The 57,671-nt window shown below is 46.4% G+C and carries 46 protein-coding genes and 1 pseudogene (2 of these 47 running past the window's edge); 22 read left to right on the top strand and 25 right to left on the bottom strand.

All coding sequences use genetic code 11. From position 1 onward, the window contains the following. Both ACLTOQ_RS07500 and ACLTOQ_RS07495 read left to right on the top strand, forming a co-directional pair. A protein-coding gene (locus tag ACLTOQ_RS07500) for a helix-turn-helix domain-containing protein (protein WP_195502760.1) crosses the window boundary here: on the top strand, positions 1-496 show its 3' portion. The gene continues 41 nt to the left of window position 1, outside the view; the window shows 496 of its 537 coding nt (coding positions 42-537); its start codon lies off the left edge, out of view; the stop codon is at positions 494-496. A gap of 13 nt (positions 497-509) precedes the next feature. Then, positions 510-839, top strand: a complete 330-nt coding sequence (locus ACLTOQ_RS07495; protein ID WP_412319172.1) for a TfoX/Sxy family protein — start codon at positions 510-512, stop codon at positions 837-839. Positions 840-1,061: 222 nt separating this feature from the next. Here the strand turns inward: ACLTOQ_RS07495 and guaA are convergent, their stop codons facing one another. After that, positions 1,062-2,603, bottom strand: a complete 1,542-nt coding sequence (guaA, locus tag ACLTOQ_RS07490; protein WP_412319171.1) for a glutamine-hydrolyzing GMP synthase — start codon at positions 2,601-2,603, stop codon at positions 1,062-1,064. Positions 2,604-2,834: 231 nt separating this feature from the next. After that, positions 2,835-4,166: an MATE family efflux transporter gene (locus ACLTOQ_RS07485; RefSeq protein WP_288837126.1), complete on the bottom strand. Its 1,332-nt coding sequence runs from the start codon at positions 4,164-4,166 to the stop codon at positions 2,835-2,837. Between the two features lie 129 nt (positions 4,167-4,295). On the opposite strand from ACLTOQ_RS07485, the gene spoIIID reads away from it, so the two are divergent. Then, positions 4,296-4,577, top strand: coding sequence for a sporulation transcriptional regulator SpoIIID (gene spoIIID, locus ACLTOQ_RS07480; RefSeq protein ID WP_021915157.1), 282 nt, complete (start codon positions 4,296-4,298; stop codon positions 4,575-4,577). Between the two features lie 12 nt (positions 4,578-4,589). Here the strand turns inward: spoIIID and ACLTOQ_RS07475 are convergent, their stop codons facing one another. The 6 genes from ACLTOQ_RS07475 to ACLTOQ_RS07450 form a co-directional block, all read right to left on the bottom strand. Continuing rightward, positions 4,590-7,952, bottom strand: coding sequence for an SNF2 helicase associated domain-containing protein (locus ACLTOQ_RS07475; protein WP_412319170.1), 3,363 nt, complete (start codon positions 7,950-7,952; stop codon positions 4,590-4,592). Positions 7,953-8,143: 191 nt separating this feature from the next. Then, the gene (locus ACLTOQ_RS07470) at positions 8,144-8,470 is read right to left on the bottom strand and encodes a helix-turn-helix domain-containing protein (protein WP_288837128.1); all 327 of its coding nucleotides are present in this window, start codon (positions 8,468-8,470) and stop codon (positions 8,144-8,146) included. 193 nt (positions 8,471-8,663) lie between these two features. Next, entirely contained in the window at positions 8,664-9,824 is a 1,161-nt protein-coding gene (locus tag ACLTOQ_RS07465; RefSeq protein ID WP_412319169.1) for an RNA-guided endonuclease InsQ/TnpB family protein, read from the bottom strand. Then, a complete protein-coding gene (locus ACLTOQ_RS07460; RefSeq protein ID WP_412287176.1) occupies positions 9,736-10,410 on the bottom strand; it encodes an IS607 family transposase in 675 nt (224 codons plus the stop codon). The genes ACLTOQ_RS07465 and ACLTOQ_RS07460 overlap by 89 nt, the downstream gene beginning before the upstream one ends. Before the next feature lie 359 nt (positions 10,411-10,769). Beyond that, complete coding sequence (locus ACLTOQ_RS07455) at positions 10,770-10,892, bottom strand: hypothetical protein (protein WP_337673630.1); 123 nt, start codon at positions 10,890-10,892, stop codon at positions 10,770-10,772. A gap of 216 nt (positions 10,893-11,108) precedes the next feature. Beyond that, on the bottom strand, positions 11,109-11,882 hold the full coding sequence (locus ACLTOQ_RS07450; RefSeq protein ID WP_412287823.1) for a hypothetical protein: 774 nt from the start codon (positions 11,880-11,882) through the stop codon (positions 11,109-11,111). Between the two features lie 435 nt (positions 11,883-12,317). Between ACLTOQ_RS07450 and ACLTOQ_RS07445 the strand changes: the two genes are divergently transcribed. Beyond that, positions 12,318-14,108, top strand: coding sequence for a glycoside hydrolase family 2 protein (locus tag ACLTOQ_RS07445; protein ID WP_412319168.1), 1,791 nt, complete (start codon positions 12,318-12,320; stop codon positions 14,106-14,108). Next, positions 14,083-14,901 (top strand): TrmH family RNA methyltransferase, encoded by an 819-nt coding sequence (locus tag ACLTOQ_RS07440; RefSeq protein WP_412319167.1) that lies wholly within the window; start codon positions 14,083-14,085, stop codon positions 14,899-14,901. Before ACLTOQ_RS07445 ends, ACLTOQ_RS07440 begins: the two co-directional genes overlap by 26 nt. Positions 14,902-15,063: 162 nt before the next feature. On the opposite strand, the gene ACLTOQ_RS07435 is transcribed toward ACLTOQ_RS07440, so the two are convergent. Continuing rightward, complete coding sequence (locus tag ACLTOQ_RS07435; RefSeq protein WP_337622894.1) at positions 15,064-16,173, bottom strand: DUF4368 domain-containing protein; 1,110 nt, start codon at positions 16,171-16,173, stop codon at positions 15,064-15,066. Positions 16,174-16,272: 99 nt separating this feature from the next. On the opposite strand from ACLTOQ_RS07435, the gene ACLTOQ_RS07430 reads away from it, so the two are divergent. The 7 genes from ACLTOQ_RS07430 to ACLTOQ_RS07400 all read left to right on the top strand — a co-directional run bounded on the left by ACLTOQ_RS07430 (position 16,273) and on the right by ACLTOQ_RS07400 (position 22,540). Next, positions 16,273-16,482, top strand: a complete 210-nt coding sequence (locus ACLTOQ_RS07430; RefSeq protein WP_021915164.1) for a helix-turn-helix domain-containing protein — start codon at positions 16,273-16,275, stop codon at positions 16,480-16,482. Further along, positions 16,482-17,096 carry a helix-turn-helix domain-containing protein gene (locus ACLTOQ_RS07425; protein ID WP_021915165.1) on the top strand — a complete coding sequence of 205 codons (615 nt, stop codon included), beginning with the start codon at positions 16,482-16,484 and terminating at the stop codon, positions 17,094-17,096. The genes ACLTOQ_RS07430 and ACLTOQ_RS07425 overlap by 1 nt, the downstream gene beginning before the upstream one ends. A gap of 11 nt (positions 17,097-17,107) precedes the next feature. Then, on the top strand, positions 17,108-17,347 hold the full coding sequence (locus ACLTOQ_RS07420; protein WP_118496766.1) for a hypothetical protein: 240 nt from the start codon (positions 17,108-17,110) through the stop codon (positions 17,345-17,347). Between the two features lie 41 nt (positions 17,348-17,388). Beyond that, positions 17,389-18,087 (top strand): LytR/AlgR family response regulator transcription factor, encoded by a 699-nt coding sequence (locus ACLTOQ_RS07415; protein WP_021915166.1) that lies wholly within the window; start codon positions 17,389-17,391, stop codon positions 18,085-18,087. A 5-nt stretch (positions 18,088-18,092) separates the two neighbouring features. Further along, a complete protein-coding gene (locus ACLTOQ_RS07410) occupies positions 18,093-18,755 on the top strand; it encodes a sensor histidine kinase (RefSeq protein WP_118496768.1) in 663 nt (220 codons plus the stop codon). Between the two features lie 96 nt (positions 18,756-18,851). Next, a complete protein-coding gene (locus ACLTOQ_RS07405; protein WP_412287826.1) occupies positions 18,852-20,675 on the top strand; it encodes an ABC transporter ATP-binding protein in 1,824 nt (607 codons plus the stop codon). A 2-nt stretch (positions 20,676-20,677) separates the two neighbouring features. Continuing rightward, positions 20,678-22,540 (top strand): ABC transporter ATP-binding protein, encoded by a 1,863-nt coding sequence (locus tag ACLTOQ_RS07400; protein ID WP_021915169.1) that lies wholly within the window; start codon positions 20,678-20,680, stop codon positions 22,538-22,540. 92 nt (positions 22,541-22,632) lie between these two features. On the opposite strand, the gene ACLTOQ_RS07395 is transcribed toward ACLTOQ_RS07400, so the two are convergent. The 3 genes from ACLTOQ_RS07395 to ACLTOQ_RS07385 all read right to left on the bottom strand — a co-directional run bounded on the left by ACLTOQ_RS07395 (position 22,633) and on the right by ACLTOQ_RS07385 (position 26,708). Further along, a complete protein-coding gene (locus ACLTOQ_RS07395) occupies positions 22,633-23,799 on the bottom strand; it encodes an MFS transporter (protein WP_118496770.1) in 1,167 nt (388 codons plus the stop codon). Positions 23,800-23,947: 148 nt separating this feature from the next. Beyond that, a complete protein-coding gene (locus ACLTOQ_RS07390) occupies positions 23,948-24,823 on the bottom strand; it encodes a methionyl aminopeptidase (protein WP_021915170.1) in 876 nt (291 codons plus the stop codon). Continuing rightward, on the bottom strand, positions 24,816-26,708 hold the full coding sequence (locus ACLTOQ_RS07385; RefSeq protein ID WP_021915171.1) for an ABC-F family ATP-binding cassette domain-containing protein: 1,893 nt from the start codon (positions 26,706-26,708) through the stop codon (positions 24,816-24,818). Before ACLTOQ_RS07385 ends, ACLTOQ_RS07390 begins: the two co-directional genes overlap by 8 nt. A gap of 296 nt (positions 26,709-27,004) precedes the next feature. On the opposite strand from ACLTOQ_RS07385, the gene ACLTOQ_RS07380 reads away from it, so the two are divergent. Beyond that, positions 27,005-28,432, top strand: coding sequence for an MATE family efflux transporter (locus ACLTOQ_RS07380; RefSeq protein ID WP_118496772.1), 1,428 nt, complete (start codon positions 27,005-27,007; stop codon positions 28,430-28,432). Between the two features lie 240 nt (positions 28,433-28,672). On the opposite strand, the gene ileS is transcribed toward ACLTOQ_RS07380, so the two are convergent. Beyond that, on the bottom strand, positions 28,673-31,837 hold the full coding sequence (gene ileS, locus ACLTOQ_RS07375; RefSeq protein ID WP_117960043.1) for an isoleucine--tRNA ligase: 3,165 nt from the start codon (positions 31,835-31,837) through the stop codon (positions 28,673-28,675). Positions 31,838-31,952: 115 nt separating this feature from the next. On the opposite strand from ileS, the gene ACLTOQ_RS07370 reads away from it, so the two are divergent. The 7 genes from ACLTOQ_RS07370 (at position 31,953) to ACLTOQ_RS07340 (ending at position 41,117) form a co-directional block, all read left to right on the top strand. Continuing rightward, positions 31,953-33,104, top strand: a complete 1,152-nt coding sequence (locus ACLTOQ_RS07370; RefSeq protein WP_412318676.1) for a transposase — start codon at positions 31,953-31,955, stop codon at positions 33,102-33,104. A gap of 47 nt (positions 33,105-33,151) precedes the next feature. Continuing rightward, a complete protein-coding gene (locus tag ACLTOQ_RS07365; protein ID WP_262586920.1) occupies positions 33,152-33,325 on the top strand; it encodes a hypothetical protein in 174 nt (57 codons plus the stop codon). A 1,451-nt stretch (positions 33,326-34,776) separates the two neighbouring features. After that, a complete protein-coding gene (locus tag ACLTOQ_RS07360) occupies positions 34,777-35,124 on the top strand; it encodes a HEAT repeat domain-containing protein (RefSeq protein ID WP_337755455.1) in 348 nt (115 codons plus the stop codon). 518 nt (positions 35,125-35,642) lie between these two features. Then, positions 35,643-36,944 carry a chloride channel protein gene (locus ACLTOQ_RS07355; RefSeq protein ID WP_262586997.1) on the top strand — a complete coding sequence of 434 codons (1,302 nt, stop codon included), beginning with the start codon at positions 35,643-35,645 and terminating at the stop codon, positions 36,942-36,944. Between the two features lie 188 nt (positions 36,945-37,132). Continuing rightward, a complete protein-coding gene (locus ACLTOQ_RS07350; protein ID WP_262586999.1) occupies positions 37,133-38,395 on the top strand; it encodes an MFS transporter in 1,263 nt (420 codons plus the stop codon). Positions 38,396-38,763: 368 nt separating this feature from the next. Next, positions 38,764-40,221: a nicotinate phosphoribosyltransferase gene (locus ACLTOQ_RS07345; protein ID WP_262587001.1), complete on the top strand. Its 1,458-nt coding sequence runs from the start codon at positions 38,764-38,766 to the stop codon at positions 40,219-40,221. Between the two features lie 20 nt (positions 40,222-40,241). Next, positions 40,242-41,117 carry a DegV family protein gene (locus tag ACLTOQ_RS07340; RefSeq protein ID WP_262587004.1) on the top strand — a complete coding sequence of 292 codons (876 nt, stop codon included), beginning with the start codon at positions 40,242-40,244 and terminating at the stop codon, positions 41,115-41,117. 199 nt (positions 41,118-41,316) lie between these two features. Here ACLTOQ_RS07340 and ACLTOQ_RS07335 read toward each other — a convergent pair whose 3' ends face one another. From ACLTOQ_RS07335 to ACLTOQ_RS07315, 5 genes are all read right to left on the bottom strand, one after another. Next, a complete protein-coding gene (locus ACLTOQ_RS07335) occupies positions 41,317-42,663 on the bottom strand; it encodes an ATP-binding protein (protein WP_262587006.1) in 1,347 nt (448 codons plus the stop codon). 232 nt (positions 42,664-42,895) lie between these two features. Then, positions 42,896-44,164, bottom strand: a complete 1,269-nt coding sequence (locus ACLTOQ_RS07330) for a Gfo/Idh/MocA family protein (RefSeq protein ID WP_262587008.1) — start codon at positions 44,162-44,164, stop codon at positions 42,896-42,898. Between the two features lie 359 nt (positions 44,165-44,523). After that, positions 44,524-46,122, bottom strand: coding sequence for an extracellular solute-binding protein (locus tag ACLTOQ_RS07325; protein WP_262587010.1), 1,599 nt, complete (start codon positions 46,120-46,122; stop codon positions 44,524-44,526). A gap of 104 nt (positions 46,123-46,226) precedes the next feature. Then, on the bottom strand, positions 46,227-47,138 hold the full coding sequence (locus ACLTOQ_RS07320) for a carbohydrate ABC transporter permease (protein ID WP_262587011.1): 912 nt from the start codon (positions 47,136-47,138) through the stop codon (positions 46,227-46,229). Between the two features lie 110 nt (positions 47,139-47,248). Further along, a complete protein-coding gene (locus tag ACLTOQ_RS07315) occupies positions 47,249-48,748 on the bottom strand; it encodes an ABC transporter permease (RefSeq protein WP_262587013.1) in 1,500 nt (499 codons plus the stop codon). Positions 48,749-49,071: 323 nt separating this feature from the next. Here ACLTOQ_RS07315 and ACLTOQ_RS07310 point away from each other — a divergent pair, with 323 nt between their 5' ends. Both ACLTOQ_RS07310 and ACLTOQ_RS07305 read left to right on the top strand, forming a co-directional pair. Continuing rightward, positions 49,072-50,220, top strand: a complete 1,149-nt coding sequence (locus tag ACLTOQ_RS07310) for a GGDEF domain-containing protein (RefSeq protein ID WP_412319166.1) — start codon at positions 49,072-49,074, stop codon at positions 50,218-50,220. Then, positions 50,217-51,080 (top strand): helix-turn-helix domain-containing protein, encoded by an 864-nt coding sequence (locus ACLTOQ_RS07305; RefSeq protein ID WP_021915186.1) that lies wholly within the window; start codon positions 50,217-50,219, stop codon positions 51,078-51,080. Before ACLTOQ_RS07310 ends, ACLTOQ_RS07305 begins: the two co-directional genes overlap by 4 nt. A 16-nt stretch (positions 51,081-51,096) precedes the next feature. Here ACLTOQ_RS07305 and ACLTOQ_RS07300 read toward each other — a convergent pair whose 3' ends face one another. The 7 genes and pseudogenes from ACLTOQ_RS07300 to ACLTOQ_RS07270 form a co-directional block, all read right to left on the bottom strand. Beyond that, positions 51,097-52,677 carry a DUF5110 domain-containing protein gene (locus ACLTOQ_RS07300; RefSeq protein WP_412319165.1) on the bottom strand — a complete coding sequence of 527 codons (1,581 nt, stop codon included), beginning with the start codon at positions 52,675-52,677 and terminating at the stop codon, positions 51,097-51,099. Between the two features lie 195 nt (positions 52,678-52,872). Beyond that, positions 52,873-53,574 carry a hypothetical protein gene (locus tag ACLTOQ_RS07295; RefSeq protein ID WP_412319164.1) on the bottom strand — a complete coding sequence of 234 codons (702 nt, stop codon included), beginning with the start codon at positions 53,572-53,574 and terminating at the stop codon, positions 52,873-52,875. Positions 53,575-53,661: 87 nt separating this feature from the next. Next, positions 53,662-54,312: an endonuclease III gene (nth, locus tag ACLTOQ_RS07290; protein WP_117960030.1), complete on the bottom strand. Its 651-nt coding sequence runs from the start codon at positions 54,310-54,312 to the stop codon at positions 53,662-53,664. A gap of 85 nt (positions 54,313-54,397) precedes the next feature. After that, positions 54,398-54,856 (bottom strand): GAF domain-containing protein, encoded by a 459-nt coding sequence (locus tag ACLTOQ_RS07285; RefSeq protein ID WP_021915190.1) that lies wholly within the window; start codon positions 54,854-54,856, stop codon positions 54,398-54,400. Between the two features lie 116 nt (positions 54,857-54,972). Then, positions 54,973-56,378, bottom strand: a pseudogene (locus ACLTOQ_RS07280) (ATP-binding protein). A 217-nt stretch (positions 56,379-56,595) separates the two neighbouring features. After that, positions 56,596-57,612: a UDP-glucose 4-epimerase GalE gene (gene galE, locus ACLTOQ_RS07275; protein WP_262587025.1), complete on the bottom strand. Its 1,017-nt coding sequence runs from the start codon at positions 57,610-57,612 to the stop codon at positions 56,596-56,598. A 41-nt stretch (positions 57,613-57,653) separates the two neighbouring features. Continuing rightward, a protein-coding gene (locus tag ACLTOQ_RS07270) for a nucleotidyltransferase family protein (protein ID WP_117960028.1) crosses the window boundary here: on the bottom strand, positions 57,654-57,671 show its 3' end. The gene runs 900 nt beyond the window's last position; only the last 18 of its 918 coding nucleotides appear in the window; its start codon lies beyond the right edge, outside the window; it ends in the stop codon at positions 57,654-57,656.

Genomic DNA, 57,671 nt, shown 5'->3' with positions numbered 1-57,671 from the left:
TGGGATGACACAGAAATATCTTGGTACGATTGTCGGCTTTCCTGAGCGAAGTGCCGATGTACGTTTAGCACAATACGAAACTGGAACAAGAAAACCGAAGGCAGAACTTACTGCTGCACTGGCACAGGCTCTTGATGTTTCTCCTCATGCCCTCGATGTGCCTGATATTGACAGCTATATCGGACTGATGCACACTTTATTTACCCTTGAAGATTTGTACGGTCTGACTGTCAGTGAATCAGCAGACGGAGAAATCTGTCTGAAAGTGGATACTTCCAAAGGCAAAGACGCTCACGAACTCCGGAAAATGCTGTACGCCTGGAAAGAGCAGGCTGACAAGCTATCTTCTGAAGAAATCAGTAAAGACAAATACGATGAGTGGCGTTACCATTACCCGGAATTTGATACCACGCAAATTTGGGCGAAAGTTCCTTCGCAGGAACTTAGTGCCGCTATGGTTGAAGCCTTCAAAGACAAACTCAAAACCGATGATTGAAAGCAGGTGTACTATGGCGTCAAGTAAAGATTATTTAACCTTTGTATTAGAACAGCTATCCGATTTGGACAGCATCTCCTATCGGGCAATGATGGGCGAGTACATTCTCTACTACCGTGACAAAATCGTTGGCGGTATTTACGATGACCGCTTACTTGTAAAACCTGTATCCTCTGCCATTTCCCTTATGCCAACAGCAACTTACGAATTACCCTATGAGGGAGCAAAGGAAATGCTTTTAGTCGACGATGTTGAAAGCAGGGAATTTCTTTGCAACCTGTTTCTGTCTATGTACGATGAACTTCCTGCACCAAAGAAAAAGAAAACCACCTCCAAAAAATAGCGACAAAAAGCCCTTAGCCATGAGTTTTATACCCACAGCTAAGGGCTTCGTTTATAATATGGATTTATTTGTTGCACAACCACCTGTCAATCATTCTCTAACCCTAAAACCACTGGATTACAAGAATAATGGCGCTCATGCAACTGTTATCAATTTGTTATCAAAAGACTTTTAAAAATGCTGCAAACCCGCATAAATACTGGCTTCTTAAAGCATTTCAAATTACTCCAGTTCAATCGTCCCAGGCGGCTTACTCGTCAAATCGTAGAGTACGCGGTTGACGCCTTTCACCTCATTGATGACGCGGGTCATAACTTTGAACAGCACGTCAAACGGGATTTCTGCAGCTTCTGCGGTCATAAAATCAGATGTGATGACTGCGCGCAGCGCAACTGCATAATCGTAGGTTCTTTCATCGCCCATAACGCCAACAGAACGCATGTTGGTCAGCGCTGCAAAGAACTGTCCCAGTCCTTTGTCGCAGCCTGCTTTGGCAAGCTCTTCGCGGTAGATAGCGTCTGCATCCTGAACGATGCGAACTTTCTCCGGAGTCACCTCGCCTACAATACGAACACCCAGACCAGGACCGGGGAACGGCTGACGGTATACAAGGTATTCGGGAATGCCAAGTTCCAGACCGGCACGACGAACCTCATCTTTAAACAGAAGACGCAACGGCTCGATGATTTCCTTGAAATCAACGCAGTCCGGAAGACCGCCTACGTTATGATGAGACTTGATCACAGCAGATTTACCGAGACCACTCTCGATTACGTCCGGATAAATCGTTCCCTGTACGAGGAAATCCACAGCACCGATTTTCTTTGCTTCTTCTTCGAATACTCGGATAAATTCTTCTCCAATAATCTTACGTTTTTTTTCAGGATCAGAAACACCCGCCAGTTTGGAATAGAAACGTTCCTGTGCGTTTACGCGGATAAAGTTTAAATCGTACTGACCGTCCGGGCCGAATACAGCTTCTACTTCATCTCCTTCGTTTTTACGAAGCAGACCATGATCTACAAACACGCAGGTCAGCTGCTTGCCGACCGCCTTGGACAGCAGAACTGCTGCAACAGAAGAATCCACACCGCCGGAAAGTGCACACAGCACCTTACCGTTTCCAACCTTTTCACGGATCTGGTGGATCGTTGTCTCCACGAAAGAATCCATCTTCCAGTCGCCTGTGCATCCACAGATATCATATACGAAATTGGAAAGCATCTTAGTGCCTTCCTGAGTATGCATAACCTCCGGATGGAACTGTACTGCATACAGCTTCTTCTCTGCATTTTCCATTCCTGCAACCGGACACACTGGTGTATGGGCTGTAATTTTGAATTTCTCCGGTGCTTTTTCAATATAATCGGTATGACTCATCCAACAGATCGTGCTGGGGGATACATTTTTAAATAATGCAGATTCTGTATCCACTGCAACCTCAGTCTTACCATATTCGCTGACAGGCGCAGTTTTTACGTTGCCGCCCAGCATATAGGACATAAGCTGTGATCCATAACAGATTCCCAGAATCGGAATACCCATTTCGAATATCTCTTTCGGGCATCTGGGGGAATCCTCTCCGTATACACTGTTTGGACCACCTGTAAAGATGATACCCTTAGGGTTCATTTCCCGGATCTTATCCAGACTGAGCGTATAAGGATGCACTTCACAATATACATTACATTCTCTGACTCTTCTGGCAATCAGCTGATTGTACTGTCCGCCAAAGTCAAGAACAATAACAAGTTCCCGATCCATTCGTCTCCTCCTCGAGTTAATTTTGAAACAACAGGGCCAACAGTCTGAAAAAGTGTACCCGCACTCCATGACCACTGACCTGATATCATCATAATGAACAATTATAGTTGGAATCCCCTGTTCTGTCAAAGGTTTTCCATGCCGTTTCCTTTTCTGATTTACGAAAAAGATCGACCATCGCACCGATTAATCATTCACCGTCTAAAGTCACTGCAATTCGGTAACCTTATTTCAACTTTTTTGCGCAAAATGCTCCCATTTATGTCCCTTATATCGGAGCACATAGAAGATTTCCCGCACAACCCAGTCGATAAACATCGCCATCCAAATGGAAACCAAGCCAAAGTGACAAACATAAGTGAATACGTAAGCAAGCACGACTCGAAATACCCACATGGAAAAAATAGCAACACTCATCGGCCAGACTACATCGCCTGCTGCCCTCAGTGTATTCGGAACGCCAAACGCCGGCATCCAAAGAAATGCACTTGCAACCGCATGGATCCGTACAATCTGAATCGTCAGCTGAGCTGCATCCGGTCCGAGATTGAAAAAGGTTACCAGTATCGGAGCTGACAGGTAAAGAATGATCGACAGACAGCTGATCCCGATCATCGCATCCCTGCAAAGACGTCTGGTATAATAACGCGCCTGGTCATATCTTCCTGCGCCAACGCATACGCTGACTACCGATACGATCGCAAGGTTGATGGCAAAGCCCGGCAGGTTATTCCAGTTCGCAATTGTGCCCGTAACCGCATTTGCCGCGATCGCAGAAGTCCCCATTGTTGCGACTGCACTCATAACGAGAATTTTACCCAGCTGGAACATGCTATTTTCCAGACCGTTTGGAATCGCGATATACAGGATCTTCTTAATCAGACTGCCATTAAACTTCCAGGTAATTTGCCCGCAGAGGTTGATTTCTTTTTTGGTTTGGAACATCAACAAAAAAATCACAACTGCAGCTACATATCTGGAAATGGTAGTCGGGATCGCAACGCCTGCTACGCCCATGTGCAAACCATAAATGCAGATCGCATTGCCGACCACATTGATTACATTCATCAGCAAGGATACCCACATCGTCACCTTTGATTCGTTCATCGCCCGAAACAACGCCGCACAGGAATTATATATGGCAAGTGCAACAAACGAATACGTCGTGATAATCAGATAAGTCTTGCTCGCCTTCATAACGTCATCCTCGATTTTACCGAACATCAGACGCAGCAGCGGATCATGTGCCGTTATAAAAATAACGGAAATAACGAACGCGAGCAGTGTGGCGAACAATAAGATCTGCCATGCCGACTTACATGCGTCCTCTCTTTTCTTTTTCCCAAGGAAATGTCCTGAAACGACTGCACCGCCGGTTGCCAGAGCAGAGAACACATTGATCAGCAAAATGTTGACCGTGTCTACCAGTGAAACGCCTGAAACCGCCGCTTCTCCCGCCGCAGAAACCATAATCGTATCCGCCATTCCAACAGCAATTGCAAGAATCTGTTCAATGATCAGCGGTATAATCAGCTTCCGCAGATCCTTCCCCGAATAAAGCATTTTCCCCTCCATCCCGCAAAATATGCGGTTTTTTATTTCTCATTTGTCTGGCTTTTTCCCTTACGCTAAGTATAGCATATTTTCTCTGTCCCCGTAATATCTTGTAAAAAATGTTCTTTAGGGGATTTTATGAAAGAATATATTGAAGAACGTGCCCTGGCAGTAGCCGGCTATATTATCGAATCCAACGCGACCGTCCGACAAGCTGCCCGTCAGTTTGGAATCAGCAAATCCACTGTACATAAAGATATCACGGAACGTCTGATGCAGGTCAATCCGGCTCTGGCAAAAGAAGCCCGAAAGGTACTCGATATCAACAAATCCGAGCGCCATATCCGCGGCGGTATGGCAACCAAGGAAAAATATGAGCACGAGCATCTGCTGCACGCCTGCCAGAGAGCCGTATCCTGAATTTGACAGCACTCACCGCAGCAGTTCCAACAGTTCCTCGCGGGTCAGACCCTGCGCCTGCAGGCTCTCCCCTCCGAGGATTCTGTCTGAAAGCTGCAGCTTGCGTTCCTGCAGCTCCACGATTTTCTCTTCAATCGTCCCTTTGGCAAGAATCCGGTAAACATTGACCACATTTTTCTGCCCGATCCGGTGTGCACGGTCCGTCGCCTGATTCTGTACTGCGCTGTTCCACCACGGATCGAAATGGATCACCACGTCTGCCGCCGTGAGATTCAACCCGGTTCCTCCCGCTTTCAGAGAAATACAGAATACCGGAACTTCATCGTGCGCAAACGACTCCACCATTTCGATTCTCTTTTCTTTCGGAGTCGCGCCGGTCAGCATGTGGCTTGCAATCTTTTCCTCCTCCAAAATCCGGTACAGGCGTTCCAGCATCGTTGTAAACTGAGAAAACAGGAGTACCTTGTGCCCGTTTTCCACTGCGTTTCGGATCAGCCCACGCACAAGCTCTGTCTTTGCAGATCCTCCTTTATAATTATCATACAAAAGCGCCGGATCGCAGCAAAGCTGTCTAAGGCGCGTCAGTTCTGCCAGAATTTCGATCTTATCCGTCCGGATTTCCTCGTCGGATTTTTCCTCCAGCATCAGCTTCATACGTCTGACATGGGCATCATACAGCTCCTGCTGCTCCCCATCCATATCGGCATACAGGTTTTCCTCCAGCTTGTCCGGCAAATCCTGCAGCACTTCTTTTTTCAGGCGCCGCAGGACGAATGGACGGATCAGCCGCTGCAGCCGCTTCGCAGCGTCTTCGTCCTTATGCTGGACAATCGGCTGTTCCAGCTCTGTCCGAAACCGCTGATAGCTGTACAAATACCCGGGCATGAGATAATCAAAAATGCTCCACAATTCACTCAGCCGGTTCTCTATCGGTGTACCCGTCAGCGCAAGCCGGAATCCGGTCTGAACCTGCTTGACTGCCCTCGCCGCCTGCGTTCCGTGATTTTTGATATACTGCGCTTCATCGATCACCTCGCAGAAAAAATGAAGCTCCTGATAGTCTGTGATATCCCGACGGAGCAGATCATAGGACGTAATCAATACATCCACTTCTTTCCAGCGATCCAGAACTTCCTTGCGCTGCTGAACATTTCCCGTTACCATATCCGCTTTCAGCGAAGGCGCAAACCGTTCCAGCTCATGCTTCCAGTTATAAACAAGTGACGCCGGACAGACGATCAGGCTGCATCCGGTGTGCTCTACTAATAGGAAGCTGATGACCTGCAGCGTTTTTCCAAGCCCCATATCGTCCGCCAGAATTCCGCCGAACTGGTTACTGTAAAGCATTCCAATCCACGCGGCACCGGCTTTCTGATATTCCCGTAAAATTCCTTTTAAGGAGTCCGGCACATAGTCCTTTTCGAAATCCGGATTCTGCAGCTTCTCGATCCGACTCGCGAAAGATACATCCCGAATCACTTCCATCATGGCGTTTTCCTGCAGCGTCTCATCCAGATACAGCATCCGGTACGCCGGAACCTCGATTTTGTCCTGCATCAGCTGCTTATCTGTCAGCTGCAGCGCCTGGCGCACCTCCTGCAGGGATTCCAGACCATTTTCTTCCATATTTATAAAGTCGCCGTTCTTGAGCCGGTAGAATTTTCGTTTCCGATCATAACGGGATAAAATTTCCATCAGCTCTTCCCTCGGCATATCCTGAGAAGACACTGTCAGCTCCAACAAGTCGCCGCCCATGGAAATTCCAACGGATACGCCGGGCGACGGCAGAACCCGCACTTTTTTCAGCGCATCGGAAACATACACCTCACCGATTGCAGAAAGCTGCACGATTCCTTCTGTCAGGAGACGATAAAATAATTCGTCGTCCTGATAAATAATCATTTCTTTTTTCAGATCATCATAAGTATTGCAATAGGAGCTTAAAATCCGCGCTGCTTCCGACTCGCTGACAAGATCCCGCCTGTCAATATCCTCTGTCAGATCGTATACACTATACTCCCGTTCTCCATAGCAGGCGATTGCACGACAGCTGACCAGTTTCTCCTGCGGCATATCCAGATAAAACTGGAATTTTACTGGCGACAATTCCGTTTGCTTTTCCCCGACTCCTTTGATCTCGCATTGAAAATGTTCTTTTAATATCGGCATCAGCTGTCTGAAAAATGCCGGCAAATCCTCTTCCTGCAAAAAAGCCGTCCGGTTCGGGAGCTTTTTCATACAGTCCAAAAACTCGGTCACTTCTCCCAGTCCTTCATTGGAAACCCGATAAATCAGTCCGTCCTTAAAATACACCTGATCCCGTTCACAGGCATATCCGAACACATTTTCCAGGGAAAGCTCTGCACCACCTTCCGTTCCCGTCAGCTGCAATCTGCGTTCCAGTGCTGCGTCCGTGACATGCCAACGGCTCTCCGTTCCATCCAGCTGTACATAAAATACCCGGTTTCCCATCGCATCCAGAAATCCATCCAGTCCCCAGCCATCCAGCACGATCGTCCGAGCTTTCGGGAGCGCTGCCCGATACAGATAGGAATAACCGCTCGTCTGCAGATACGCCTTTTCATAACGGCCAACCCACTGCTCCAGAAATTCCACAAGCGGTCGCGATTCTTCGGTAAAGCTTCCTTTTATATGAACAAATTCCAGACTTTTTCCATAGGAATAGCTGCTTTGCTCCCGAAGCGCGCGGATCATGGAAAAAATATCCTTTACAATATACATCCTGCCGATCCCGATCCGAAATTCCGCCCGGCATTCACGCGCATCACAAATAAGAAGCGGCTCCAGACGCACCTTCCCAAAGCTTTCTTCCTGCAGAACCGGAAGCATATGCCGGGCAGTCTGTTTCTGCAGAAGCTCTTTTAACTGTCTGGTCGTCTTCCGCTTCGGAACACCGGCAAGAAGCATGCTATCGCTTCTGGAGGCTGTAGTATTTCCCGGGGATCTGAGATTTTCCTGAATCTTTATCCCGTCCGTTGCTTCACCGATTTCTTTCTGGACGCCTTCCAGCCCACGCTGTTTCAGGAACTCCGACAGGCTCATATGCTCTTCTTCCACCCGGTCCGGATTTTCCAGATAATATAAAAGCACCGCCGTACAATGCTTGCACAGACCCTCATAGGAATAAAATGCAGGACAATCGCACCATGCCTCCTGCACGCTGTCTTCTTCCTCATCCAACAGGATCCTCACGTCATAAAGATTTCTCCCGCTCCCTTTGACGTCCGCCTGAATCTGCCTGCCTTTTTTCGTAGTTTTTATCTGAAAGCGCCTGATCTTGCCCTGCCGCCAGATATCTACCCCTCTGGAATAGGAATACCCTGCCAGCTTTCGAATCTGTTCCCGTGTGATCATGCTGTAAGCCTCCGCTCCCGCTGTCTGCGGTCCGTTCCTGCTGCCCCTGCCGATGGCTGCGCTGCAGCCTGACTGCATTGTGATCTCGCCAACCTCATCTTTTTATTATAGCAAGGAACTTTCTCTCCTACAACACACGCGGCGGGATTTCCGGAAAATCTGGTATTACAGTTCACTCGTCCCTTACGATTTTATGAACAGCTCTGCGCTTCTGCTTCCAGCAAAAAACCAAAATAAACTGCCTGCCGTCTGAAAAAGGAGGCGTCTTCCAATATTTCATGCTCCTGATGACGTCCCTGCGGCACGATCAGGGAATCCAATTCTGTTCCGAGATAACTGCTCAGCGCATAAAAATTGTCCAGCGATGGCAATGCCTTGCCCTGAAACCAGTTATAGATAGACTGCATCGCTGCCAGTCCCAAAAATTGTTTGATTTCTTTTGCCTCGATATTTTTCTTAATACAGGCTTCTTTTAACCTCTGTCCTGTCCGTAACACGTCGATAAGCGGATATCCCATTTCTACCTGCCACTCAAAATGTGTTTAAATATACTCAAACACATCGAGAAATTGAAGTCCTTGCGGATACTTCTTACTGCTTCATTGTGTATGCTTTGGCGATTGTAAACAATACGCTACTCACAAGTTCTTGTACACTCCACAGTCGTAAATTCCTGCGATAGCCCGCAGTACATACTTACGTTTGCGTTCATTATGCAACTTCGTAAGTTAAAGCATCTCTTAGATTAAGAGCAGCATTGAAATCCCTATCCTCGACATAGCCACAATCACAACGGTATATTCTATCTGAAAGCTTCAAATCTTTCTTGATAGCACCACAGCAGTGACATATTTTGGATGATGGATACCATCTGTCTACGACTCTTAATTCAATACCATTTTCATCACACTTCGCTTTAAGCTTAGTTCTAAATTCATAGAACTTTTGTGATGCAACGGCTTTTGATAGATGTCTGTTCTTCATCATTCCTGATACATTCAAATCTTCAATCGTTATATAAGATGGCTTGGTTTTCACTATCTCGGCTATTGATTTATTGATATAATCAGTACGGATATTATCTATTTTATGATGAAGTCTTTGCACTTTGAGCTTTTGCTTTTGTATATTCTTTTGAGTGGACTCCCCTTTCTTTAAATTTTCATACTTGCGTGAGAGGCATCTTTGTTCTCTGCGCAATTTCTTTTCCAATTTTTTAACTCTTGCTGACTTATTGATATTTTTATAAGTTTTACCATTAGAAACAATCGCCAGGTCTTTCAAACCCAGGTCAATTCCTATACCGTCATTGCTATTATTAGCAATCTTAGCGTCGGGAATTTCTACAAGAGCTGACACATAATATCTGCCTGCTTTGATGGATACTGTACCGCTTTTGATTTTCCATCCGTCTTTCGTTGTTGGTATATAGCCTTTTTCTTTCATGCGTATCCAACCTAAAGTGGGTATGTTTAACCTATGTCTCTCGCATCTACAATCTTTAGGATTATTCTTTACGAAATACATTTTTACATCAGACTTACCTTTCCTTTTGAAATTAGGAAAAGCACTTTGGTGTTTAAAAAATCTTGTAAATGCAGTGCATCCATCTTCTATAGATTTTTTTACAGCTTTTGAATATGCTTCTTTGATCCATATTTTATCAGGATTATCAGGAATGTACTCATTATTGAGCCATACGCTAAAACTCTTGCCGGTCATAAACTTTTCACCCTTATCGTATAAAGCTTTGTTGTGACCGAGATAGAAGTTGTAGACGTATCTACAAGTGCCGATAGTCTTGTTGATCTTGATTTTTTGCTCGACTGTCGGATTTATTTCCGTTTTGAAGCTCTTTAGCAATTTCCTCATCCCCTTCTATTTGTTTTTTATACTTACGAAGGCCGTACAATCTACAAGAAAAAACGTGAAGTATAGATACAATATCCTGTACAAGTTCTTCCTGCGGTGATAGTTCTTCATTATTCACTACCACTATGGTTGTATTAAACTTCATACAGAATTTTTCAAACCAATCATAGCCAAATCTGACAAATCTATCTTTATGTGTAACTATAATAGTTTTGATTTTTTGTTCCATTACTTCATCTAATAATTGATTCCACTTTTTACGATTGTAGTTAAGCCCACTTCCATAATCTTCAATACATTGATCTACAATGATACCTTTAGCATTGCAAAACTGACGTAAAAAAGTTACTTGGTTTTGTAAATCATCTTTTTGGTTTCTTGTAGATACTCTGGCATAAATAACAATCTGACGATTATCGTTTTCAGTATTTATGCCCTTAAACTGAAGATATTGATCATAAGTATAATAACGCCTATCAGTTGGAGTTCGATTTGCTTTTAGAATCCCCTCTCTATCCCAGCGTTGTAACGTTTTGACAGAGACACCCAATAATTCAGCAAAATCTTTTGGTTTGTAATTAGTGATATTAGATGTGTTCATAGCAATGCCCTCCATGAGTATATTCAACACATTTAATCACTATTGACAATGATTTTGATTACTTAAAGTTTCCTCCTTGCTGTCTCTCCATCTTCTCTGTTTTGCCCTTCTCCCATTTGTTTCCTTTCTGTCTGCTTTTGTTATTGTAACTGTTCCGTACCCTCACAGTTACGCGCAAAAATCCATTTCAAATCGGCTGCGCCGATAGGATTTTTGCCTTCTCGTCTAAGTTTTCTTACGGTCAGCGCAGTAAATGCGCAGACCTGCGGAACAGTTACTTGTTATTTTCTATTTATTCTACCTCATTGCGTGTCCCATTGTACGGACTCGCACCAAAAGATTCGTTACAGCTTACTGGAAAAGCCCCGCCGCACAGCCATGCGGAATTCCCGCGCCCGGACAGCGCTGACCGTTCTCATGGATTTCAACCCGTCCGGCAACTCCGGCAGGTCTGTATCATCAATCAAAATTTAAACTATCTTTCTATCTTTTCTACCAGACTAAATTCTGTTTGCTTGGGGCACAACTACCGGGGAGGGTAGTGTGTCTGGGGTCCGTTTTGGGAATTTCGTGCGGAGGGTCTGAGCAATCCGTTTTGTTATACGTATCATTCTGTCCTATTGAGGAGGATTCCAAAGTCTTGCATCCACCTTCAAACAGGCTCGGCGGATTCAGACCTGCTGCTACACTTCAATCCAGGTCGCAGCATTTGACAGCGCAAGCTTCGTGTCCAGCTCCAGAAGTAATTCTTCCCTGCTCTCCTGAATCCTTTCTGTCAGACTGCGGAACTTCGACAGCTCCTGTGCAGAAAGGATAGGCTGCGGCGACTTGAGCTGTCCAGCGTTGGCACGGCTGCCTTTCTCCTGCCCAGCGCTGCCTCTTCCTGCAGACGGATTCTGTAAAATCACTACATTTCCTTTCAGCGCCGGGCGGCGTCCAGACGGATTCTGACCGTGCTTGGAAAACACCTTTTGTTTTTTCAAAATGCTTTCCAGGCGATTCGTCAACAGCTGCTCAAATGCAGTGTCGGCTGTCTCTTTATCGTTCAGGCGGCTGCGCAGGGCGACTGCCTCCGAGACGGTCATATAGCCGCGCGAGGTATCCAGCCATGTCTCTCCGTTCGATCTGGCGACCGCGCTGCAGATCGAATCATACCGGAGGATCAGGGCTTGGATCTGCTGCAGGGCGGCATCGAGGTGCGCACCGCAATGCGCACTTGTCCCGTCAGATACCGCACCATGCCCTATGTTGCCAGACACAGCTGACTGTGCCTGCTTTCTGCCTGTCTGAGACGCGTCGAACCGCGCGCTTCTCCGTTCTGCAAAAGCGCCGTCCGTGCCTGCCTCCCTTCCCAGCTGTCCGATCTTCTTCGTGATCCGCTTCTTTAAAAGTTCGCGCTCCTTCAGCGCCTCTGTCACCGTCATCCTGCTCTTCATCGTCATCGCCCCTGTCTGCATTGTGAACTTCCCATCGCCTTATGCCAGTGGGATTGCGGCAGCCTGTTTTTTACTCTGTTATCATTTTATTCCAGATTTTTACGTCTGTCATCCAGTTACAAACTGATTGACAAACAGATGTTCTGTGCGTTAAAATATTTGTTTTTTACGATACCTTCCGCTGATTCGCAGCTCAGTTTTCCTGTGAAAAGAGACACGCGAACTGCGGCACATTTTCCGGGTCGATTCTTGTCAAAAATTTCGCATTCCTATATACTGATATAGGATGATGCAGGATTGTGAGAATGCGCAGCACAGAACACTCTACAGACCTCAAGGTCGGGGCTTTTGCCATGTTGCCCACGGACCCATCCGGAATCATAGATATAAAAAACCACTCCGCAAGGATTGCCCTGCATGGGATTGTCACTGCTGCAGGACAGAATGAGAGGCATTATGATACAGCTTCAGACAAAATTCAGTCGGCAGGTCGATGAACATAACGTTCTCCCGGAATATCCGCGACCGTCGCTGGTTCGTACTTCTTATTTGAATTTAAACGGGCGTTGGGAATGCGCCTTTTCCAAAACACCAGAAATCCCGCTTTCCTTCGATTTGAGCATTCTGGTTCCGTTTTCCCCGGAATGTCAGCTTTCGGGCGTTTCCAGACAGCTAAAGCCCGGCGAATATCTCTGGTACCGCCGCACCATCCCCCTCGCAAAACCGCAACAGGATAAGCGCATCCTGCTCCATTTCGGCGCTGCAGACCAGACGGCGGAGGTCTTTGTCAATCGGATTTCTGCAGTGCGTCACTGCGGCGGCTATCTGCCTTTTTCTGCAGATATCACGGATTATCTCCAGGAGGGCGATAACGAACTGATCGTCCGGATTCAGGATGAAAGCAACACGTCCTGGCATGCGCGCGGCAAGCAGTCCTTAAAGCCCGGCGGCATGTTTTATACGGCGCAGAGTGGCCTGTGGCAGACGGTCTGGATGGAAATTGTTCCAGTCAATTATATCGAACAGATTTTTTATCACACCGACTATGACCAGGGACTCGTCCACTTAAAAGTGCTGACACAGCACTCCGCCCCGGTCGAATGCGTGATCTCCGGCAAGGACATGGAGCCGGTCTGCATAAACGGTATGACCAACTCCGAGCTGATCGTTTCTCTGCCCGATTTCCATCCCTGGACACCGGAAGACCCGTTTTTATATCTCGTCAGCCTAAAAAGCGGCGTCGATCGCGTATCCAGCTATTTTGCGATGCGAAAATGCGATATCCAGACCGCGCCGGACGGCACACAACGCTTTTTCTTAAACAATAAACCGTATTTTCAGGCGGGCGTACTGGATCAGGGCTACTGGCCGGAAAGTCTCTACACCGCACCGACGGACGAAGCGTTGACCGCCGATATTTTGCGGATGAAGAAGCTCGGCTTCAACATGCTGCGCAAGCACGCAAAAATCGAGCCCGAGCGTTTTTACTACCACTGCGACCAGCTGGGCATGCTCGTCTGGCAGGATATGGTAAACGGCGGTTCCGCCTATAAACACTGGTTCGTCACCTATCTGGCGACTTTGATGAACTGGAACCATATTTCTTTTTCCGACGATGAAAAGCACGCCGGTCTGCTCTCCCGGCTCCATCCCGAGGGAAAAGACGAATTCCGGCGCGAAATCACAGAAACCATCGCCTTTTTGTACAACCATCCCAGTATCGTCGTCTGGGTTCCATTTAATGAAGGCTGGGGGCAGTTCGACGCGCTCGCGGCCTGCGAACAAATCCGCACCCTCGATTCCTCCCGGCTGGTCGATCACGCAAGCGGCTGGTTTGACCAGAAGGGCGGCGATATTTTGAGCCTGCATTATTATTTTCTGAAATTAAAATTCAAACCGGAAAGCAAACGCGCGGCGGCGCTGACCGAATTCGGGGGATATTCCCTTTCGATCCCCGGACACAGCTGCTGTAAAAAAGTATACGGCTACAAAAAATTCAACTCCACCGGTACGCTGACCTACGGCTATATCGACCTGATCCGACAGACGATTCTGCCCGCTGTCAAGAAAGGCATCGGCGCGACCGTGTATACACAGCTTTCCGACATTGAAGAGGAAACAAACGGAATTTATACTTACGACAGAGAAATCTGTAAAATTGACCCCGACACGCTCCGCAAATGGAACCGGGCGCTCAAAGAAGCTGGAGAATGTAAAACATATGCCGACCATACTACCGATCACTGATTTTCTTGACCCGCAGCTGGACATCTATGCCCGTCTTTCCGAGAATCAGCTGTTAAACCGCTGCGACCCGCAGAATGGAATTTTTATTGCCGAAAGCCCAAAGGTCATCGAACGCGCGCTGGACGCCGGCTGCATCCCGATCTCTTTTCTGACGGAGGACAGACACCTGAAAAATCAGGCGGTTCCGTTTCTGGAACGCTGCCCGGACATCCCGTTTTTTTCCGCCCCGTTTGAGGTGCTCACACAGCTGACAGGCTTTGCCCTGACCCGCGGTATGCTCTGCGCCATGAGACGTCCGAGGCTCCCCTCCGTCGAGGCACTCTGCCGGACTTCCAGCCGTCTTGTTATTCTGGAAAATATTATGAACCCTACCAACATCGGCGCAATTTTCCGCTCCGCTGCCGCTCTCGGCATGGACGGCGTACTGCTGACCTCTGACTGCTCCAACCCGCTTTACCGGCGCGCGATCCGTGTCAGCATGGGAACCGTTTTCCAGATTCCGTGGACCTTCCTGGACAGCAGCTGGCCGCTTCCGGGGATTTCCGAATTAAAAAATCACGGCTTCCACACCGTTTCAATGGCGCTTCGCTGTGATTCTGTTTCGATTGATGATCCAAAACTTTCTTCCAAACAAAAGCTCGCTGTCATCCTCGGCTCCGAGGGGGAAGGACTGTTGGATGAAACCATCGACAACTGCGACGACACCGTCTGTATCCCGATGTTCCACGGAGTGGATTCCTTAAATGTTGCCGCTGCAAGCGCAGTCGCATTCTGGGAGCTGGGGAAAAAATAAACCAGGTCTCAAGGCAGCCCGTCGCGCGCCTCAGTTCAGCAAGAGATAATCTGCTGTTCAAACCGTATCAAAATGGTTCAAAAACCCCGGAAAATCAAGGTTTAATAGTGATAAGGTACTATTTAGCTTTGCGAGGGGCAGAGAACGGTGTGACCTCAATGGTCACGCCGTTTTTCTGCGTCCAGGGGTAGATTTCGCAACAACAGGCTCGGATATCACAGGAATCTCTACATCATCCACGAAGTTGAAATAGATTTTTACCTTCTGTACCCGCTTGCCGCTGGATTTGTCCGGTGGAAACACCTCAATTTTCTTGATATACTCATTGACTATCGTAGGTGTCAATTTCTGCACATCCACATACTTCTGTGTCAGGGCTACAAAGGCATCCACATCTGCACTCATGGTTTCCTGCGTTTCCAGCCATTCTTCCGTCACTTCGATTTCGAGTTTTAACCGCTCCTGCACCCTGTCCCACTGAGCCTGTGATACAATAGCATCCTGCGTATCCGGCAGGATGAACATATCCTCCGGGGAATTGGGAATCCGCTGTTTCAGCTTATAGGATTTGGAATAGATCTTGAAATTACAGGTACAGCCTGTGTATTCCATCCGTTCCAGAATACCAGCAACGGATTGTCCAGCCCAATGATACGGTCTTTCCGGCATCGGTTTTCCTTTGCGCTGGGCATACAGGGCTTTTGTCGTCAGGACTTTTTGATCTTCCAAAATTCTGGCTATGGCATCCGGTCCTTTTCCTGAAACAGTCAGGTCAAAGATATATTTGACGATAGGAGCTGCATCTTCGTCCAAAATCCAATGATCTTTGTCCGCAGGGTCACAACGGTAGCCGTAGGGCGGCTTGCCCATGTGCTTGCCGCTGATTCCTCTTTGGTGGAGACTAACACGGACTTTCTTGCTGGTATCACGGGGATACCATTCATTGAACAGATTTCGGATTGCAGCCATACCCTCGCTGTCGCCCCGTTCACTGTCCACCCCGTCATTGACGGCGATAAATCGCACATCATAGCTGGGGAAGATAATGTCTGTGTACTGTCCAACAGTCAGGTAATCACGCCCGAAGCGGCTCAGGTCTTTGACCAGCCAGCAGCCGACAAGTCCCTGCTTTACAGGGTCGAAGCCCTCCTGTACGCCGGGACGATTGAAGTTCGTCCCGGTATAGCCGTCATCCACCAGAATTTTCAGGTTGGTGTACCCATGTTCTTTTGCGTATCTGGTTAAAAACTCTCTCTGAAAACTTGTAAAAATGCAAGTCCGGGACGGCAGTGTTCACACAAAATTGGTTGATATTGTTCCGTAAATAGAATATAATTGAAGCTACTATGAATCAGGAGGGACGATACAGAAATGAAATACCTGTCTACATTTGAAGTTGCCGAGAAATGGGGGATCTCTCCCCGGAGAGTTGGTATCCTCTGCAACAATGACCGCATACCGGGCGCACAGCGGGCAGGAAGCCGCTGGATCATCCCGGCAGACGCTGAGAAACCGACCGATGCCCGCATCAAAAGCGGAAAATATATCAAGCAGAAAGCTGACAGACAGAAGGAAGCATAATGGCAGATACTTATTTACCTGCCGATGTCCGAAAAAGAATCATTGATGTAATGAGAGAACGTAAGTTGACACAGCGAGAGCTGGCACTTCGGATTGACGTGAACGAAAGTACAATCAGCCGCTTCCTCAGCGGAAAGACTGAGAAGCTGAGCGAAGAAAGCGTTATCCGTATCGCCAGAGTGTTCAATGTCTCCACGGATTTTATCTTGGGTACTACCGTAATCCCGGACAAAAAGAACTACGATATTTCAGAACTAGGGTTATCTGTTGAAGCTGCAAAGAACCTTTATACCGGAAAAGTCAACAATGATGTTGTCAACCGTCTATTAGAAAATCCCCGTTTCGCCACGGTTACTTATATGATTGCACAGCATTTGGATGATACCCTTGCAGGTGGATATGCCGCACAAAACCAGATGTTTGCTACCGTTGGCTCTCTGCTGCTGGGACAGAATCAAACTCCCGAAGCAGTACAGGCCGCAAGAACCGCCAATGCTATGAAAGTTCCCACTTATCAGGCAGACCAGACCACGATTCAAAACACTTTTATGACAGTGGTTAAGGAAATCAAAAAGGAAGCAGGCAGCGATTTAGCCGCAGCAAGGGCAATATAGCTGATTCCAGAGTGCAGAATCCGGAGCAGATTTACATTGCAAAGGAAACCCACGAAGAAATCCATACGGCTCTGCAAATGATTGAGGCACGAGAGAAAGCCTACCTCTGGTATCGCTTTGGCTTTGCAGATGATATACTCCATCCCCTGAATGAAACTGCGGACCACTTCCACCTGTCAGAGAGCAGAGCGAAGTCCACGGAAAAGCTGGCTTTGGATAACTTCTGGCTGGAGCTGCCGTGGTGGTATTGATTGAGTATAAATGAGATATTTTACAACACGAGGTTATTTTGATGAAATATAAAATTGCAATCTGCGACGATTCGGATGCAGACAGAGAATATGTTTTGAATATGGTGAACCGTTGGGCAGCGGGAGCTGGTCAGGTGGTACATACTGATACTTTCACGTCTGCTGAAAACTTCCTATTCCACTATGCTGAGGAAAGTGACTACGATATTCTGCTCCTGGATATTGAAATGGGTGATATGGACGGTGTGACGATGGCGAAGCAGCTTCGCAAGAACAACGATATTGTTCAGATCGTGTTCATCACGGGCTACTCCGACTATATCTCGGAGGGCTACGAGGTAGCTGCACTCCACTATCTGATGAAGCCTGTCAAGGAAGAAAAACTCTGTTCTGTCCTTGACCGTGCTGCTGAGAAACTGCAAAAAAATGAAACGGTATTGAATTTTGAGATCGGCGGAGAAATGCTGCGTTTGCCGATTTATCAAATTCGGTACGCTGATGTGTTTGGAAACTATGTTACAATACACGCCTTGTCTGATACGACGGTAAAAATGACCCTCGGAGAACTAGAAAAGCAGCTCGATGAACGTTTCTACCGTGTCGGGCGTTCTGCGATCATCAATCTGACGCAGATCAGCCGTGTAACCAAATCAGAAATTAAGCTCGTTGACGGAACTGCCATTCCTTTGCCCAGAGGAGCTTATGACGGTATCAATCGAGCGATTATTAACATGAGGTGAAGCAGATGGGATTATTTTCAAAGCGCATAGAAAAACAAATTGAATCCTATCAGCACGAGCTGATTGAAACGCATTATCGTGAAGTTGATAATATGTATCGACAGATTCGTGGTTGGCGGCACGATTACCGCAATCACATTCAGACGATGAAAGCCTACGCCGCCACAGAAAATTGGGAAGCTATCAAGAACTATCTTGACCTGCTGGACGAAGATTTGACTACCGTGGATACGGTTATCAAGACAGGTAATCCCATGACGGATGCGATTCTGAACTCAAAAATCTCTTTGGCAAAGTCCAAGGGTATTGCGGTGGTTGCGGATGCCCATATTCCCGTCAAGCTGAAATCCTCTGAGATTGATTTGTGCTGCATCATCGGCAATCTTTTTGACAATGCCATCGAAGCAAGTGTGAAGCTGCCGGAGGAACAACGGCTCATTCGTGTCTATATGGATATGAAGAGCACCCAACTCTATATTTCCTTCACCAACTTCACCGCAGATAAGAAGTTGAAAAAGGAAGGTAGACTTTTCCGCAGCACCAAGGGAGAAGGTCACGGCTTTGGCTTGGTGCGTATTGATGCCATTGTGGAACGGCTCGATGGCTATATCAGCCGCAATAGCGAGGACGGAGCGTTTACAACGGAAATACTGCTTCCGCAGGTATAAAATTGCAATTCATCACCTGGAAATGACGATTCGTCCCCAAAATCATCTGGGGACGAATTTTTGTGTTATCCTATGCTCAGAAAGGATGATGGTTTTATGGTTAAGGAAAAAATTCAAAAGGCCAAAAAGCCAAAATACAACACCCTCCAAAATGTAGGCTGGATGGTGAAAATAGCTTGGAAAAACGGCAAGCGTGTTCTATTATTTTGCGTCCTTACCGCTATTTTGGAAGTGCTGTTCAATTTAGTTCAGTTATACATTGCTCCGGAGGTGCTGGCACGAGTTGAGCAGAAAACTCCTTTGTGGGAACTCCTAACGACTATCGGAGTATTTACGGCGGCGCTTTTTATCGTGCACGGATTTAAAGAATATATAAGACAAAACACACTATTTCCACGAGTTGATGTGCGTTCTGCCGTCATTGCTAAAATTGCATGGAAGTGTAATGTTACTTCGTATCCAAATACATTGGATGCAAATTTCGTTAAGCTGCGTGAAAAGGCACATATGACGTGTGAGGGAAATAGTCAAGCCACCGAACACATCTGGCAGACAATCACTATGCTGCTCAAAAATGTTGGCGGGTTGATCGTTTATCTGACAATTCTTTCCCGTATAGATTTCTTGCTTCTTCTTGTTGTGATTGCTACTTGCGTTGCGGGATTCTTCGTTTCCAGATACACTAATAACTGGCGCTATGCCCATAGAGATGAAGAAGAAAACTATTTTCAAAAGAAATATTATCTGCGTACTAAGTCCGAATCTGTGGAGCTGGCGAAGGACATCCGAATCTTTGGCTTACAGAATTGGCTGAATGAGCTTCTGGATCAGATTCATAATCTTTACCTAGACTTTACTCTGCGCTGTGAGCGTGTCGAAGTTCTTGCTGATATTACAGAATCGGTACTCACGATGGCTCGTAACGGTATTGCTTATGTGTATCTCATCAACATGGCGCTGAATGAAGGGTTGAGCGTATCGGAATTTCTTCTGTATTTTACGGCTGTTACCACGTTCACCACTTGGGTTATGGGTATTATGCAGGAAATGAGCACCCTCCACAAGGAGAGTCTTGATATTTCCTGTGTTCGTGAATTTTTGGAATATCCTGAGCCGTTCAAATTTGAGGAAGGCAAAGAAATTCCTGCTGCGGATGGATACGAGTTGAAACTGGAAAATGTGTCTTACCGTTATCCCGGCGCAGACAAGGATACCATTCACGGATTAACTTTGACGGTACATCCCGGTGAAAGGTTGGCAATCGTTGGTCTGAACGGTGCAGGTAAGACTACCTTGGTCAAGCTTCTGTGCGGATTGTTAGACCCGACAGAAGGTCTTGTTCTGTTAAACGGAAAGGACGTTCGTGGCTTCAACCGCAGAAGCTACTATGATCTGTTTAGTGCGGTGTTCCAGGAGTTCTCCGTATTGGATGTCACGGTAGCCGAAGAAATTGCTCAAACCACAGAAGGTATCGATTATGACAAAATTGCGAATTGTGTGGAAAAGGCGGGCTTAACAACTACAATCGAGAAGCTGCCAAAAGGTATGCAGACTCATGTGGGACGTGAGGTGTACCTGGATGGCGTCTTGTTCTCCGGCGGTCAGACGCAGCGATTGATGTTGGCAAGAGCGCTCTACAAGGATGGACCGATTCTGCTTTTGGATGAACCTACAGCGGCGCTTGATCCCATAGCGGAAAACGATATTTATATGAAATACAGCGAGATGACGCAGGGAAAAACATCTATGTTCATTTCACACCGTTTGGCATCTACCCGCTTTTGTGACCGAATTATCTTTGTTGCGGACGGTGGCGTAAAAGAAGAAGGCACACACGAGAGTTTGCTTGCTTTGGGCGGCGAATATGCAAATCTATTTGAAGTACAGAGCCGCTATTACCAGGAAGGAAAGGAGTTCTGAATATGAAAGAAAAAGTAACAATACGCCATGCAGTTTCTTCTCATTTGCGTGGCATCAAGGAACTCCACAAGGTATCTCCTAAGTTCTTTCCACTTTTGACATTGCATTGCTTCTTCAGCGCTATTTTCCCTTATATCTCGGTTTTCTTTTCAGCACAGATATTGACAGAACTCGCAACCCTGCGCAGAGCAGACATCCTATGGAAATGGGTAATTGCAGGGGTCTTATGTGTTGGCGTTGTATCTATCTTGAAAGCCTTTCTGCAACGTCGTTATAACACTCTGCTTAATGATCTGTGGGGAAGAAAAGAAATTTTGTTTATTCACAAAATGTTTTCTCTCGACTTTTCAGAACTTGATAAACAGGAGAACCATGATCTTCGAGCACAGATCCAGCAAAACGAAAATTGGGCCGATTGGGGATTGATGATGGTTCAAGAAGTATATGAAAGTTTTATGATAAGTGTGATTGGTATTTTCAGCGGAATTGCATTGACAATCACCTTGTTTTCCTCACCTGTGCCGAATGATTCCGGTTGGCTTGCAACATTAAATAATCCTTTGTTTATACTTTTCTTTGCGGTTATTATGATTGGTGTCAGTATCCTTGCCGGTAAACTCAGCGCAATTGCAACAAAGTGTTGGAGCAACTACGCTGAAGAAGCTACCTTTGGAAATCGTTTGTTTAGGCATTTCGGATTCATTGGAATGGATAAGGAACGTAGCGTAGACATCCGAATGAACAATCAGCAAAACCTTGTTCGTGCATATTGGAGTACCAATTCTACTTTTGGTGTGAATGGTCCTATCGGCAGACAAGCACAAGGAAAAATGGGGATATATGCCAGCTTGGGTGTGTGTATTACTACTCTCATCACCGGCTCTATCTATGTGTTTACTTGTCTAAAAGCTTGGGGCGGTGCATTTGATGTCGGAAGCATTACGCAGTATGTGGGCGCAGCTACCGCAATGGTTGCCAATGTGTTTTCTTTAACAGGTTTGCTTGGAACATTGGAGACAAACACCGGTTACTTGGATAAGACCTTTGAGTTTCTTGACATTCCGAACGCTATGTACCAAGGTAGCCTCACTACCGAAAAAAGATCTGATCGTAGATACGAAGTGGAATTTAAAGATGTGTCCTTCAAGTATCCCGGCAGCGATATTTGGGCGCTTCGCCACGTGAATATGAAGTTCAAGGTTGGCAAGCGACTTGCTGTCGTGGGCGAAAATGGCAGCGGCAAAACCACATTTATTAAATTGCTGTGCCGCCTGTACGATCCACAAGAGGGGCAAATTCTACTTAACGGCATCGACATTCGCAAGTATCGCTATGACGATTACATAAACATCTTCTCCGTGGTGTTCCAAGACTTTCAGCTTATAAGTCAGCCTTTGGGAAACAATGTTGCGGGAAGTATGAACTATGACCGGGAGCGAGTACGCAAGGCGCTGTTGGATGCAGGCTTCGGTGACAGACTTGCTACGATGGAAAAGGGACTTGATACAACACTCTATAAGGGAGTATATGAAGATGGAGTTGACGTTTCGGGCGGTGAAGCACAGAAAATCGCCATTGCCCGTGCGCTTTATAAGGATGCACCGTTTATTATCCTCGACGAGCCGACCGCAGCACTTGACCCGATTGCGGAAGCGGAGATCTATTCAAAGTTCGATGAGATCGCAGGTGATAAAACGGCTATCTATATCTCTCACCGTCTGTCCTCTTGCAAATTCTGCGATGAAATCGCTGTATTCCACGAGGGTGCTGTGATCCAGCAAGGCACACACGCCGAACTGGTAGCAGACGAAAACGGCAAGTATTATGAACTTTGGAATGCGCAGGCACAATATTACACAGAATAACTACAAAGATGCCCCTGTCCAACAGATTCGTACCATCGGACAGGGGCTTTTGGTTCGTTTTGTTTAGTTGTCCATACAGAATTGGATATGTACTAGGAATTTGACTGAAGAAAATGTTTTGCCCGTGAATGTGAAGCCAACATAACAAAATAAAAACAGATGAGAAAGAGTGGCAGTAACCATACCCCAATCCATTGTCCGAGAATACCGAACACGGCTGGTGCCAACATAATCCCCAGATACGAAGCTGCCATCTGTATTCCCATAATGTTTTGAGAAATATTTTCTCCAAAATTCTCAGGGGTTAAATAGTTTAAGTTTGGAAATAACGGCCCGTTACCAAAGCCGATCAAGAAAAAGCCTATAACGGATGTTGTCAGGAAAGGCATAAAGAGCAAGAGAATTCCTGCACCAAGAACAATTTGCCCCAATCGAATGATTTTCCAGCTATGTAGCCGCACAGCTAATAAACCGGAACAAAATCGTCCAAGCGTAAGGCCAATATAATATAACATAACTACTTGAGCCGCGTTGGCAATCGGCATATTTTTATTTTCAACGAGAAATGTACTGCACCAATTACCACAGGTATATTCTATTCCGCAAGATGTTATAAACATACAGCAGATTTCTTTGACTCCTGGCATCCGGACCATTGTACGAAAAGAAAGACCGGATGCATGGCGTACAGAAGCAGAAGATACCGAAATCTTAGTTTTGCCCCAAAGGGTTATTGTGGCTATCAATAATAATAGAATTGCAAATTGAATACTGGCGGCAGTTTGGTACCCGGTGCGCCAGTTTCCTTGTGATCCAATAATTTTTGATAAGATATATGGGCTGGCCGATACACCTACACCGTAGAAACAGTGTAAAAAGCTCATGTGTATTGCGGAATAATGGAGGGCAACGTAATTGTTAAGTGCAATATCGATTGCTCCTGCGCCTAATCCAAGAGGTAAGGCGCAGACGCATAACAAGTAAAAGTTATTAGAAAAGGAAAATAGCAACAACGCAATTGCCGTTAATGCCGTGCTGAATATACAAATAAATCCAGTTCCAAATCGAGCAAGCAACCGTGAACTTAAAAGACTGGAAATAATAGTTCCGCAGGATATTATGATTGTTACAAAACTTCCATAGGAAATGGGCAAAGTTAGTTCAGAGTAAATAGCTGGCCAAGCTGTCCCAAATAGTGAATCAGGAATTCCTAAACTAATAAACGCAATGTAAATAACAAGTAATAAGAGCGTCGTCATTTCATATCTCCTTGTTGTTCAGAGTGATTTATACATTTTGTCTTTTTGTACGACTTTTAGCATCGCCGATTTTAAGAATAAATCCTACTGGACAATCAGATTATGGAATAATTTTTCTATTTATCGGCGGCAAGCCTGCAAAAACACCTTACCACACCAAAACCTCGCAGCCATCCTCTGTTACCGCAACGGTAACCTCCCACTGTGCGGACGGCTTGCCGTCATCTGTATAAATCGTCCATCCATTATCGGCGTCCTGATAAATTTCAGCTGTTCCGGCGTTTACCATCGGCTCAATCGTAAATACCATTCCGGGTACCATCAGCATCTCTGTCCCCTTTGGCGTTACATAGCTGACAAAGGGATCTTCATGAAATTCCAGTCCAACGCCATGTCCGCCGATATCCACAACGATACTATAGCCGTTTTCCTTTGCATGACGGTTGACCGCATCCGCCATATCCCCCAGAAATGTCCACGGTTTTACCGCCTTGATGCCCTCTTCCACGCACTCCTTTGCAACCCGCACGAGCTTTTCCTTATCCGGCGTCGTCTTTCCAATGATAAACATTCTCGAAGAATCGGAGAAATATCCTTTGTAAATCGTAGAAACATCGACGTTAATGATATCGCCCTCTTTTAAGATCACATCCTCACTTGGAATACCGTGGCAAACCTCGTCGTTGATGGAAGTGCAAACGCTCTTCGGGAAGCCCTCGTAGCCGAGTGGAGCCGGGATGCCGCCCAGTTCGCGGGTTTTGTCGTCAACCCATTTGTTGATCTGCTCTGTGCTGATTCCGGCACAGATATTCTCTGCCACATAATCCAGAACGGCGATATTCACTTTACCGCTTTCCCGGATGCCCTCGATCTGCTCCGGCGTCTTGATTATATCATGTCCCGGCACAATATGTCCTTCCAGCTCAAAGCCATGAATCTTTTCATCGAACCGCATGTGGCAATTCTTGTACTTTTTACCGCTGCCGCACCAGCACGGGTCGTTACGTTCCAGTTTCTTACTCATTTTCTGTGTTTTCCTCCAGTTCTCCGGCTTCAATTCTGGCAGCTTTTTCTTCCAGATACATCCACCGCTCCATTTTTTCTTCGAGCTTTGCAGAAGCCTCTTCCTTTTGCTTCGACAGCTCGTTTAAACGGACAAAGTCCGTCGCCGCCTTCAGAATATCCTCGTCCAGTCGACAGACCAAATCTTCCAGATCCGCCATCTCCTGTTCAATCGTATCATAATCCTTCTGTTCCTGATAGGTAAATTTCAGCTTCCGCGCAGGCTTTTTCCAGGTTGCCCTTGCAGACTCGCCCCTTTCCCCTGAGGTTTCTTTTCTGCCGCCGTTTCCGGCTTCTGTTATACTGTCAAATTCCTGCGTCTCCATACTTTTACGCAGCGCATAATCGCTGTAATTGCCTTCGTACTGCTGCAGATGTCCGCCCTCTTCGAAGGCGAAAATCCGGCTCACCGTCCGGTCGAGAAAATACCGGTCATGGGAAACGATGATGACGATCCCCTCAAAATGATCCAGATAATCCTCAAGCACTGTCAGTGTTGTGATGTCGAGGTCGTTGGTCGGCTCATCCAAAATGAGAACATTGGGCGCGCCCATCAGCACCCGCAGCAGATTCAGCCGCCGTTTTTCCCCACCGGAAAGGCGCCCGATCTCCGTATACTGCTCGCTTCCTTCAAACAAAAAGCGCTCCAGCATCTTCGCCGCAGATACGCTTCCCTCCGTCGTCGGCACAAATTCCGCAACCTCACGGACGTAGTCAATCACGCGCATATTCGGATCCATATGTGTCACTTCCTGCGCATAATAGCCGATTTTCACAGTCTGTCCAACGATAATTTCCCCACTGTCGGGCTGTTCCTTTCCGGTCAAAAGCTTCATCAGCGTCGTCTTTCCACATCCGTTTGCGCCAATAAACGCGACACGGTCATTTTTCAGAAAAATATACGAAAAATCGTGAATCAGAATTCTGTCCCCGTATCCCTTCTCCACATGACGGGCTTCCAGGGTCGTCCTGCCAAGGCGCGTGGAAATGCTGCCGAGCTCCACCTGTCCGTCCGTCTCCGGCGCCTTGCGATTTTTCAGCTCTTCATAGCGTTCCAGACGCGCTTTCTGCTTTGTCGAACGCGCCCGCGCGCCGCGCTGTACCCATGCAAGCTCTGTCCGAAGGATATTCTGGCGCTTTAGCTCCGTTGCCTGTGCCATTTCTTCCCGCTGCGCCTTTAATTCCAGATAACCGGCATAGTTCGTGTCGTAAGAATAAAGCTTTCCCTTGTCGACCTCTGCGATCCGATTGCACACACTGTCTAAGAAATACCGGTCATGAGTAATCATCACCAACGCCTCTTTGCGCTGTTTTAGCTGCTCCTCCAGCCAGTCCGCCATTTCATGGTCCAGATGGTTCGTCGGCTCGTCCAGAAGCAAAATATCCGCTTCCTTTAATAAAACGCTCACCAGCGCAAGGCGTTTTCTCTGTCCACCGGATAGCTCGCCCGATTTCTGGTCAAAATTCGAAACGCCCAGCTTCGTCAGCATCGTTTTCGCCTTTGTCACAAGCGCCGCCTCATCCTGATGATCCCGCTTCTCTGCCTGTCCGGATTCCGGTCCGGACAGCTCCCTGTGTCCTGCCAGCACACAGTCAAGGGCCGTCATTTCCGGATCAAAGACCGGGTGCTGGGGCAGATAGGCGATCACCGCATGGTTCGCTTTCGTCACTGTACCCTCGTCCGTCTCTTCCAGCCCCGCCATGATTTTTAACAGCGTGGACTTGCCGGTTCCGTTGATGCCGATGATCCCGACCTTTTCGCCCTCCTGCAGAAAAAACGACGTATCATCAAACAGCTGCCGTCGGCTGTATGATTTTGATAAATGTTCTATGGAAAGTAAATTCATTGCAATCCTCATTTCTGCTGCGGTCATTTTGGTCAGTTTTCTCTAACTTCTGTTCACAAACTGCCAAAACGCCATTTCTATTATAATTCTCCCCCTGCATTCGTGCAAGAAGTTGTTTTTTTCCATTGTTTTTACATGGCAAAACGTGGTACAGTGCACACATAGCTTACTCATAGCTTTCTGTGGATAAATTTTCTGCTCGCAGAAAAATCTATCTGCAGGAAGCTGCGAATGGCGCGACTGTGTAGGCAGATTTCCCACCCGCAAAAAATGTATTTACGAAAGAGGTCACTCCCATGCAACAGGAACAATCCATTTCCAGTCAAAATTTGTCCGATTCCCGGCTCAGCCGCTCCGGATTCCATTCTAAAAAGCCGTCCGATTCCGCTTTTTATAAGGCGTTTTTTTCCATGTATCCGCTGCTCGTCCTGCAGAATGTCGTGACGCTTTCCGTCAATCTCGCCGACAACATGATGCTCGGAGCTTACGGTGAATCTGCACTGTCCGGTGCTGCAGCCGTCAATCAGATTCAGTTCGTCTATCAGTGCCTGCTTACTGCCCTGGGCGATGGACTCGTCATGTTCGGCAGCCAGTATTGGGGCAAAAAGCAGCTTTCCCCGCTGCGCAAAATCGCCGCATCCGCCATGCACTTCGGGCTTTTGCTTTCTGCAGTTTTATTCCTGCTGGTCAGCATTTTCCCGATACAGGCGCTTCGGATTTTCACGACGGATTCCGCCATCCTCGAACAGGGCGCACAGTATCTGAGTATTATCCGTTTTACTTACCTGTTCTTTGCAATCACACAGATTCTGCTCGCAACCCTTCGAAGCGTGGAAATCGTCGGCATTGCGTTCCGGCTTTCCTGTATGGCACTACTTGTCAATTGTTCGATTAACTATCTTCTGATTTTCGGTCATTTCGGATTCCCGCAGCTGGGCATCCGCGGTGCGGCGATCGGCACGCTGACCGCCCGCATATTGGAGGTTATCGTTCTGCTTGTTTACCTTTTCCGCAGCGCAGGCAAAAAGCTCGGGCTGCATTTTTCCAATTACTTCCATGTCGATCCGGTTCTGACGAAGGATTACCTCAAAACAACAGCCCCTATGCTCGTCACGAATGGACTCTGGGGCGTCAATACCGCCCTGCAGACCGTTATTTTAGGGCATATGACAGCTGCTGCCATCGCGGCAAACAGCGTTGCCTCGACCCTTTACATGCTCATCAAATCCACCGCCGTCGGTGCTTCCTCCACAGCCTCCGTCATGATCGGAAAAGCAGTCGGCTCCGGTGACATCCCGCTGACAAAACACTATTCCAAACTGCTGCAGCGTCTGTTTTTATGCATTGGTGTACTGTCCGGCATTACACTGTTTTTCATCCGTATCCCGATCCTCTCGATCTACGATCTGCAGCCTGCCACAAAGGAAATGGCAAATACTTTTCTCATCATCCTGAGTGTCATCTGCGTCGGCATGACTTATCAGATGCCCACCAATAACGGCATCATCCGCGGCGGCGGGAACGCACTTTTCGTCGTCAAAATGGACCTGATCAGCATCTGGTGCATCGTCCTGCCGCTGTCGTTTTTCATGGCGTTTGTGATGCATGCATCCCCGACCGTCGTGGTCTGGTGTCTGAACGCAGATCAGATTTTTAAATGCGTGCCCGCCTTTCTGGAATCCAACTACGGCAACTGGATTCGGAAGCTGACGCGGGACGAGTGAGGGCGCAGGCTTGATGCAGCGCCCCACGCCATCCGGCAAAGACACAAAAAACCCGGAGCAGAATGTCTTCTCAGCAAATATTTGCCAGACAGCATCCTGCTCCGGGATTTTTTATTCGCATATTGGCATCAGACAGCTGCACTTCTTCCAGCCTTCCGATGCTGCGCATGACACGTGCAGAGCCATTTGACGGCAGGCTGCCGCTTCAACCGCCCTGCCCGCGCCGCGTGCTTGCGCTGTTTATGCGTTTACTTTTTCTACACCAATGGTAACGGTTTCTCCGTTAACGTTCCACTCCTTGCTGACTGCAAGCGCCTCTTCACCGACGAACGCATCCGCCAGAACCTTGCCGGCGATCATTGCTTCATTCCGTGCAACAATGCCTTCTACCTTCTCATTGCCGCAGACAGAAACCTTAATGTGATCCATCACTTCAAAGCCTGCATCCTTACGCATAGTCTGGATCTTGCTGATGACTTCGTATACAAAGCCCTCTTCCAGCAGCTCCTCAGACAGGTTGGTGTCCAGAACAACTGTCATGTAGTTGTCTGCCTCAGATACATAACCGGGCTTCTGAGCCATATCGATCAGCAGGTCCTCTTTGGTCAGCTCCACTTCTGTGCCGTTCACGTCAAATTTCAGTGCTCCAACGCTTTCCAGCTCATCCATTGCAGCATTTCCATCCAGCTCATCCAAATGCTTTTTGATGCCGCCAAGCTGTTTGCCGTATTTGGGTCCAACTGTACGCAGCTGAGGCTTGAAGGTGTATGCAGTAAAGTCACGCACGTCATCTGTGAAGACTACCTTCTTGACATTTAATTCGTCTTCGATGATTTCCTGATAGAAATCAGACAGCTGCTTGTCGGCTTTGACAAACATCGTGCCGATAGGCTGACGGTTCTTGATGTTTGCCGTGTTACGGCACGCACGTCCCATAACGACGATTTCCAGAACCTCTTTCATATCCTCTTCCAGCTTCTCATCGATCATAGCGGTATCCACGGTCGGGAAGTCGCACAGATGAACGCTTTCCGGAGCGCTTGCATCTACGCTGCAGACGAGGTTTCTGTAAATATCCTCTGTCATAAACGGGATCATCGGGGCTGCAGCCTTGGCAGTTGTCACAAGCGCTGTATACAGTGTCATGTAAGCGTTGATCTTATCCTGCTCCATGCCCTTTGCCCAGAAACGTTCCCGGCTTCTTCTTACATACCAGTTACTTAAATCATCCACAAAATCCTGCAGTGCTCTTGCAGCTTCTGGGATACGGTACTGATCCAGGTTTTCATCCACAGCCTTTACCATGGTGTTGAGTCTGGACAAAATCCATTTATCCATAACGGAAAGCTTATCATATTCCAGAGTGTGCTCTGCCGCATTGAAATTATCGATATTCGCATACAGTACAAAGAACGCATAGGAGTTCCACAGCGTGCTCATGAACTTACGCTGACCTTCCATAACTGCCTTGCCGCTGTAGCGCTTCGGAATCCAGGGAGCGGATACTGTATAGAAATACCAGCGGTTTGCATCTGCGCCGTATTTTTCCAGGGCTTCGAAGGGATCCACCGCATTGCCCTTGGACTTACTCATCTTCTGACCATTTTCATCGAGAACGTGACCCATAACGATAACGTTTTCAAAAGGAGAGCGGTTAAACAGCAGCGTAGATTCCGCCATCAGAGAGTAAAACCAGCCTCTTGTCTGGTCAACAGCCTCGGAAATGAACTGTGCCGGGAACTGTCTCTTAAATACGTCCTGATTTTCAAAGGGATAATGATGCTGTGCAAAGGGCATTGCGCCGGAGTCAAACCAGCAGTCGATTACTTCGGGAACACGGTGCATGGTACCGCCACACTCCGGGCACTTCATTGTGATCTCGTCGATATAAGGACGATGCAGCTCTACAGTCAGCGCCTTTTCATTGCCGGATTTTTCAAACAGCTCCTGACGGCTGCCGATGGATTCCATATGTCCGCAGGAGCATTCCCATACGTTCAGAGGAGTTCCCCAGTAACGGTTTCTGGAAATACCCCAGTCCTGTACGTTTTCCAGCCAGTCGCCGAAACGTCCTTTACCGATGGATTCCGGAATCCAGTTTACAGTATTGTTATTTGCAATCAGTTCATCGCGGACTGCCGTCATGCGGATGAACCAGGATTCTCTTGCGTAGTAGATCAGGGGCGTGTCGCATCTCCAGCAGTGAGGATAGCTGTGCTCAAACTTCGGAGCCGCAAACAGCAGGTGCGCATCCTCCAGAGCCTGCAGGACAAGGGGATCTGCTTTCTTTACAAATACACCCGGCCAGGGAGTTTCTTTGGTCATATCGCCTTTACCGTCTACCAGCTGTACGAACGGAAGATCATATTTTCTGCCTACGTTTGCATCGTCTTCACCGAATGCAGGTGCGATATGAACCACGCCGGTACCATCTGTCAGGGTAACGTACGTATCGCAGGTTACATAGTAGGCTTTCTTATTCTGTTTTTTGCAGATATCCACTGCACAGTCAAACAACGGCTCATACGCCTTGTATTCCAGATCTTTACCGGTGTAGGTTTCCAGCACTTCATAGGCGGGAGCTTCCGGATTTTCCGCATTCAGCTTGCCAAGAACAGTATCCAGCAGAGCTTCTGCCATATAATAGGTATAGCCGTCAGCAGCTTTTACCTTGCAGTATGCTTCGTTCGGATTTACGCAGAGTGCAACGTTGGAGGGCAGGGTCCACGGCGTGGTTGTCCATGCCAGGAAATAAGCATCTTCGCCGACTACCTTGAAGCGAACGACTGCAGAACGTTCCTTGACATCCTTATAGCCCTGCGCAACCTCCTGTGCAGACAGCGGTGTTCCGCAGCGAGGACAGTAGGGAACGATCTTAAAGCCTTTGTATAACAGGTTTTTGTCCCAGATCTGCTTTAATGCCCACCACTCGGATTCGATATAGTTATCATCATAGGTGATGTAGGGATTGTCCATATCTGCCCAGAAACCAACGGTATCGGAAAATTTTTCCCACATGCCTTTGTACTTCCAGACGCTTTCCTTACATTTATCAATAAAAGGAACCAGTCCGTACTGTTCGATCTGATCCTTGCCGTCCAGACCCAGCAGCTTTTCCACTTCCAGCTCAACCGGAAGTCCGTGGGTATCCCAGCCTGCCTTACGGGGTACATAATAGCCCTTCATGGTGCGATAACGAGGAATCATGTCCTTGATAACACGGGTTTCCAGATGTCCGATATGCGGTTTGCCGTTTGCAGTCGGAGGTCCGTCATAGAATGTGTAGGTCGGACCCTGCTTGCGCTGTTCCATACTCTTTTTAAAAATATCATTGTCACGCCAGAACTGTTCAACGTTCTTTTCGCGTTCCATGAAATTCAAGTTTGTGTCAACTTTGTTGTACATGGCTTTGTTCCTTTCCTTTGAAAATAAAAAATAGGCTTCGCCTATTCAACTCCCCTGCCCCTCAATCTTGAGGGGTGGGATTTCTTTTTGTTACTATTTCATGCATAATAGTCTTATGAATGTTTTACAACAGATTTTTACTGACTATTATGAAGAAATTGAATATACTCTTCATCCCAGAAAAACTGAGATGGAAAATATCGATAAGATGATTCATTGCGGTGATCCATCTTTCGGTGGTGCCATGTACGGCTGTCCTCACTGCGGAAATCTTAAATTTGTTCCTTTCCGCTGTCATAGCCGTTTCTGCCCTACCTGCGGCAACAAATATGCCATGGAACGCACTACCAGTATGTCCTTTAAACTGGTTAATGTCACACATCGCCATTGTGTTTTCACAATCGATAAAAGTCTTCGTGAATTCTTTCTCAAGGATCGTTCTCTACTCGATTGTCTGTTTCACTCTGCAAACAGCGTTATCACCCGTATGTTTTACAAAATGAATAAATCCAAAAACTTCACACCCGGTTTTATTATGGTTTTACATACTTTTGGCAGAGATCTGAAATGGAATCCACATATCCACTGCCTCATATCTGAAGGTGGTTACAGCGATGATGGTGTTTGGCGTAATGTCAAACACTTTGATTACACTTTTTTACGCAATGCTTTTCGCACGGCTCTGCTCAATGAAATGGAATCCAAAATCGGTTCTTCTTTCAAAAAAGTGAAGGCGAAATGTTATCGTGAACACCAACAAGGTTTTTATGTTTATGCCAAACCCAACCTCTGCGATCCCAGAATTGTTGTAAAATACATTGGGCGTTATCTTGGTCGCCCTGTCATTGCCACATCCCGAATTGATAAATACGATGGTGAAATGGTCACTTTCCATTACAACCGGCATGAGGATGAACAATACATAGAAGAAACGATTCCTGCTATGGAATTCATCCAGCGTCTCATTCGCCACATTCCTGAAAAACATTTTAAAATGATTCGGTATGGTGGGATTTATGCACGTCACCGAGAAATTGATTCCAAACTCTATCGTGCCATTTCCAAAAGCAAACATCATATCTACCACAGCTTTAATCAGTGGCGAACTGCTATTTTGTCTTCTTTTGGGTATGATCCCTTGGTATGCCCTGACTGCCAGCATAGGATGGAATTCTTAGAACTATACTTCAACCACCAGCGCGTTTCCCTCGAAGAAATGTACGAGAAAGTAATGTCCAAATCTCGTGGAAAGCGTTCTTCTGCATGATTTTCTCGATTCTTATGTTATAATCCTCTAAAAGGAGGATGAACACCATGAAACCAGATATCGAGGCACTGCGTAAAAAATACATGGATAATCCGCCGGAAGGTATGACATCCCAGGACATTCGCATTATGAGCGAGGATGCACTTCTGGATATGGACTATTTCTTAAATGATGATGAACTTGATGACGGTTTTGGTGAAGAAGGTTTTTATATCTTCTAAGCCATCTATCGTCTGCTTGTTGTGCCCGCCTCCGTGCGGGCCTTTTTCAATTCAAGAGATCGCCGTAGGCGGTCTTTCCTATAAAGTAAAAAAGCCCCGTCCCTGTAAAGGGACGAGGCACTTGTTCGTGACTTCGTTTCACCACCCGTTACAACATACGCCCGCTGCAAATCAAATCTGCCGGGAAATATGCGCTCCGATAACGCCGGAAACTGACGTTGCTGCCTACCAGATACCCTGATCCTGTGTTTCCTGCAAAAGCTTCTGCTCTTCGGAAACCGGATCTGCCCCGAATACCGTTTGACCGCACAACTCGGAAGGGATTTTCAACCAACTCTACTCGCACCGGTCTTGCACCTGCACCGGCTCGCTGCAGCTTTCAACGATGGCTTACTGTCTTCGTCACAGTCTTTCTTTTTTTTAACCTGTTTCTATGAGGCTGGAATGCGTGTGCATTCCGATGCCATAGATTATAAAACCCGAATTGCGGCATTGTCAAGCGGAATGGGAAGATTTTCCTGGAGCGAACGGCACATTTGAACCGTAACCTAGTCTTTTTTCTTTTGAATCTGCTTTTTAAACTCGGTTTTCATAACTGCAGCTCCTTTGGAGGACGTAATCTCTGCTTCGCTCAGTTTTCCAAGCTTTACCATTTGACAAACTTTTATAAATGCTTTTCCCATTGCCAGAGTTACGACACCTGCTGTTCCTGCCGAAATAGCACCGTCGGCTCTGATTGCTGTTGTTAAGTGTCTGGCTTTCTCACTATAAGGAAATTGACTTTTTCCGGATTTTTCTTTATGATAAACATAATCCAGTTTTTTCTGAACGTCTTTTTCTGCCGACTCTATTATATCGTTGGATTTTTATCGGATTGATTTTTCCTGATTGTTTAGAAAATAGAATAGGATTACCCACTATCTCTAATATGCTTAATTGGAGAACTGTCGGGGCACTACGTCAACCGCCGGACACCTTGTGAAAGGAGGTTGGTGCTATGATTACTTATTCGGAATTATTCCAGTTTGTAATGATGCTTTGCGCTGTTATAACTCTTGTTATTTACATTTCACGCAAAAAGTAGCGCCCCTGCTCGGCTAAAGTAAGGCGCTACTTTTTGTATGGCTTTTACATGCCGGCGGTCAGGTAGTAGCTGACCGACAGCTCTCTTGTTAAGCATATTATAGTATCTGCTGTTTTATTTGTCAAATTCCTTCTTTCCCAAATACCTTCTTCTCACTTGAAAAATTAAATCCCTTTTACAAAGTAGAATTTACTTTTTCAATTCACCATTTTCCTGGAGCGAACGGCACATTTAAAGTGATTCTCTGATTTTATCTTTTTTTAATCAGATTTTCACACAATCGACACAGTTTTGGACTACATTAGTATTTATCAATAGGAACGAACCTTCGCGAAAACGAACCGCTCGCTCGGAAAAGAGGGCTATTATGAGTGATCAGGGCAAAATTGAAAAAATCCACAAACTTGATACGAAGCATAAAACAGCTTCTATTATTAAAATGATGGAGGGCAAGCATTCCGACACCGAAATAATTTGTGCGGCGCTGGAAGCACTCGGAGACATTGCCGATGAGGATTCCCTCAATGAGATTACACATTATCTGGAGCATGAAGATCCGGCGGTCCGTACCAAAGCCTGCTGCGTAGCTGCCAAGCTGAATACGGATTATCTAAATACGCGTGTCCGTTATCAGATGTCTCAGGAAAAAGATCCTGAGGTCAAAAAAGCAATTCAGGAAGCTCTGGATCATGCAGGACACATTGTTGAGCCTTAACATTGGGCTTTTGAGACAGACATTCTCTTATATTCGGTGAAGATTGAACTATTTCAACCTCACACTACTTTCTCCTTTCAGGGCGTCGGAAAACCGGCGCCCTCTCCTTTTTTCCGGGAACGTGAGCTGTTAGGTGGATTTCCGGAATCAACCTCACGGCGCAGCGCCGGGCAGAGAGGCAGGTTCTTCGCGAAAAGCATTCTCTGCAGACATTCGGCACCTTCAAGAATACCGCATTTCGAACAATTTACATTTTCCCCATTCCGATATACAATGATGCCAGGGTCAAAAAGTCTAAGCCCACATGAGCTTGCTCATAGGTGGGTGAAAGACCTTTTGACCCGCCCCCGATAGGAGCATAAAAGTGGGATGATAATCCCACGATATGCGACTATCGGGCAGGATTGTGGGAGTGCGCAGCACGGAACAATCCGCAGGCATCAAGGTCGGGGACTTTTGACCCCGACATCATACAATACTGTTCAGATAAACCACTACCACCCGAAAGGAGGTTCTTCATGGAACCCATCTCCTCCCTGCAGGCCGAAGAAGCCCGCCTGCGCTCCAAGCTTGCAAACAATCCTTTTTTCTCCAGTGCAAGCAACCTCTTCCAGTTTCTTCGCTGGATGCTTATTTCAACCCTGACCGGACTCGTTGTCGGATCTGTCAGCACTATATTTAATTTTGGGCTGAAATTCGCAGTCGATTTCAGACATGCCCATCTCTGGGTTGTGCTCTTTTTACCTGTTGCCGGACTTGCCATCGTATTTCTGTATCGTTTTTTTCACTATGAAAATAATGCCGGCACAGACACTGTTATCAACAGCATCCATAAAGAAGCTCATATTCCGCTTCGCATGAGCTTTCTGATCTTTATTTCCACCATCCTGACCGTTTTGTGCGGCGGCTCCGTCGGACGTGAGGGCGCTGCCATGCAGATTGGCGGCAGCATCGGGGAACAGATCGGGGAAAAGCTCCGTTTTAATGAAAAGGATAAAAAAATCATGCTCATGAGCGGTATTTCCGCTGCCTTCTCCGCCCTGTTCGGAACCCCTATGGCAGCTGCTTTTCTCGCAATGGAAATCGCCAGCATCGGTATCATGTACTATGCGGCGCTCGTTCCCTGCATCTGGGCTTCCCTGACTGCCTATATGCTTGCCAAAGCATTTCACGCTCCCTTTGAAAATCTTGCGATTTCATCGGATGTCACGTTAAACCTCGGCGGTTCCGCCCGCGTGATTTTGCTCGCCGTCCTGTGCGCGTTTGTCAGCATCCTGTTTTGCAAAACCATGCACGTCATCAAGGCCCTTTATGCCAGATTTTTTCCGAACCCGTTTGTTCGCGCATTTACAGGCGGTGTCATTATTATCCTGCTTTCGCTTCTTTTGCGCACCGACGACTACTTCGGTCCTGGCATGAATATCATCGAACGCGCCTTACACGGAGAAACTGCGGCATTTGCCTTTCTTTTGAAAATTCTTTTCACCGCACTCACCATCGGTGCAGGCTTTAAAGGCGGCGAAATTGTACCCTCGTTCTTTACCGGTGCAACATTCGGCTGTCTGTTTGCCATTCTGACAGGTGCAAGTGCTCCGCTATGTGCCGCAATCGGCATGGTTTCTGTTTTCTGCGGCGTGACAAACTGCCCAATCACCGCGCTGTTGATCAGCTTCGAGCTGTTCGGCTTCGACCACGCTTATTACTACCTGATCGCAATCGCCGTCAGCTACATGCTTTCCGGATATTACAGCCTGTACCACGCACAGACGATCGTGTATTCGAAATTTGAAAACAGTTATGTAAACCGGCACGGAGAGTAAGAAATGCAAATACGCTGTAAAGGGGATCTGTGTTTTATGTTTCTCCTTTGTATTATTTTCACAAAATATAGATTCTTCGTTGCTTTCCCTCCGCTCATCCTCTACAATAAAATCAGGATTTCATACAATAGAATGCACGCTCTGCGAATATTCTATCGTCATGAATAAAATACAAAGGAGTATTTCATATGAAAGAAACAAAAGATTCCTCCCAACGGCTCAACAAAGCGGAAAAGAGCTGGATTCTCTATGATGTGGCTAATTCCGCTTTTATTATGATCGTTACTGCGACAATCCCCATCTATTTCCGCAGTCTGGCAGAGGGCTCCGGCATGAGCGGCACCTCCGCCACCTCCCTCTGGGGCAGCGCAACCAGCATTTCCATCCTGATCCTCGCCCTGCTTTCCCCCGTTCTCGGTGCAATTGCAGACTACGAAAATATGAAAAAGAAAATTTTCACGATCTTTTTCGTCATCGCCATCGCCGGAGGCTTCCTTTTCACATTCGCACCCGGGTGGCTGTCCTTTTTGATTTTCTTTATCATATCCAGGATCGGCTATGCCGCCTGCAACATTTTTTATGATGCTATGCTCATCGATGTTACGACAGATGAGCGGATGGACCGGGTTTCCACCTGCGGCTATGCATTCGGCTATATCGGCAGCTGCATTCCCTTCGTTGCAGGACTGCTCCTGATCTTAAACTGCGATACCATCGGTCTTCCTATGGTTACGGCAACACGGATTTCCTTCGTCATCACGATGGTATGGTGGATCATTATGTCGATTCCGCTGTACAAAAATGTGCACCAGCAATATTCCCTGCCTCATGAGCCCCATGTTTTTGCTGCTACCTTTAAACGCCTCGGTGCAACCTTTCAAAAGCTGGCAAAAGACAAGCGGATGCTGTTCTTTATCATAGGATATTTCTGCTATATCGACGGTGTTTACACAATTATTTCCATGGCAACCACCTATGGCGGAGAAGTCGGCATCGATTCCAATGCTATGGTTCTCGCCCTGCTTTTAACCCAGTTTGTTGCCTTCCCCTGCTCCATCTTGAGCGGAACACTTGCCAAGAAGTTCGGCTCCATGCGTATGATCAAGATTTTCATCGTCATGTACATGGCAATCTGCCTGTTCGGCTACGGACTTGACACCGAGCTGGAATTCTGGATCCTGGCGGTTTCTGTCGGTATCTGTCAGGGCGGCATCCAGGCACTGTCCCGTTCCTACTACGGAAAAATCATCCCGAAGGACGAATCCAGCGAATACTTCGGCTTCTTTGACGTATTCGGCAAGTTTGCGGACTTCTTCGGCCCGCTGATCATTTCCTTCTGTGCATACTTTTTCCACAACTCCAAATACGGCGTGCTGTCTCTGATCCTCCTCTTTGCGGCCGGACTGATCCTGATCACACTTTCTGAAAAACAACCGACTGCAGCTGAGTAAAGCAACAAAACAATAGAATGCACGCTCTGCGAGCATTCTATTGTCATGAATCAACAGCCACCGGAACGGTCCCAAAAGACGTTCCGATGGCTGTAAATTTTTCTCTATCCGTTGCCCTCAAACTGAGAGTATGTTAAAATAATTCAGATCATTCACAATCACAAAACCGGGGCGGTCTGCTGTTTTGCCCGTTCCGCAGTAAACCTGAGGGCAGCCGGAAAAGAGGCACAACACTTTTTTCACACCAGCTGCTCCGAAATGGAGAAAAGATTGAAAAATAACATTTTTCAATCGCGAGCTTTGTGTCTGCGCGCCCTTGACACAAACTCGACATACGCAAAAAGCGTGCGCAGAAATGAGAGAAAAACATGGGAAAACAGAATCTTACCCTCATGACCGACCTATATGAGCTGACTATGATGCAGGGATATTTTCGCAACAAGGATCGTAACGAAACCGTTATCTTTGACGCATTTTACCGCAATAATCCGATGGATTCCGGTTATTCCATCTGTGCAGGCCTAGAGCAGGTAATCGATTATGTCAACAATCTACATTTTGAAGACGACGATATTGCTTATCTGCGCAGCCTTGGCATCTTCGGGGAAGATTTTCTGAAATATCTGCGTGACTTCCATTTTTCCGGTGATATTTACGCGATCCCGGAAGGCAGCATCATGTTTCCCAGAGAACCTATGATTAAGGTTATCGCGCCGATCATGGAAGCACAGCTTGTCGAAACCGCCATTTTAAATATCATCAACCATCAGAGCCTGATCGCGACAAAGACTTCCCGGGTCTGCTTCGCAGCCCGTGGAGACGGCATTATGGAATTCGGTCTGCGCCGCGCACAGGGTCCGGATGCCGGAACCCTCGGCGCAAGGGCTGCCATGATCGGCGGCTGTGTCGGCACGAGCAATGTTCTCGCAGGACAGCTTTTTGACGTTCCTGTCAAAGGCACACACGCCCACAGCTGGATCATGAGCTTTCCGGATGAGTACACTGCATTTAAAACCTATGCAGATATGTATCCTTCCGCCTGCATCCTGTTAGTCGATACCTACGACACCTTAAAATCCGGCGTTCCGAATGCGATCCGCGTGTTCACCGAGATGCGTGAGGCAGGTATTCCCCTCACCTTTTACGGCATCCGCTTAGACAGCGGCGACCTCGCCTATCTGTCCAAAAAAGCCCGGAAGATGCTCGATGAAGCCGGCTTTCCGGACGCTGTGATTTCTGCTTCCAACGATCTTGACGAATACCTGATCGACAGTTTGAAGGTACAGGGCTGTAAAATTACGTCCTGGGGCGTCGGCACTCATCTGATCACCAGCAAAGACTGGCCGTCCTTCGGCGGCGTTTATAAACTCGCTGCGATCCAGGATGCACAGAGCGGTGAATTTATCCCCAAGATCAAGCTTTCTGAGAATTCCGAAAAAATCACGAACCCGGGCAACAAGAAAATATACCGGATTTATGAAAAAGATACCGGAAAGATCAAGGCCGACCTGATCTGCCTTGTCGACGAAACCTACGATGAAAACGAACCCCTTGTCCTCTTTGACCCCAATGAACCCTGGAAAAAGACGAAGCTGTTGCCCGGTACTTATGAACTGCGTGAGCTGATGGTTCATGTCTTCGACCACGGTAAATGTATTTACCATTCTCCGAAGGTCATGGACATCCGCGATTACTGCCAGAAAGAACTGGAAACTCTCTGGGAAGAAACCCGCCGTCTGGTCAATCCCCACGGCGTTTATGTCGATCTTTCCCAGAAATTATATGATATGAAGATTAGCCTGCTCAACCAGATGAGTCAGGTATAAAAAAACCGATGGAGGAACCCATGCTGAAAATTATTACAGATTCCGCCTCCGATATGCCTCAGTATATTGTAGAGCGTTTTAATCTGCACGTTATTCCGACCCCTGTTGTTATCGACGGGGTAGATTATTTAGACGGTGCGACCATCCACACGAAAGAATTTTATGAAATTCTGGATGACGTCAGCCGCGATATCAAAACCTATCACATCAATCCCGCTATGTTTGAGGAAGCGTTCCGCCCCTATGCAGAACATAACGACAGCGTGATCTATCTATGCTTTTCCACCGGAATCGCAGGCACCTTTAATGCCGCTAACATCGCAAAGCAGAATATCCTTGAGGACTATCCGGATTTCGATCTGACCATCGTGGATTCCAAATCCGCTGCCATCGGTTTTGGTCTGATCGTATATAAGCTGCTGCTTTTACAGGAGGCCGGTGCAGACAAAGAAAAGCTGCTGCGCGCCGCAAATTTTTATGTCAACCACATCCAGCATGTTTTTACTGTCAGCACACTCCGTTATCTGATCAAGGGCGGCCGCCTTTCCAAATGGAAGGGAACCGCAGGAGAGCTGCTGGATATGAAGCCTGTTCTGATCGTTGACAAGGACGGCAGCCTGCAGGTATTAAAAACCATCCGCGGCCGCAAAAAATCCCTAAAAGCCCTGATCGAATATGCACAGGAAAACATTGCAGACCCGTCCCGTCAGATCATGGGCATCTGCCACGGGGAAGATCCCGATTCCCTGCAGTATACCAAAGACCTTCTGCTGCAGGCTGTTTCTCCAAAGGAGCTGGTCGAATCCACCATCGGCTGTGCCATCGGTGCACACACCGGACGCGGCATCATCGGCATCGTGTTCTTCGATGCGATGGATGACGAATTCGATGTGTGAAGCCGCCAAGAACAGCTCTGCTGCAACGCAATCCTGGTGCCATGCAGAACATTTCGGCATATGACAACCGTATCTATTGATATGATTTGACAAAAAATTATCCCCATATCCAAACCACTGTCTGAACAGGTATCCACATTTTGCGTGGCCTGTCAGCAGCGGCGGATATGGGGAGTTTTATTCAAAACAACAAAGTTCTTTATTTGAAAATTTTTTGCATCTCCATGTATCGTTTTAACAGAAATGTACAAAAATATGGAAATGTAATGATATCATCGCTGATCCCAATATTTCCAGTTGTAAATTTTATTCCATGTCTGATATCGGGATAAGTATCGCTTTTTATCAGTTGTGCCATCGATTTTGAACGATTGGTATTTGATTTTACTTCTACCGGAATCAGTTCATTGGAGCTACGGATAAAAAAATCCTCTTCCAATGTAGAATTTTCTTTCGAGTAATAGTATAGCCCATATCCCTGCTTTATAAATGCTTCCGCTGCAAAATTTTCATAAAGTGCTCCTTTATAGACACCCAGATTTTTATTTGCCCTCAGATCTACCTGTGCCTCATCATCCAGACTTGCTACCAGTAAGCCGGTATCCGAAATATATACTTTATATTTGTTTTCACAGACATTTCCTCTCAGAGGAAGTTCCGGAAATTGCAGACAATCGCATAAAGTGATCAAACCGGCATCTTTCAACCATTCTACACAGCCCATGTAATCTTTTGAACGGGCTCCTTTTACGATCCTGGAGTATTGGAACTTTTTATTTTCTTTCGCCAGCTGCGCCGGAATGGAGCGGTAAACGCTCAGAATTTTCGCTTTATCCAATCCTTCTGCATATTTTATAATATCGTTTTCGTAATCTGTCAAAAGCTGTCTCTGTAATTGCAGGGAACCTTCGAATGTTCCTTTTGCAATGTAATTGGAAACAATCGCAGGCATGCCACCCAAAATGCAATATTCCAGAAAAAGATTTGAAAAAGTGTTTTGTTCCGATGCTGAAAATGGTGTGCCGGAAAGCATGTGCTCAAGCATATCGGATATAACCTGTTCCTGATATCCTTTTGCCCATAGAAACTCTTCAAAATCCATAGAATACATCTGATAATCGGTTTTATAACCGACGCTGATGCTGGCAATTCGATGATATTGCACACCAAGCAGGGAGCCGGAACATATAACGTCATATTTGCCGTTTTCTTTGAAGAATTTGAGAGACGTAGCAATTTCCGGAAAGTCCTGGATTTCATCAAAAAAGAGTAAAGTTTCACCTGTATCGAAATGTTTGGAAGGATCGATTCTGCTGATCAGTTTCAAAATATTATCTGCCGAAAAGCCCTCGTCAATGATTGTTTTATAAGCCGGTTCTGTAATAAAGTTTATTTCAACTAAATTTTTATAATTTTCTTTTGCAAACTTTCGAATCGTTTCGGTTTTTCCGACCTGCCTTGCTCCTTTTATAATTAAAGGATACCGATCAGGATTTTTCTTCCAGTTTCTTAAAAAAGTATCTGTTTTTCGAATCAAATAACTCATAAGGTGTACCTCCGACCGTATCTTTATTTTATAGTATACACCATTTTACACTTTTATGAGCGTATTTTTTTCTAAAAATACATTTTTATGAGCGAATTATAATGATAAGATTACATTTTTATGAGTGCGAACTCCCCATATCCAAACCACTGTCTGAACAGGTATCCACATTTTGCGTGGCCTGTCAGCAGTGGCGGATATGGGGAGTTTTTATATTCTTTTATATTTTCGTTTACCCGATCTCCACCGGCGCGCCATGGTTTAATCTGGATTCTTCCGCAGCGAACGCAACCAGATGGCTGTTGATCGACTGCTCCAGCGAGGTGATACCCTGCGGTTCCTTGCCGGTCGTGATCATTTCCAAAAATTCCAGAACCATTCTGACGTCACCGCCGCCATGTCCGCTGAAATCCGTCGCAAGCTTCGTCACATCAATCACCTCTCTCGGCTGTCCAAACAGTCCGATTTCGATAATATTTTTTGTCATATCCGCTGTGATATCGCCTTTTGTTCCCATGATCTTACAGTAACGGGAAGCGCCGTCACTCGTAAATCCGCTCATGGAAAAGCTGATGTTGCTGCCGTCGGTGTTTTCAATATTCGTGATCTGATGATCTACAACGTTGTTGTCGCAATGGAATACACAGCGTCCGTAAGGTCCTGTCTTGATCGCTTCATAGATGCTTTCCTCTGTCGGATGAATTGCCAGAACGTCAACCGGCCATTCGGTGTTGCCCTGTGCGATGCCGGTACGCTTGTTGGTGATATAAATTTTTTCCGCATCAAACGGACAGTTTCCTTTTGCCTTACAGCCGTCCATGCAGCGAAGCGCAGCACCCTCCGGTGCACAAGCTTCCTTGAAGAAATAAGTATCTCCCATCGAGGACACGCGCTTTGGCGTCTTGTCCGCCAACCACAAATACAGGTCGAAATCGTGACAGGTCTTCTGCAGACACATGGGGCTGGTCGTATTGCTGTTTCTCCAGTTGCCGCGCACGAAGCTGTGGGCCTGATGCCAGTAGCCGACGTTCTCGATGGCCTGAATCGTTACGACGTCGCCGATGGTTCCCTCAGAAATGATCTCTTTGATCTTCGAGAAAAAGGGCGTATAGCGCAGCACATGACAGACTACGATTTTTCTGTCGTACTTGCGGGACGCTTCCAGCAGCTTGTTACAGTCCTCTGCACTGGGGGAAATCGGCTTCTCCATCAGGATATGGTAGCCTTTTTCCAGCGCCAGCAGCGCTTCCCGGACATGATCCTGATCCTGTGTGCAGATAAAAATCGCATCTGCCAGCTTCGGCTGCGCCAGAAGTTCTTCCGCACTCGTAAAGCAGCGCTCCTTCGGTACGTTGTACTCTTTTGCAGCTTCCTCTACACAGGCAGGATTGATGTCCGCCAGTGCTGTAATCTCCATTAAATCCGGATATTGTTTGGCAATCGGCGCATAAGTTACTCTTCCGCGGCTTCCAAGGCCGACAATTGCAACGGTTGTTTTCATGGCGTTTTCCCCTTTTCCTTTTGTGTTTGTTTTCCAAAACCAAATGACACCGTCGGCGTCGCCTGGTTTTGGTGCGTCAATACAGTATAACATTTTTTATTCGTAAAGAGAATCTAACGTAAGCAATAAAGCATCTTCCTCTCCTCTTTTTATTTAAAACATTTTTATTCAAATCATTTTTAATAAAATTGATCTGAATAAAATAGGTCATAGAAAAGACTTTCTTACAACTCATTTTCATCCAAAAAACCCGCGGCATCCTGACATCAAACCTCAGGAATCGCCACGGGTTTCTTCTTTTTATCTTCTACAGGACACGCCTGACAAACGCTCCCTCAGGCATCTGGTATCGTAACGGTTTACTTCAGTCCTGTTTCTTCACAGTATGTCTGCCACTGTGCTGCCCAGCCTTCTCTTGCGCTGTCCAGCCCTGCTGCCTTTACTTTCTCCCGGAAGGTTTCAACAGCTGCATCCACGTCGTCTACCAGACCGTTCTGCAGAGGAAGCAGATATTCGCTTACTACATCATCGATTGCTGCCTTTTCTGCAGAATATGCGCTGTAATCCTCAGAAAAACCGCTATAAGGATCTACACTCGGCATACCTTTTTCTTCACAAATCTTTCCATAATTGTCAAACATCTCCTGCAGCAGCTTTCCGCCTTCGCCGTTGGGCAGCTTGTACTCCGGATTTCTTAAGGACCATGCATTTAAGCCTTCATAACCGAAGTCAGAGTTCAGACTCTGATACAGGCCATCCGAGGTTACCTCATAATCCTCGCCCTCGATGCCATACTGAGTCAGCAGGTTCAAATCCTTATCGGTTGCCAGAAGCTCGAGAACCTTCATCGCTCTTTCCGGATTTTTGCAGTCTTTGGTAATTGCAGTTGCATCTGCAGTAGGGGTTGTGGACCATACCTTACCAGCAGCTTCACCAAATGTAAAATATGCGGTTTTCCAATCCGGGTGATCTGCTTTCCATGTTTCTACACGGGTTGCGTATTTGTTCGGGTTCATACCGAAAACTAAGGCTACACACTGACCGTTATCGTACTGTTCGCCTGCATCTGTTGTGTTGGAAAGAATACTTCTGGACCAGTAGCCCTTATCCGCCCAATCCTTCAACAGCTTCATATCCTCTACGAACTCGTCAGAGAACCAGTAATCCTCAACTTTCGTCGGGTCTGCCATTTTCACACGCTGACCATATCCGCTCTCGATTCCCACAACCGGATCATCCTCATATGCTAAAATACCCTGGGGATTCTGCGCAAGCAGTCCCTGGCTGGGATCCTTTTCCTGAATGCCCTTTAAGTATGCTTCCAGATTTTCGATGGAATCCGGCACTGGAAGATCATATTTTTCTCTCAGATCTTCGCGGTACTCAATTCCTCCGGGTGTGTACTGCTTCCAAAGGCATGGAATGGTCATGATCTTTCCGTTTACACGACAGCCCTCCAGCGCTGCGGGGTCGATCTGAGCTTTATAATCAGGAGATACCTGATCCAGCAAATCATCCAGCGGTAAAAATGCACCGCTCTGTGCCAGCTGTCCGAAATTATTCCAGCTTGCGGTATAGATTAAATCTACACCGCCGGTGGTCAGCTGCAGCTTGTATTTTTCACCCCAGTCTGTCCATGTAGAAAACTGAAAATCTACGGTTGCATTTGCCTTTTCCAGCAGGATCTCATTGATCTTATCCTCTACGCGATCCAGCCCTGCCGGTGCGTCACCAAGCAGATAAAATACCAGGTCAACCCGTTCGGAATAATCCAGCTCCTTTGCCTGTGCTGTGGTTTCCGTCTCTTTTGTGGCAGCCTCTTCACTCTGCACTGCAGCCATAGTTTCCTCGTAGCTTTCCCCAAGCTGACTATCTGCAGTCTGCTTATTGCCGCAGCCCGCCAACATCGTAGCGGTCATTGCAGCTGTCAATAGTACACTTACAACTTTTTTACGCATATGTTTCCTCCCTTTCCTGCGTTTCCGTATGATCTACGGCATTCCTCTTCTTCCTGAATTTTTATATCTATAAAAACGGATGCTCCGTTTCTATATACAGCTTCTCAGCCTTTTACCGCACCGACTGTAATACCGGATACGAAATACCGCTGTACGAACGGATAGAATAACAGCACCGGTCCGGTTACGATGACCGCCATCGCCATTTTCATCGACTGCCCCGGTATGCTCTCGATCTGTGCCGTTGCTCCGACTGCAAGATCCTTTAATGCGGTCGTAGAGCTCAGCATATTATAGAGATAAAACTGCAGCTCATAGGTATTGGCATTTGTGGAAAACAGGGACGACCGATACCAGTCATTCCAGTAGCCAAGCGCCAGGAACAATCCCACTGTTGCAAGACCGGGCTTTAATACCGGCAGGACGATTCTGATAAAGATCGTAAAGGGTCCCGCTCCATCGATTTTGGCAGATTCCGCAATCGCATCCGGCACGCTGCTCTGAATAAATGTCCGCATCAGGATCACAAGAAATGAGCTCGTGATGCCGGGAAACCAGATAACAAATGCCGTTCCCTTTAAATTCAGGACATTCGCATACAGCAGATACCACGGAATCATACCGCCGCCGAAGATCGTGGTAAAATACATCATAAAGGTCACAATGTTGCGGTACTTGAACTCCTTGCGGGACACAACATAGGCTGTCATTGTCGTCATAAACAGACCGACTGCCGTACCGACAACTGTGTAATAAATCGTCATTTTATATGCCTGCAGAATAGACGCAGGATTTTTAAAAATGACCTTGTAGGCCTCCAGGGAAAAAACCTTCGGCCACAGGCTATAGCCCTCCCTCACGATCACTCCGTTATCCGTAAACGAACCGGATACTACCAGTAAAAACGGCAGCACACAGACGATCGAGACAATGGCGACCAGGGAATATGCCAGTATGTTGAATACAATATTGCTTGTGGAAGGTTTGATCTTACTTCCTGTCTTTTCTTTTTGCATTTTCTCCTCGTTTCTGCGCACGCTTTTTGCGCATGCCGAGTTTGTGTCAAGTGCGCGCAGACACAAATCTCGCGATTGAAAAATTTTATTTTTCAATCTTCTCCTCTCCCTTAAAATAATGCGTACTCAGAATCTTTTTTCTTAATCGCCCAGTTCGTCACCATAACGACCACAAATCCGAAGATCGACTGGAAGAGACCCGCTGCAGAACCAAGGCCGATGCTCAGCGGCTGTCCGACCGTAATCCGATATACATAAGTGTCCAGAATGTCTGTCACGTCATACAAAAGTCCGTTGTTTCCGACGGTCTGATAAAACAGTTCAAAATTACCTTTCATGATGCTGCCCAGAGAGTAGATCAGCAGGATAATAAATGTGGGCTTGATCTGCGGCAGCGTAATGTAAAGGATTCTCTTGAAAATATTCGCACCGTCTACTTTTGCCGCTTCATACAGCTCGTTATCAATGCCCATGATCGTCGCCAGATAAATAACCATACCGTAGCCGACGGATTTCCACATGTAAAACAGGGTGATCAGAAACGGCCAGTACACCGGTGTGTTGTAAAAATCGATCGCCGTCCCTCCCGAGGAACGAATCATGTTATTGATCGCACCATACTGATATTCCATCAGGCTGTAGACCATGACCTTTAACATAACGTAGGATACGAAGTAGGGCATAAACATCAGCGTCTGTCCGGTCTTCTTAAACCATTTTACCGTCAGCTGGCTGATCAGGATCGCAAAGAAGATCTGAAGCACATTTCCAAGCCCGATAAAGACTACGTTATATAAAACCGTATTGCGGATCAGTCTGCCCATCTGGGACTGGAACAGAAATTCGAAGTTTTTCAGTCCTACAAAGGGGCTTGCCCACAGACCGTCTGAAAAATTAAAGTTCACAAATGCAAAGTAAATACCGATCATCGGCAGGTAGGAATTGATCAGAAAGAACACACACAGCGGGATCAGCATCAGAAACAGTACCCAGTTTTTCTGAAATTCTTTGATCAGCCCGTGTTCATGGCAGCGGATCCTCTCCTTCGCCTCCATCCGCTTGATCAGTCCATAGGCTGCAAGCGCCAATATCAGTTCAACTGCCAGGATCCACGATCCGGAAAAGCCCTTCATTTTCACCACATTGTTGGAATACAGGACAAAACCGTAAGAGCCAAACACCAGAAGTGCTGTCAGAAGTGTCGAGGCCTTTCCGATCACATAAGTATGAAGCTCTCCCTTCCCATCGTCCCCTTTGCTGTTGCGACAGACCTTCCAGATATACAGAAGCTCCAGATACCAGGTTGCAACCAGCAGGATCAACAGCAGCATCGCATACAATCCGAAAACGCCTTTTCCGGAATTTTTTACAAATCCCAGCAGGGAAAAAATACTGTAGCTCGAATACAGGCTGCCTGCTGCTTCTCTTGTAATCCCCAGCTTAGCAAAAAGCTTCGGAATATTTACCAGCTGGATCCAGTCCATAAAGGGTAGGGACAGAACAAGCATCAGTCCATTCATCAGTGCCGTCACCAGCAGCCCTGTTTTTCTCCCCGTTTTCTCCTGTTCCAGACATGTATCCAACGTCAGAAGCATATTCTTTGGTTTCATAATTTCCTCTCTATTCTCCTTTTTTATTTCCCGCAATGAAAACCTTTCGGTAAAAGATCCCTGTCTGTCACGCGTTTTCCCAAAATGCTCACTACTTTTTTGCACCTATTCGATCTTCCCTTTTTATCTGCAAAAAAGCTTCTGCCGGAGGGCAGTGTAGTAACATTGCTGTCATTTTTTATCTTTTTGTTGCTTTCCTTATGCACTTTACTCATTCATCATAATCTCCGCCTCCGTTTTTCACTATACAAAAAGCTTGCGTATATGTATAAAAAAGTGCTATCATCATCTTACAATAACTCAAACCAGAAATGAGGTCAGAAATGCTGGAAAATTATGTTGCCCTATCCATAACGAATATTTTAGCCATGCTGCTATTAGCTTTTGTTGTCGGCAGAAACAACCTTCTGGACCGTAAAATGAAGCGTTTTTTTTCCACTGCCATTTTTTGCACGATACTTGTCATCCTTGCGGAAATCGGAACCTCTGTTTTTGGACAGCCGGTTGCCTCTTTTAGTCTCCCGAATATGTTTTTTAATGTGCTCGGCTTTTCACTTTCTCCATTTATTACCATTTCTCTTGCATTTGTTTTTAACCATAAAAATTACAGAAATATATTTTACCTGTTCCTTCCAGCTGTTGCCAATATGCTTTTGGCTATGCTCTCGCCAAAATTCGGTCTGATATTTTCCATTTCTCAGCAAAATGAATATTTCCGCGGACCTTGTTTTTTTGTTTATGTTGCCGCTTATATCTGGAGCATGACCATACTTTTTAAAGAAACCTTATACATCGCCAAGCGTTATCAAAACAAAGATTGCTTTGCACTGCTATTGCTGTTTTTGTTCATTCTTGGAGGAACCTCTATACAGGTTCTGTTTCCATCCATCCATACAACCTGGTCCTGCGTTTCCTTATCCCTCATCCTTTATTATGCGTTTTTTTGTGAGTTGAAAGAGAAGCACGATATCCTGACCGGTCTGTTTAACCGCCGCGCCTATGAATATGAAATCCAGCATCTGGAGTCCCTGGGTTATGGGGCGATTATATTCTTTGATGTGGATGATTTTAAAAAAATCAATGACCAATTTGGGCACCAGTATGGAGACCAGTGTCTCAGCACGATTGCCGGTTTGATACTGAAGTCTTTTTCAGGCATCGGATTTTGTTACAGGATCGGCGGCGACGAATTTGGTGTATTATCTGATAAAGCAGATGAAATTGATATTTTAAATGCAATCAGCCTTTTTATAAATAATTTAAATTCCAGCCAGGAGCAGGACTGCAATCTTCCTCTGGTTTCTATGGGATACAGCATTTATCATAAATCTGAGAGCAGCATAGCGCAAGCGATTTCAGAAGCGGATGCCCAGTTATATCGATACAAAAAACTACACAAACAAGAAACAAAAGAACCGGGCAAAACCAATTGTAACTTTTCCCGCTCTTTGACAGAAAGGACACCACATTGATTACCAAACGCGACCTTTATGAAATCCACTCTGAAAAGATCTGCCCCTACACAGGCATGACTTCTCCGGAATTTGCCCCGCTTTCCGCCGGGATCAGCTACCGCGATCCTTATTACCACATCCGGCGCTTCAACGGAGATCATTATGTGTTTGAATGTGTGCTGCAGGGAACCGGCTATGTGGAATTTAATGGCACCTTAACCAGGCTCACGGCAGGGGATGCCTACATTCTGCATCCCTGTACGTTTCATCATTATTATTCCGACCATAATGATCCCTGGGTAAAGATCTGGTTCAACGGTCAGGGAAACCTGATCAGTCATCTGCTCAGTGATTATCAGCTCGGCTTCAACTGCTGCGTCCGGAATTTCTGGAAAAGCGATTACCTGATGCAGATCCTTCAGAAGCTGGAAAAAGAGCCCTCGCTCAACAAAAACGAGCTGGCTCTTTTACTCCATCAGCATATCATTCAGTTTTCCGAGCAGCTAAACGGACTGCAGACCGATACCTCTGCCCCCCAGATCATGAAAACCTACATCGAGCAGAATCTGACTGCACCGCTCAACATCGCAAATATCGCTGCACAGGTACATCTTTCCAATTCCCGTGCGATTCATCTGTTTAAAGAAACCTTTCATATGACGCCCTATCATTATTACTTGTCCCGAAAGCTGGCAATTGCACAGGATCTTCTGCGCTCTACGGAAATGTCCATTCAGGAAATATCCGACCTGCTGAGCTTCCCGGATTACCGACACTTCACCAACCTCTTTAAGCGCTGGACCGGCGTGACGCCCAGCTGGTTTCGAAATGACTTGTCCACGCGCGACGATTATGTCAAGCCGCTCCCCCCTACGTAAACAGGCGAACGCCCTGTCATTCCATCACAAAATCCACATGCAAGCATTCTGACAGCGGATGTTCTACCACAAGCTCTGCCACATCGCTGTCCGGTGCTGCGCCTGCTGTCCCGAATACCTTCGCCTCCTTTGATTTCAAGATTCTCTCAAAAGTCTGTTTTCTCCCATTGATCAACACCTGTTTTACCCGTTCTCCCAAAAGCTCATGACACCGGATCCGCAATGTCCGCCTTTTACCTGCAAACCTGCCCGCAAAGTCTCCCTCCGCGTTTGAAATGCTAAGTCCATATGCCTTTTGATTTCCATCATAGGAGGTATGATAATAGGTCTTGCGATATTTTCCGTTTTTGTAGGCGTCCGTCTCACGGTCATCCTCATACAGAAATCCGTCTTGCAAACATTCTTTACAGGGATAATAATCCATCGTCAAAAGCTCCCAGCTCTGCTCCTTGACACAGGCAGTATCCTCCGCCAGGATCAAAACCGCTCCCAGCCGGATATAGAGTTCCAGCTGCTCTGACTGATTTTTCAGCTTCCTGCAGCGTTTTCCCTGATATACCTTTCCTGTCCACGGATACAGCCACAATCCCTCCGGCAGGTAGATTTCAGACTTTTCTTTTTCCGGCACAACAAGCAGATCTCCGATCATAAACTCCTGCAAATATAGCAGCACCTTTTTATCCTGGGGATATTCCCAGTCCAGGCGGCGGCAGATCGGCATGCCGTTCTCCCAGCTTTCATACACGTTTCTGTACAGCATCGGCAACAGACTGCCGTTTCCTGGTTTTCGAAGCATCTGTTTTAAATTTGTCTCTCTCTGGCACTCCGTCATTTCCAGATAATCCAGATAGGGCAATTCTTTTTTTCTGTCCTGAAAATATCTCTCAGGGTTCTTCAGGATCTCTGTATCCAATCCATTAGCAGGTGTTTCTGCCTCACTTTTTCCATCTGATGCCGCTTTGAGTAATCTCAGTGGCTGCTTCAAACAAGGCTCAATTTTTTGATCCTCCAATACAGCCTCCCGGAGCATATCTGCCCTTCCGGTCAGACAGACATACGTTTCCCGGAGCTTTCTTGCATCTTTTTTGCACACCAGAAGATAAAGATCCTCCGCATCCCATTGCAGGATATATTTTTTCTTTTCAGAAGTGCTGCAGTTTTTTTCCGGCAGCAAAATTCTTGGTACGTCCAGCAGCGGATAAATCCATGGAGTCTGTGCCGGAGCCGGAAGCTTTCCGTTTATTTTTACTCTTTCATACTGATAAACGCATTTGCCCTCTCTAAAAATCTGAAGCCCCCTCAGTCCTTCTTTCGGATTCGGCAAAACAAGAAGAAGGTCTCCCAGCAAAAACCGCTGCGGACGGCTGTGTTCCTGAGCTGCCTCTTCTCTTACCACCAGGCTTTGCTGCCTGCCCTGATTTTCCCGGGATCTGCTTTGACTTTCCGGCAGTCTCTTTCCTGCCTTTTCAAACGCTCCCCTGTCCGGAATCCAAAGCGTATTCCGATCCGTGAAATATGCCCCATATCTGACTTCCAGCCGAAGTACCTCTTCTGACAAAAACTGAATCCGCACATTATCATAGATCAACTCGCGCATATCATCCTCCCGCAGTCTGTTTTTCGATGCACAGACTTCACCCTTTGAATCCTGTCTTTATTATAAAGAGGAGCAACGCGGTTTTCGAGGAAGATTAGGCGCATATATGTGTAAAAAAGTGGTATTTCGGAGAAAGCCCAATCACGGATATGGAAATCTACCAGATCACAGATCTTGGAACTACATCACGTACATTCATTGTTCCATCAGCCACGCCCGCTCTTTTTCTTTTTCCTCCAGCGCTGCCGCGTAGCCTTTGATAATCTTCTGCAGTTTCTTCACGTTGTTAATGCTGCCGCTCTTTCCCTCCGGCTGATCCAGCCAGTGCTTCTGCTGTTGGGGCGTGTAAATATTTTCCCGGGTGTTTTCCCCGATTTCCAACCAAACACCCTGGACACGCACCGCGTTTTTCTCAGCGTCCAGGTATTCGTCCATTTGTATCAGCGGATGTGTTTCGAAAACCGTAGTTTCCCCACAACAACTTCTGCCAGCAGCATTGTCCACACCCGTCCCGGCATCTCCTGCTCTATATGTCCGCTTCACCGTCACGCCATTTTCCGTCAGCCCAACTTCCAGCCACTCCGTTCCTTCCGGACGATGCCAGATCTTATCCAGAATGAGATCGATCGGTTTTAAAATCAAAAAGGTCAGGATAATCGCAATCGTACTGGAAATTTCCCCGATTCCATCGTTCTGGCAAATGATCTGAAACCAGATCGGATCGCTCTCACGAATCAGCCACACTCTTCCGACAACCCAAAGCACTGTCAGCAGATCGATTCCAATTGTTACTGCAGCCATTGGCATCAGAACTTTTCCTTTTTTGATGCCCCATTCTGCATACTTTTTTCTCTGTTCTTCCGTAAATCGTATCGGCAGTTCATATTTTTCGCACATACTGTTTCCCCAATCCCGTATTCTGTACTGTCAGCTGTTCCTGTGTCTCCCGCCCGCTGTCCGCATAATCGCCGCATAAACCAATGCCTACGCCTGCTTTTTCTCCACGCGCTTTTCGCACCACGCCTGCAGTCCACATTCACTGCATTTCGCTTTTCTTGCGGTACAAATGCTCCTGCCGTGATAAATCAGCTGAAAATTGATCCGGTTCCAGTGATCTTTTGGAAGCACCCGCATCAGCTCCTGTTCCGTCTCAACCGGATTTTTGCCGTTCGCCCAGCCGAGCCGATGCGAAATCCGAAACACATGCGTGTCCACAGTCACGCCCGGAATCCCATACGCATCCGCCAGAAAGAGTGTTGCGGTCTTTCTTCCGACTCCCGCCAGCTTTACCAGCTCTTCGATCGTCGTCGGCACTTCGCCGCCATATTGTTCTGCAAGCTGCATACAACAGGATTTAACATGCTTTGCCTTACTTTTATACAAGCCAACCGACTTGATTTCTTCCCCGATTTCCTCTTCTGTCGCCTGCGCGATCTCCTGCACGGTTGGAAAACGACCATACAGCTTCGGAAGGACTTCATCCACCTGCTTGTCCGTGCTCTGCGCGCTCAGCATGATCGCAACAAGCAGCTGCCAGTGCTCCTGATGAAAAAATCCCTCTTTCTCCACACCGTAGGTCTGATCCAACCAGTCCAGTTCTTCCCGCAGATGCGGTACTTTTGCTATTTTATCCATTTTGTTTTCCTCAGCAGTTCACCCGCTCCCTTCGTGATTTCTGACAGTCAGATTTTCATGTGAGCAGGAATCTGCCTGTCAAAAGTTACGAGCAAACTATAATCCGTTCCAGAATCCGCACAACCTCTCGCAATCCCTCTTCATCTTCCGCCGAAAATCTGCCAACCTCCGGGCTGTCAATATCCAGCACACCAATTACCTCTCCGTTTTTGTGCAGTGGAAGCACAATTTCCGACCGGGATGCCGCGTCGCACGCAATATGTCCGGGAAACGCATGCACGTCCTCGACCCGCTGTACGCTGTCCGTCTGCAGCGCTGTCCCGCAGACGCCGTTTCCCTCTGCAATCCGCACGCACGCTGTTTTTCCCTGAAAAGGTCCCAGCCACAGCACATGATTGTCCGTCAGGTAAAAGCCTGCCCAGTTCAGGCGATCCAGCCTTTCATATAAAAGCGCTGCCGCATTTGCAAGGTTGCTGACCATCGGCCACTCTGCATCCACCAGCGCCGCCAACTGCTCTGTCAGCTCCTGATATTGTTGTGTCATATCACATCTCTCCATTCCGCAGGTGTTTTGCGTTTCTCAAATATTGTACATGTCAATTTTGAAAAAATCCATGTATCTTTTTTTCTATAACTCCATCATCCAACTTAGCAAACATTCTACAAGACTTTCCAATACCCATTCCGTTTTCCATTCATACGAACTATCTTTTCTTCTTTCACTAATTTTTTTATAATCCGTTGAACAGTACTTACAGAAGCACCTACATCTTCCGCTAATTCTTTCTGTTTAATTCTTGGCGAATATAGTATTTTCTTTATTACTTTTATTTCCATTTCTGTTCTGCCAGAATTCAAAACCTCATTCAAAACTTCATTCAAAACTTCATTTTTTTCGTTCAAAACTTCATTCTTAAAGTTAAGATTTTTCAGGATAACTCTAAATTCCGTTGCATTTGAATAAAAAACAGGCTTTTTGTCTTCCGTATAGTTCGGTTCTACTTCATATGCCTGCATAATCTTTTTAAAACCGCTTCCTCTTCGTTCCATATAATCAAGTCGACTAAAAATATCTGCAACCACTGGATTTCTGCGCTTTGATAGAACGTTACCAATATCCCTGTCCTGAATAAGCGTCCCATCATACATTCCACCGGGGGAATATATTTCCAAACGGTCATCAAAAATATCAATATGAACTTCGCTTCCCATATCTAAATAATCACGATGTACTAATCCATTCACTAATCCTTCAAAAATACTTCTCTCTGGATATTCCGGATATTCTACTCTCCGATCAGACTCTTTTTTCCACATTTTCTTTGAATTTCTTCGCGCAAAATTCATGCCCTCTTCCAAAAGCAGGATAAGACTGCCTGTATATTCTTCATCATCCAGTGCATCAATAACTCCTGATGCTTTGTCAATACCATTCCATCTGGTGCAAAATAATCTCGAACAATAAACAGGAGATTCATCCGCAAACAAAGCTCCTGCATTCGTTAACATACCATTCCTGTCAATAATACCAAATGATTCAAAATCTTTGATTTCCATACTTTTCTTCGTCTGTTTATAATATGCTGCCTTTAACTTGGAAAAAGAATAATCATCAAAATTATAATCCGTAACGAGACTATCATAAGTTCTGTTCTTTCCCCGTAAAACCAGTCTCTTTAAATCCATCGCAGCCGCAATTACACTTTCATTGCCGATTCGAACAAAAGCCGTATAATTACCTTCTCCTACATAATAGTAAGGAGTCTCACCGCCCCGATATACCTCCAGTGTTATAATCTTCTTGCCATCTATTTCGTGTGCTTTTAGCAGAACTTCTGGAATTGGATCCATTTTTGTCTTTATCTGCTCACTAATAACTTCCATAGCTTTCTTTGCATCGTCAACTCCCACCACAGAATCATTATCGGCAATGCCAAAAATTAGCACACCACCAACGCCATTAGCAAAAGCACTTACACTTTTCAGCCAACTTTTCGGCTTTTTTATCTCCAGCATCGCTTTTTGTCATATTCGGTTGCTTCACCGATCAGTTGTTCTAATTTCATAAACACCCCTTATAAATATTTTACCTTTTACAAGTGCCCAACACTACTTCTAATTATTTTATCATAGGGCTATTTACAAGTAAACTTTACCATTCTATCGTTCCTTTAATATGTGCGATAAAATATATTCAAAAAGGCAAAAATCAGTATTATCTACTAATTTTTGCCTCTTGTTCCTTCTTTGCCTTAGCTATTTCGGTTTCTGCTGCTTTTATTCTCAGTCATCGTATCCGTTCGGATTCATCGACTGCCATCTCCAGGAATCCTCGCACATCTCTTTGATGCCGTATTCTGCTTTCCAGCCAAGCTCTCTTTCTGCCTTGCTCGCATCGGAGTAGCAGGTTGCGATATCGCCTGCGCGGCGGGGCTTGATCACATACGGGATCTTCACGCCGGTAGCTGCCTCGAAGTTCTTCACGATATCCAGCACGCTGTAGCCGTGTCCGGTGCCCAGGTTGTAAATGTTCAGACCGGAATGATCCTCCAGCTTCTTGAGGGCTTTTACATGGCCTTTTGCAAGGTCAACGACATGAATGTAGTCTCTGACGCCGGTTCCGTCCGGAGTGTCGTAATCGTCACCAAAAACACCCAGCTCTTTCAGCTTGCCGACTGCAACCTGTGTGATGTAAGGCATCAGATTGTTCGGAATACCATTGGGATTTTCACCGATCAGACCGCTCTTGTGAGCACCGATCGGGTTGAAATAACGCAGCAGAACAACGTTCCATTCCGGATCTGCTTTCTGGATATCTGTCAGAACCTGTTCCAGCATGGATTTTGTCCAACCATAGGGGTTTGTGCACTGTCCCTTCGGGCATTCCTCGGTGATCGGGATCATCGCAGGATCGCCGTACACGGTTGCAGAAGAGGAAAAGATGATATTCTTCACATTGTGCTTGCGCATTACATCAACCAGTGTCAGAGTGCCTGCAATATTGTTTTCATAGTATTCCCAGGGCTTCTGTACGGATTCACCGACTGCCTTTAAGCCTGCGAAATGAATGCAGGAATCGATTTTTTCTTTTGCAAAAACTTCATTCAGGCCTTCTCTGTCGAGAATGTCCACTTTGTAAAAAGGAACCTTCTTTCCTGTGATCTTTTCTACACGTTCCAGGGATTTCTCGCTGGAATTTACCAGATTATCTACTACAACGACATCATATCCGGCATTCTGTAATTCAATAACGGTATGACTGCCGATAAATCCGGCGCCGCCTGTAACTAAAATTGCCATGTTTCGTTTCCTCCATTCTTTTGCTGACTTTTCTTATTGTTTTACCACAGAACATCAGG

It is taken from the genome of Gallintestinimicrobium sp., from assembly GCF_046968865.1.
Classification (GTDB): Bacteria; Bacillota; Clostridia; order Lachnospirales; family Lachnospiraceae; genus Gallintestinimicrobium; species Gallintestinimicrobium propionicum.
The sequence above is the reverse complement of the archived record's forward strand: the minus strand, read 5'-3'. Positions and strand labels throughout refer to the sequence as shown.

Bases quoted from the DNA above. Each gene is read 5' to 3' on its own strand.
- ACLTOQ_RS07495 (WP_412319172.1), top strand. From the start codon at position 510: ATGGCGTCAAGTAAAGATTATTTAACCTTTGTATTAGAACAGCTATCC.
- guaA (WP_412319171.1), bottom strand. From the start codon at position 2,603: ATGGATCGGGAACTTGTTATTGTTCTTGACTTTGGCGGACAGTACAAT.
- ACLTOQ_RS07485 (WP_288837126.1), bottom strand. From the start codon at position 4,166: ATGCTTTATTCGGGGAAGGATCTGCGGAAGCTGATTATACCGCTGATC.
- spoIIID (WP_021915157.1), top strand. From the start codon at position 4,296: ATGAAAGAATATATTGAAGAACGTGCCCTGGCAGTAGCCGGCTATATT.
- ACLTOQ_RS07475 (WP_412319170.1), bottom strand. From the start codon at position 7,952: ATGATCACACGGGAACAGATTCGAAAGCTGGCAGGGTATTCCTATTCC.
- ACLTOQ_RS07470 (WP_288837128.1), bottom strand. From the start codon at position 8,470: ATGGGATATCCGCTTATCGACGTGTTACGGACAGGACAGAGGTTAAAA.
- ACLTOQ_RS07465 (WP_412319169.1), bottom strand. From the start codon at position 9,824: ATGAGGAAATTGCTAAAGAGCTTCAAAACGGAAATAAATCCGACAGTC.
- ACLTOQ_RS07450 (WP_412287823.1), bottom strand. From the start codon at position 11,882: ATGCAGACAGGGGCGATGACGATGAAGAGCAGGATGACGGTGACAGAG.
- ACLTOQ_RS07445 (WP_412319168.1), top strand. From the start codon at position 12,318: ATGATACAGCTTCAGACAAAATTCAGTCGGCAGGTCGATGAACATAAC.
- ACLTOQ_RS07440 (WP_412319167.1), top strand. From the start codon at position 14,083: ATGCCGACCATACTACCGATCACTGATTTTCTTGACCCGCAGCTGGAC.
- ACLTOQ_RS07430 (WP_021915164.1), top strand. From the start codon at position 16,273: ATGAAATACCTGTCTACATTTGAAGTTGCCGAGAAATGGGGGATCTCT.
- ACLTOQ_RS07425 (WP_021915165.1), top strand. From the start codon at position 16,482: ATGGCAGATACTTATTTACCTGCCGATGTCCGAAAAAGAATCATTGAT.
- ACLTOQ_RS07415 (WP_021915166.1), top strand. From the start codon at position 17,389: ATGAAATATAAAATTGCAATCTGCGACGATTCGGATGCAGACAGAGAA.
- ACLTOQ_RS07410 (WP_118496768.1), top strand. From the start codon at position 18,093: ATGGGATTATTTTCAAAGCGCATAGAAAAACAAATTGAATCCTATCAG.
- ACLTOQ_RS07405 (WP_412287826.1), top strand. From the start codon at position 18,852: ATGGTTAAGGAAAAAATTCAAAAGGCCAAAAAGCCAAAATACAACACC.
- ACLTOQ_RS07400 (WP_021915169.1), top strand. From the start codon at position 20,678: ATGAAAGAAAAAGTAACAATACGCCATGCAGTTTCTTCTCATTTGCGT.
- ACLTOQ_RS07395 (WP_118496770.1), bottom strand. From the start codon at position 23,799: ATGACGACGCTCTTATTACTTGTTATTTACATTGCGTTTATTAGTTTA.
- ACLTOQ_RS07390 (WP_021915170.1), bottom strand. From the start codon at position 24,823: ATGAGTAAGAAACTGGAACGTAACGACCCGTGCTGGTGCGGCAGCGGT.
- ACLTOQ_RS07385 (WP_021915171.1), bottom strand. From the start codon at position 26,708: ATGAATTTACTTTCCATAGAACATTTATCAAAATCATACAGCCGACGG.
- ACLTOQ_RS07380 (WP_118496772.1), top strand. From the start codon at position 27,005: ATGCAACAGGAACAATCCATTTCCAGTCAAAATTTGTCCGATTCCCGG.
- ileS (WP_117960043.1), bottom strand. From the start codon at position 31,837: ATGTACAACAAAGTTGACACAAACTTGAATTTCATGGAACGCGAAAAG.
- ACLTOQ_RS07370 (WP_412318676.1), top strand. From the start codon at position 31,953: ATGAATGTTTTACAACAGATTTTTACTGACTATTATGAAGAAATTGAA.
- ACLTOQ_RS07365 (WP_262586920.1), top strand. From the start codon at position 33,152: ATGAAACCAGATATCGAGGCACTGCGTAAAAAATACATGGATAATCCG.
- ACLTOQ_RS07360 (WP_337755455.1), top strand. From the start codon at position 34,777: ATGAGTGATCAGGGCAAAATTGAAAAAATCCACAAACTTGATACGAAG.
- ACLTOQ_RS07355 (WP_262586997.1), top strand. From the start codon at position 35,643: ATGGAACCCATCTCCTCCCTGCAGGCCGAAGAAGCCCGCCTGCGCTCC.
- ACLTOQ_RS07350 (WP_262586999.1), top strand. From the start codon at position 37,133: ATGAAAGAAACAAAAGATTCCTCCCAACGGCTCAACAAAGCGGAAAAG.
- ACLTOQ_RS07345 (WP_262587001.1), top strand. From the start codon at position 38,764: ATGGGAAAACAGAATCTTACCCTCATGACCGACCTATATGAGCTGACT.
- ACLTOQ_RS07340 (WP_262587004.1), top strand. From the start codon at position 40,242: ATGCTGAAAATTATTACAGATTCCGCCTCCGATATGCCTCAGTATATT.
- ACLTOQ_RS07335 (WP_262587006.1), bottom strand. From the start codon at position 42,663: ATGAGTTATTTGATTCGAAAAACAGATACTTTTTTAAGAAACTGGAAG.
- ACLTOQ_RS07330 (WP_262587008.1), bottom strand. From the start codon at position 44,164: ATGAAAACAACCGTTGCAATTGTCGGCCTTGGAAGCCGCGGAAGAGTA.
- ACLTOQ_RS07325 (WP_262587010.1), bottom strand. From the start codon at position 46,122: ATGCGTAAAAAAGTTGTAAGTGTACTATTGACAGCTGCAATGACCGCT.
- ACLTOQ_RS07320 (WP_262587011.1), bottom strand. From the start codon at position 47,138: ATGCAAAAAGAAAAGACAGGAAGTAAGATCAAACCTTCCACAAGCAAT.
- ACLTOQ_RS07315 (WP_262587013.1), bottom strand. From the start codon at position 48,748: ATGAAACCAAAGAATATGCTTCTGACGTTGGATACATGTCTGGAACAG.
- ACLTOQ_RS07310 (WP_412319166.1), top strand. From the start codon at position 49,072: ATGCTGGAAAATTATGTTGCCCTATCCATAACGAATATTTTAGCCATG.
- ACLTOQ_RS07300 (WP_412319165.1), bottom strand. From the start codon at position 52,677: ATGCGCGAGTTGATCTATGATAATGTGCGGATTCAGTTTTTGTCAGAA.
- ACLTOQ_RS07295 (WP_412319164.1), bottom strand. From the start codon at position 53,574: ATGTGCGAAAAATATGAACTGCCGATACGATTTACGGAAGAACAGAGA.
- nth (WP_117960030.1), bottom strand. From the start codon at position 54,312: ATGGATAAAATAGCAAAAGTACCGCATCTGCGGGAAGAACTGGACTGG.
- ACLTOQ_RS07285 (WP_021915190.1), bottom strand. From the start codon at position 54,856: ATGACACAACAATATCAGGAGCTGACAGAGCAGTTGGCGGCGCTGGTG.
- galE (WP_262587025.1), bottom strand. From the start codon at position 57,612: ATGGCAATTTTAGTTACAGGCGGCGCCGGATTTATCGGCAGTCATACC.